44 protein-coding genes and 1 other RNA gene (1 of these 45 running past the window's edge) are annotated in these 57671 nt (G+C 39.2%); 36 read left to right on the top strand and 9 right to left on the bottom strand.

All coding sequences use genetic code 11. The features are described 5' to 3' along the window. The 3 genes in view from eboE to AACZ88_RS17700 are tightly spaced (at most 19 nt apart) and all read left to right on the top strand, a layout consistent with a single transcriptional unit that may run on beyond the window. Positions 1-940 carry the 3' portion of a metabolite traffic protein EboE gene (eboE, locus tag AACZ88_RS17710; protein WP_339713096.1) on the top strand. Its footprint begins 254 nt before the window's first position, so only the last 940 of its 1194 coding nucleotides appear in the window; the start codon falls outside the window, past its left edge; the stop codon is at positions 938-940. Positions 941-944: 4 nt separating this feature from the next. Then, complete coding sequence (locus tag AACZ88_RS17705; protein ID WP_339713093.1) at positions 945-2318, top strand: nucleotide pyrophosphatase/phosphodiesterase family protein; 1374 nt, start codon at positions 945-947, stop codon at positions 2316-2318. A gap of 19 nt (positions 2319-2337) precedes the next feature. Next, on the top strand, positions 2338-2691 hold the full coding sequence (locus AACZ88_RS17700) for a transmembrane 220 family protein (protein WP_339713090.1): 354 nt from the start codon (positions 2338-2340) through the stop codon (positions 2689-2691). Here the strand turns inward: AACZ88_RS17700 and AACZ88_RS17695 are convergent. Further along, on the bottom strand, positions 2688-4520 hold the full coding sequence (locus AACZ88_RS17695; protein WP_339713088.1) for a DNA polymerase III subunit gamma/tau: 1833 nt from the start codon (positions 4518-4520) through the stop codon (positions 2688-2690). The genes AACZ88_RS17700 and AACZ88_RS17695 overlap by 4 nt on opposite strands. A gap of 134 nt (positions 4521-4654) precedes the next feature. On the opposite strand from AACZ88_RS17695, the gene rnpB reads away from it, so the two are divergent. Next, positions 4655-4978: RNase P RNA component class A (gene rnpB / locus AACZ88_RS17690), an RNA gene on the top strand. Between the two features lie 167 nt (positions 4979-5145). On the opposite strand, the gene AACZ88_RS17685 is transcribed toward rnpB, so the two are convergent. Genes AACZ88_RS17685 through AACZ88_RS17675 form a run of 3 tightly spaced genes read right to left on the bottom strand, consistent with a single transcriptional unit; the run spans position 5146 to position 7155 of the window. Then, positions 5146-5694: an RsmD family RNA methyltransferase gene (locus tag AACZ88_RS17685; RefSeq protein WP_339713085.1), complete on the bottom strand. Its 549-nt coding sequence runs from the start codon at positions 5692-5694 to the stop codon at positions 5146-5148. Then, positions 5694-6515 (bottom strand): DUF3822 family protein, encoded by an 822-nt coding sequence (locus tag AACZ88_RS17680; protein ID WP_339713083.1) that lies wholly within the window; start codon positions 6513-6515, stop codon positions 5694-5696. Before AACZ88_RS17680 ends, AACZ88_RS17685 begins: the two co-directional genes overlap by 1 nt. Continuing rightward, positions 6502-7155: a hypothetical protein gene (locus tag AACZ88_RS17675; protein ID WP_339713080.1), complete on the bottom strand. Its 654-nt coding sequence runs from the start codon at positions 7153-7155 to the stop codon at positions 6502-6504. The genes AACZ88_RS17680 and AACZ88_RS17675 overlap by 14 nt, the downstream gene beginning before the upstream one ends. 262 nt (positions 7156-7417) lie before the next feature. On the opposite strand from AACZ88_RS17675, the gene AACZ88_RS17670 reads away from it, so the two are divergent. The 7 genes from AACZ88_RS17670 (at position 7418) to AACZ88_RS17640 (ending at position 13457) form a co-directional block, all read left to right on the top strand. Continuing rightward, positions 7418-8857: an ATP-binding domain-containing protein gene (locus AACZ88_RS17670; protein ID WP_339713077.1), complete on the top strand. Its 1440-nt coding sequence runs from the start codon at positions 7418-7420 to the stop codon at positions 8855-8857. Between the two features lie 52 nt (positions 8858-8909). Beyond that, positions 8910-9479, top strand: coding sequence for a DUF4126 domain-containing protein (locus AACZ88_RS17665; protein ID WP_339713075.1), 570 nt, complete (start codon positions 8910-8912; stop codon positions 9477-9479). Between the two features lie 124 nt (positions 9480-9603). Further along, a complete protein-coding gene (gene kdsB / locus AACZ88_RS17660; protein WP_339713412.1) occupies positions 9604-10317 on the top strand; it encodes a 3-deoxy-manno-octulosonate cytidylyltransferase in 714 nt (237 codons plus the stop codon). Then, complete coding sequence (locus AACZ88_RS17655) at positions 10308-11006, top strand: HAD family hydrolase (RefSeq protein WP_339713072.1); 699 nt, start codon at positions 10308-10310, stop codon at positions 11004-11006. The genes kdsB and AACZ88_RS17655 overlap by 10 nt, the downstream gene beginning before the upstream one ends. Before the next feature lie 8 nt (positions 11007-11014). After that, a complete protein-coding gene (locus AACZ88_RS17650; RefSeq protein ID WP_339713069.1) occupies positions 11015-12142 on the top strand; it encodes an iron-containing alcohol dehydrogenase family protein in 1128 nt (375 codons plus the stop codon). A gap of 53 nt (positions 12143-12195) precedes the next feature. Further along, the gene (locus AACZ88_RS17645; RefSeq protein WP_339713067.1) at positions 12196-12852 is read left to right on the top strand and encodes an SGNH/GDSL hydrolase family protein; all 657 of its coding nucleotides are present in this window, start codon (positions 12196-12198) and stop codon (positions 12850-12852) included. Positions 12853-12914: 62 nt separating this feature from the next. Then, a complete protein-coding gene (locus AACZ88_RS17640; protein ID WP_339713064.1) occupies positions 12915-13457 on the top strand; it encodes a 1-acyl-sn-glycerol-3-phosphate acyltransferase in 543 nt (180 codons plus the stop codon). 148 nt (positions 13458-13605) lie between these two features. Here the strand turns inward: AACZ88_RS17640 and AACZ88_RS17635 are convergent, their stop codons facing one another. After that, the gene (locus AACZ88_RS17635; protein ID WP_339713061.1) at positions 13606-14664 is read right to left on the bottom strand and encodes a PAS domain-containing sensor histidine kinase; all 1059 of its coding nucleotides are present in this window, start codon (positions 14662-14664) and stop codon (positions 13606-13608) included. A 1818-nt stretch (positions 14665-16482) separates the two neighbouring features. Between AACZ88_RS17635 and AACZ88_RS17630 the strand changes: the two genes are divergently transcribed. From AACZ88_RS17630 to AACZ88_RS17520, 23 genes are all read left to right on the top strand, one after another. Continuing rightward, a complete protein-coding gene (locus tag AACZ88_RS17630; protein WP_339713058.1) occupies positions 16483-17067 on the top strand; it encodes an RNA polymerase sigma-70 factor in 585 nt (194 codons plus the stop codon). Positions 17068-17536: 469 nt separating this feature from the next. Beyond that, positions 17537-18670 carry a FecR domain-containing protein gene (locus AACZ88_RS17625; RefSeq protein ID WP_339713056.1) on the top strand — a complete coding sequence of 378 codons (1134 nt, stop codon included), beginning with the start codon at positions 17537-17539 and terminating at the stop codon, positions 18668-18670. Positions 18671-19206: 536 nt separating this feature from the next. Continuing rightward, positions 19207-20487: a DUF4185 domain-containing protein gene (locus AACZ88_RS17620; RefSeq protein WP_339713053.1), complete on the top strand. Its 1281-nt coding sequence runs from the start codon at positions 19207-19209 to the stop codon at positions 20485-20487. Positions 20488-20498: 11 nt separating this feature from the next. Beyond that, positions 20499-21536 (top strand): hypothetical protein, encoded by a 1038-nt coding sequence (locus tag AACZ88_RS17615; RefSeq protein WP_339713050.1) that lies wholly within the window; start codon positions 20499-20501, stop codon positions 21534-21536. Between the two features lie 303 nt (positions 21537-21839). Further along, positions 21840-22310 carry an RpiB/LacA/LacB family sugar-phosphate isomerase gene (locus tag AACZ88_RS17610; protein WP_339713048.1) on the top strand — a complete coding sequence of 157 codons (471 nt, stop codon included), beginning with the start codon at positions 21840-21842 and terminating at the stop codon, positions 22308-22310. After that, entirely contained in the window at positions 22310-23272 is a 963-nt protein-coding gene (locus AACZ88_RS17605; protein WP_339713046.1) for a transketolase, read from the top strand. Before AACZ88_RS17610 ends, AACZ88_RS17605 begins: the two co-directional genes overlap by 1 nt. Continuing rightward, the gene (locus AACZ88_RS17600; RefSeq protein WP_339713043.1) at positions 23244-24185 is read left to right on the top strand and encodes a transketolase C-terminal domain-containing protein; all 942 of its coding nucleotides are present in this window, start codon (positions 23244-23246) and stop codon (positions 24183-24185) included. Before AACZ88_RS17605 ends, AACZ88_RS17600 begins: the two co-directional genes overlap by 29 nt. Then, a complete protein-coding gene (locus tag AACZ88_RS17595) occupies positions 24185-24871 on the top strand; it encodes a D-lyxose/D-mannose family sugar isomerase (RefSeq protein ID WP_339713040.1) in 687 nt (228 codons plus the stop codon). Before AACZ88_RS17600 ends, AACZ88_RS17595 begins: the two co-directional genes overlap by 1 nt. A gap of 2 nt (positions 24872-24873) precedes the next feature. Beyond that, a complete protein-coding gene (locus tag AACZ88_RS17590) occupies positions 24874-26271 on the top strand; it encodes a hypothetical protein (RefSeq protein WP_339713037.1) in 1398 nt (465 codons plus the stop codon). A 248-nt stretch (positions 26272-26519) separates the two neighbouring features. Continuing rightward, complete coding sequence (gene xylB / locus AACZ88_RS17585; RefSeq protein ID WP_339713035.1) at positions 26520-28034, top strand: xylulokinase; 1515 nt, start codon at positions 26520-26522, stop codon at positions 28032-28034. A gap of 2 nt (positions 28035-28036) precedes the next feature. Beyond that, positions 28037-29206, top strand: a complete 1170-nt coding sequence (locus AACZ88_RS17580) for a hypothetical protein (RefSeq protein ID WP_339713032.1) — start codon at positions 28037-28039, stop codon at positions 29204-29206. A gap of 80 nt (positions 29207-29286) precedes the next feature. After that, positions 29287-30405, top strand: a complete 1119-nt coding sequence (locus AACZ88_RS17575; protein WP_339713029.1) for a hypothetical protein — start codon at positions 29287-29289, stop codon at positions 30403-30405. Between the two features lie 195 nt (positions 30406-30600). Continuing rightward, positions 30601-31815 (top strand): hypothetical protein, encoded by a 1215-nt coding sequence (locus AACZ88_RS17570; RefSeq protein ID WP_339713026.1) that lies wholly within the window; start codon positions 30601-30603, stop codon positions 31813-31815. A gap of 265 nt (positions 31816-32080) precedes the next feature. Next, positions 32081-33478 (top strand): Gfo/Idh/MocA family oxidoreductase, encoded by a 1398-nt coding sequence (locus AACZ88_RS17565; protein WP_339713023.1) that lies wholly within the window; start codon positions 32081-32083, stop codon positions 33476-33478. 700 nt (positions 33479-34178) lie between these two features. Further along, positions 34179-37556 carry a SusC/RagA family TonB-linked outer membrane protein gene (locus AACZ88_RS17560; RefSeq protein WP_339713020.1) on the top strand — a complete coding sequence of 1126 codons (3378 nt, stop codon included), beginning with the start codon at positions 34179-34181 and terminating at the stop codon, positions 37554-37556. 17 nt (positions 37557-37573) lie between these two features. Beyond that, a complete protein-coding gene (locus tag AACZ88_RS17555; protein WP_339713018.1) occupies positions 37574-39292 on the top strand; it encodes a RagB/SusD family nutrient uptake outer membrane protein in 1719 nt (572 codons plus the stop codon). Between the two features lie 122 nt (positions 39293-39414). Beyond that, on the top strand, positions 39415-40980 hold the full coding sequence (locus AACZ88_RS17550) for a hypothetical protein (RefSeq protein WP_339713015.1): 1566 nt from the start codon (positions 39415-39417) through the stop codon (positions 40978-40980). A 639-nt stretch (positions 40981-41619) separates the two neighbouring features. Then, complete coding sequence (locus AACZ88_RS17545; protein ID WP_339713012.1) at positions 41620-43518, top strand: sulfatase-like hydrolase/transferase; 1899 nt, start codon at positions 41620-41622, stop codon at positions 43516-43518. Positions 43519-43927: 409 nt separating this feature from the next. Further along, positions 43928-45541, top strand: a complete 1614-nt coding sequence (locus AACZ88_RS17540) for an arylsulfatase (protein WP_339713009.1) — start codon at positions 43928-43930, stop codon at positions 45539-45541. Positions 45542-45628: 87 nt separating this feature from the next. Continuing rightward, positions 45629-47953, top strand: coding sequence for a pyrroloquinoline quinone-dependent dehydrogenase (locus tag AACZ88_RS17535; RefSeq protein WP_339713006.1), 2325 nt, complete (start codon positions 45629-45631; stop codon positions 47951-47953). Next, positions 47949-49064, top strand: a complete 1116-nt coding sequence (locus tag AACZ88_RS17530) for a transposase (protein ID WP_339713410.1) — start codon at positions 47949-47951, stop codon at positions 49062-49064. Before AACZ88_RS17535 ends, AACZ88_RS17530 begins: the two co-directional genes overlap by 5 nt. 112 nt (positions 49065-49176) lie before the next feature. After that, positions 49177-49650, top strand: coding sequence for a transposase (locus AACZ88_RS17525; RefSeq protein WP_339713003.1), 474 nt, complete (start codon positions 49177-49179; stop codon positions 49648-49650). A gap of 79 nt (positions 49651-49729) precedes the next feature. Continuing rightward, on the top strand, positions 49730-51349 hold the full coding sequence (locus tag AACZ88_RS17520; RefSeq protein ID WP_339713000.1) for a hypothetical protein: 1620 nt from the start codon (positions 49730-49732) through the stop codon (positions 51347-51349). Positions 51350-51534: 185 nt separating this feature from the next. Here AACZ88_RS17520 and AACZ88_RS17515 read toward each other — a convergent pair whose 3' ends face one another. Continuing rightward, a complete protein-coding gene (locus tag AACZ88_RS17515; protein WP_339712997.1) occupies positions 51535-52026 on the bottom strand; it encodes a hypothetical protein in 492 nt (163 codons plus the stop codon). Between the two features lie 397 nt (positions 52027-52423). On the opposite strand from AACZ88_RS17515, the gene dcm reads away from it, so the two are divergent. Beyond that, positions 52424-53710, top strand: coding sequence for a DNA (cytosine-5-)-methyltransferase (gene dcm / locus AACZ88_RS17510; protein WP_339712994.1), 1287 nt, complete (start codon positions 52424-52426; stop codon positions 53708-53710). Then, positions 53700-55133 (top strand): MutH/Sau3AI family endonuclease, encoded by a 1434-nt coding sequence (locus AACZ88_RS17505; protein ID WP_339712991.1) that lies wholly within the window; start codon positions 53700-53702, stop codon positions 55131-55133. The genes dcm and AACZ88_RS17505 overlap by 11 nt, the downstream gene beginning before the upstream one ends. Before the next feature lie 77 nt (positions 55134-55210). Here AACZ88_RS17505 and AACZ88_RS17500 read toward each other — a convergent pair whose 3' ends face one another. From AACZ88_RS17500 to AACZ88_RS17490, 3 genes are all read right to left on the bottom strand, one after another. Next, the gene (locus AACZ88_RS17500; RefSeq protein WP_339712988.1) at positions 55211-55642 is read right to left on the bottom strand and encodes a hypothetical protein; all 432 of its coding nucleotides are present in this window, start codon (positions 55640-55642) and stop codon (positions 55211-55213) included. Between the two features lie 53 nt (positions 55643-55695). After that, positions 55696-56424, bottom strand: a complete 729-nt coding sequence (locus AACZ88_RS17495; protein ID WP_339712985.1) for a hypothetical protein — start codon at positions 56422-56424, stop codon at positions 55696-55698. Beyond that, the coding region (locus tag AACZ88_RS17490) for a site-specific integrase (RefSeq protein ID WP_339712982.1) at positions 56417-57671 on the bottom strand (1255 nt) is incomplete at its 5' end. The genes AACZ88_RS17495 and AACZ88_RS17490, both read right to left, overlap by 8 nt.

Raw genomic sequence — 57671 nt, 5'->3', positions numbered from 1 at the left:
TCCATATGGTAATTTTCATAATGAACGTGTAAAAGATATGGTACATGCTCCCGATTGGGGCACAAATGATCGTGTGGTATATACAAAACGATTGTTCGACCAATTGGCCGTGTTGTTGCCCGATGGCGTTGCAGGGGGTATTTCAACTTCACCCATTAGCTACAAACATTGGCATAAGACCACAAATAAGGTTGATACGGTGTTGAAAAAAGGCGCTGAACATCTAGTGGAAATAGCCTTGCATCTTTTTAAACTGGAAAAGACCACGGGCAAGTTCATGCACTTGGATATTGAACCCGAGCCAGATGGACTTTTTGAGAACAGTGACGAAGTAGTCAATTTTTTTGCAGACTATTTGGTGCCGATGGCAAAGGAAATTTTACCGGACAAATTAGGAATAGAAGCCAATAGTGTTGAAAATTTGATTAAGAAATACATAACGGTTTGTTATGATATCTGCCACTTTTCATTGGCGTATGAAAACCCCATCGACACTTTTAAAAAGTTTGCTAACTCAGGAATCGCTATTGGTAAGATTCAAGTTAGCGCAGCACTTAAAATATTAAACAACCCAGAGGAAACAGAGGCAATCTGGGAATCACTTTCCCTGTTCAACGAGCCGGTTTATCTACATCAGGTAACCGAAAAAGTTGGGGGTGAGGTGGTCACTTATAATGATTTGCCCATTGTTTTAAAGGAGAAAAAAGAATTCACCGAACTTCGGGCCCATTTTCATGTTCCTATATTTCTTGAGAAATTCGATAAACTTGATTCTACCCAAGATCAGATTTTGGCAGTTATCGATTATTTGAAAACCAACAAGATCAGCGAGCATATAGAAATTGAAACATATACATGGGATGTACTTCCCGAAGCGTTAAAAACCGATTTATCCGATTGTATTGTCCGTGAAATTAATTGGTTAAAAAATAAATTGTAGTTAAATGCATAAAACGGTCGTAATCAATGTAGTGGGGTTGACCCAGCGTTTGATAGGCAAACATACGCCATTTATTAAATCCTTTTTGGAAGCAGGAAAAGCCACGACCATTCACCCTGTTTTACCAGCAGTAACGTGTTCTGCCCAATCGACCTATCTTACTGGTAAATGGCCTTCGGAACATGGTATTGTGGGCAATGGATGGTATTTTAAAGACGAATGTGAAATAAAATTTTGGAGACAATCGAACAAACTGGTGGACTCTGAAAAAATTTGGGACAGCTTAAAAAAGGACGATGAGAATTTCACATGTGCCAATCATTTTTGGTGGTACAACATGTATTCGACCGTCGATTATTCATTAACCCCGCGACCTAATTATTTGGCCGACGGTAGAAAAATTCCTGATTTTTACTCGCATCCCGCAGGACTTAGGGATACCCTTAAAAAAGAATTGGGAGATTTTCCGCTATTTCAGTTCTGGGGGCCAAAAACCTCGATAAAATCTAGTAAATGGATTGCCGATGCGGCTATAAAAACAGATGAGCTCCATGACCCGACACTTACCTTGATCTATTTGCCCCATCTCGATTATAATTTACAGCGCCACGGACTAAATTTCGACATTATTTCCAAAGATTTGGAAGAAATTGATATGGAAGTCCAAAGGTTGGTCGAATACTATGATGCTAAAGAAACCAACATCGTACTGCTTTCTGAGTATGGTATCACTGATGTAAGCCATCCGATACATCTTAACCGAGAGCTGCGTAAATCGGGCTATTTGAACATCCGTAAAGAACGCGGACTGGAACTTTTGGATGCTGGTGCGAGTCGGGCATTTGCCGTTGCCGACCACCAAATAGCACATGTTTATCTTAACGATACTTCTTTAAAAGCAGATGTAAAAGAATTATTAAAGCAGGTCAAGGGTGTAGAAAAGGTACTCTCCGATGATGAAATCGTCGCCGCGAACTTAAAGCATGATCGCTGTGGGGATATTGTAGTCATCGCAAACAAAAAGTCGTGGTTTACCTATTATTTTTGGTTAGATGATGCAGTGGCACCTGATTACGCGCGAATGGTCGATATTCACAAAAAGCCGGGTTACGATCCTGTTGAGATGTTGACCGATCCCAATGATAAGTTGGTGATGTTGAAGGTAATCTGGAAATTATTGAAAAAGAAACTGGGTTTTCGAACAGTTTTGGATATTATTCCTATTGATGCTACTTTGGTCAAAGGATCCCATGGCAGGGTACCAGAAGACAAAGAAGATTTTCCGATACTTATTAGTAACCAAAAAAATCTTATCCCTACGGAAACCGTGTTGGCCACCGATGTTTTTGATATATTGGGAAAACATGTTCGAGGTTAGGATCTAAACGAAGTTAGCTATGGATACTTTCTTTAAAATACTGGCATTTGGTTTTTCGGCACTCTTTATTTGGGCGGGAGCACTGCAATACAATGACCCCGATCCCATATTATGGTATGTTGTTTACGGAGCAGCTGCTCTTGCTTCGTTAATGTTCGCTTTAAAAAAATTGCCTTTGTGGATGGCACTGATGCTGTTTTGTATTTTTGTAATCGGCGCTTATGTCGATTGGCCCGCTCAATTTGAAGGGTATGATATTGGAGGCGGAGATATTAAGAATATCGAGATGGCTCGTGAATCTTCGGGATTATTATTATGTGCCCTGATAATGTTGATGTATGCTTGGCGTATTCGAGCTGGATGGAGGCGTTAAAGATCTAAATCGAATTCTTTTCGAAGAAGATCGATAGCCGGATTCTTTTGCCGAAGTTTTTCATATTTTTCTTCAGGAGTAAATGCAAATTTCTTTGCGGTAGTCTCATTGACCGTAATCTTCAGCCGTATATGATAATTATTGAGTTTGAGCTTTAAATATTCCATTAAATCATACTGTTCCCGCTCAATCTCTGTTTTCATGGTGCTATTTGGCATCTCTAGCCACAGCGTGTTTTCGTTTCGTAATTTTGGGGTGTCGGCACTCAAGTTTGAAGCCAATATCTTTTGTCCTTTGGTATCGATTATTTCCACAAAATCTGTCCAATGCTTAAGCATATCTTCCTCAGTGAACGAATCTTTTGGCAGCTGGTCAGGTTCGAATTTCACCTCTTTTTTATTAAGCTGGTGTTCCTTTTTCGCCTTTAGGCTCGATAAGGAAAGTCCTGATACTTTTTTTGCGGTTACATTGATATTTATCTTTTTGGTCTCAGGTTTTATTGTGGTGACCACTGCTTCATTGGAAGGTGAATTCGATGGCATGTCTTGTGGCCTTTCCTCAGGAATAACGTTTGGCACCTCTTGCTTCTCAAGGATGGGTTCTTTTTTTTCTTCAGAAGAAATATTGGGTATTGTTTCCTGTTGTGTGATTTTTTCCGCTTGCGGAGTAGCCGTTGGTGATGTTTCGGAAACCTCCTCTTTAAAATAGGATGCCGGTACTAAATCAACCGTACTATTGGCAAGTGCTAGTGATTCAGGATTTTTTTTTTGGCCATCAAAATCGATGGAAGCTAATTTCATGAGGGTCAACTCGACCAGTAACCGCTGGTTCTTGCTTGTTCGATAATTTAAATCACAATCATTGGCAACATCGATGGCTTGCAGTAAAAAACGGCTTGAAGTTTTCTTTGATTGTTCTAAATATTGCTGTTTCGCCGTTTCGCCGACTTCTAGCAATTCTATAGTCTGTTGATGTTGGCTGACCATGAGATCCCTGAAATGTGATGCCATGCCCGAAATAAAATGATGACCATCGAACCCTAGCGCCAAAGTCTTATTGAACAATACCAATAAGTGGGGAATATCGTGTTTTAATATAAGGTCGGTGGCTTCAAAATAAGTGTCGTAATCAAGTACGTTCAAATTTTCGGTGACCGCTTTTCGGGTTAAATTCTTTCCACTAAAACTAACTACCCGATCAAATATCGAAAGGGCATCACGCATCGCACCATCTGCTTTCTGTGCTATAATATGAAGTGCATCGTCTTCGGCTTCTACACCTTGATTTTCAGCTATGTATTTAAGGTATTCGCTGGCGTCTTTTACCGTAATCCTCTTAAAATCGAAGATTTGGCATCTAGAAAGTATCGTAGGGATTATTTTATGTTTCTCGGTAGTTGCCAAAATGAAAATAGCATGTTTTGGCGGTTCTTCCAAGGTCTTTAAAAAGGCATTAAATGCCGACTGTGACAACATATGTACCTCATCGATGATATAAACCTTGTATTTTCCTACTTGCGGAGGAATACGTACTTGGTCGGTAAGGTTTCTGATATCGTCCACAGAATTGTTAGAAGCGGCATCAAGCTCGAAAATATTAAAGGCAAAATCTTCGTCTTCCTTTTGACTGCCATCTTGATTGATGTTCTTTGCTAAAATACGTGCGCAGGTAGTCTTTCCGACACCACGTGGTCCACAGAACAACAGCGCTTGCGCCAAATGATTTGTTTCAATGGCATGAAGCAGGGTATTGGTAATTGCCTGTTGCCCTACAACATCTTTAAATGTCTGGGGACGGTATTTGCGTGCAGATACTACAAAAGGTTCCACTTTGAGTCACTTTAATCGAGCGTTTGAGCTATGCTCGAAGGGTTAATATACAAATATAAAAATCACTTCGTATTTGGGTGTTGGTTTTCTATAGTTTCAATATTTACTTATCAACAATTCGTCTACCTTTGTGGCAAGCAGGCTACCCTATCGATTTGTCTTGGATGAATTTCAAGATAAATAGGAAAGTCCGGACACCATAGTGCGGCATAGCGGGTAACACCCGTCGTTCGTCTTTTGACGAAAAGGACAAGTGCAACAGAAAGCAAGTACAGTTCGGCTGTAGTGAAACCAGGTAAACTCTATGCGGTGAAACGTCATGTAAATCGGTGTTTGAGGGCTGCACGCCCGAGCCGAAGGGTAGGCGGTTTGAGCTTTTGGGCAACCAATGGTCTAGATAAATGATAGGGATTCACCTTTTGGTGAAAACAGAATCCGGCTTATGGCCTGCTTATTTTAATGAGACAGCATTTTTTACAAAAAAATGCGTAGTCGAATTAACCCTGAGCGCAGCCGAAGGGTCTCTTCAATGTTTTCTCTCCGGCGAAGGTTATTTTTACAAAAAAATGCGTAGTCGAATTAACCCTGAGCGCAGTCGAAGGGTAGTAGTGGAAAATGTGTAAATTTATGATGTTTCGTTATCCTTAAAAAAACTAAAAACGCTTCCCCCGTATTTTCGGGCATTCGAAAAATGGGCCAAATGGCTGAGATCGGTATGCTTTGAATGTTCAATTATCAACATACCATCATCTAAAAGTAATTTTCGTGTAAATATCAGTTCTGGTATTTTTTCAAAATCTTCTAAAGGCATGTCGTAAAAAGGGTCTGCAAAAATTATATCGGCCTTTATTGTCGATTTTTTAAGAAATTTGAAGACATCGCTCTTAATGGCATCAATTCGAAAATCAAAGGATTTGGCAGTTTGGTCGATGAACTTTACGCAGCCGAGGTCTGCATCTACCGCAGTAATTTCTTCAGATCCTCTTGAGGCGAATTCGTAAGCAATGTTTCCTGTGCCCGCAAAAAGATCAACGACTGCCAGGTCACTAAAATTATAGTGATTGTTGAGAATGTTAAAAAGCGCCTCTTTAGACATATCGGTCGTTGGCCGAACAGGTAGCTTTTTTGGAGCGAGAATCTTTCTTCCTTTATATTTTCCTGAGATAATGCGCATTATAAGGCGTTTAAAACGGTGAAATCTATAGAAGCACTCCCCAAATCGGTTACGGGGTATTGCAACGAACTTGAAGGGACGAATATAGATACCAGTTTTACATAATCATAGCAGAGTTTATAAATGTCGTCTTCTTCATCAATGGCTCCAAAAAGCTTCAATTGTACTTGTTCGGTATCTAGTTTCAACTGTTCCATTGTAAACAGTAAATAGTAGATAAAATCTTCTTTGGTGACAAATTCGAAACTATTGTAGAGTAATAATTTTTTGTCAGAAATAACGGTGATGTCCATTTGATGCGCTGCCACATGTACGTAGCATACAGGTTCTTTGGCATGGGTATGGCCATTTAGTAATGATTCTACCATCACCGTGCCACTGTGCTTGAATTCGAACTCCCCGAACAGGTCGTATATGTAATTGTTGATGTTCACAAATGGAACATAGACATTCACCATTTCATAACTGTCTATTTCATCGTAAGCCAGATGATCGTTAGCAAGAATTTTTGCATTGAACTTTAAATAATTGGGCAGTTCGTCAGCACTGAACAATGATTTTGGAACTAAGCTGAACAACGTATTTCGATGAATGACGATAATTTCGGAAAACCGGTCTTTGGTAACATTGTTCTTTTTAAATACACTTTGCAACTCCTTCTGTACCTCATAGGGGGTGTACTGTTTGTTGAAAAATATGTTCTCTGACGCCAATATTGAATTATCCAGAGTATCTAAAACACAAAAAGAAAGTCCATTCAAGCTAACTTGAATGGACAGTTTATAAAAATTTTGGGTAGTTCCCCCGTTATTGTTGTTCACCTTTTTTATCATAAATAGGTGGCCAGTTACCACTAGTACTAACATCTTCTAACGACCCTACTCTTATAACGCTTCCGTTTACCTCGTCAACGCCTATTTCGGCATTCTCTTTGGCCAATAAATCTTTTGGTTGATCACCAAGTATTACATTTTTTTCAACTTTCGCCTCAAAAACTGGTGCCTTATAGCCACTTCTTTCGATGACGGCCGATTTCATTTCAAATTTTTCACCGCTTGTAGCAGTAGGTACGTTCATCATGCTTTTGTAACGATCGTCACTCTTAAAAAGAGAATCTTTTACCGAAACAAAGCCAAGTGTATCGATAAGTACCGTATCCTTCGGCATATCGATTTGAAAGACTTTATTGTACCGTACGAAAGAAGAATCACGTTGCTGTGTAATGATATATTTACCTGTGTCAACAAAACTAATCAGGTCATTAAAATCTTTGGCGTACTTTCCGTTTACTGTTTTGTAAGCTTCTTGCGAATTTCTAATGTCTTTTAAGCTGGAAACTACTTTGGCAAAGCGCTCTTGCTTGACCTTGTTGAACTCAATTGGTCCGGTTACCGACTTGTAGATTAGGTAACCTAACCCGATGCAAACAATCCAAAGTAAAATTTGTGCAATGGTCTTCATTTCTTAAGTGTTAATTAGATTTAGTGGTCAACACAAATCTACAATTTTTTTATAAACCTCCTAATTTTTATAAAAGGATTTTGTTTGGTCTAAAATAGAGCCAACCCTTCATTTTTATTCTTCTGAACGATTAAAATACAGATGGTCAGTGTTTTCCGCCGGTTAATGGGTTCAGGCTATTGATCTGTCTATTTTTGTTTTTTAATGTCTACTATGCACTATTCCCTACTGCTGATGAAATGATACCTATATTTACAATTATATGAACAAGATGAATGCGGCATCTTTTTATGCCATTTTAAAAGATAAATTTCCCCATGAACCGACCTTGAAACAAGAGATCGCGCTTCAAAAAATGGCAAGTTATGTGTTGTCTGGTGAGAAAGACGATGTTTTCTTGTTAAAAGGGTTTGCGGGGACAGGTAAAACTACTCTCGTGGGTACCCTGGTCAATAGCCTTTGGAATACCAGAATGAAAACGGTTTTATTGGCACCTACAGGGCGTGCCGCCAAAGTCATGTCGAATTATGCAAAAACTCAGGCATTTACTATTCATCGCAAAATATATTTTCCGAAAAAGCAGGGTGGCGGCGGAGTTCAATTTGTAATGGCCCCGAACAAGCATAGAAACACGATATTTATCGTAGATGAAGCATCGATGATTCCTGATGCTCCAACTGATTCGAAATTATTTGGTAACGGATCGTTGTTAGATGATTTACTAATGTTTGTTTATGCAGGTTTTAATTGTAAGTTGATTTTGATAGGCGATACCGCTCAATTACCCCCTGTGCACTTAGATATTAGCCCAGCCTTGGATGCCGACAAATTGTCGTTGAATTACAATAAAGAGGTGATTGGTTTAGAATTGGACGAGGTAATGAGACAATCGGAAGATTCTGGTATATTGGCGAATGCTACCTTTCTTAGAGAGCAGCTTCAGGATGAATTTTTTGAATCGTTTCAATTCGACGTTTCACCATATAAGGATATCGTTCGACTAATCGATGGTTATGAGATACAGGAAGCCATTGATGCTTCTTATGCCCAGAACGGAAATGAAGGTACCGCACTGATAGTGCGTTCTAATAAGCGCGCTAACCTGTATAACAAGAATATCCGCTCTCGAATTTTATTTCTTGAAAATGAGATTGCACCCGGCGATTATATGATGGTCGTGAAGAATAATTATTTTTGGTTAAAGCCTAATTCAGAAGCCGGTTTTATTGCCAATGGAGATATTATTGAGGTTTTGGAGATTTTTGCAATTAAAGACCTTTATGGTTTCAGGTTTGCCGAAGTAAAAGTTCAAATGGTCGATTACCCCAATCAAAAACCTTTTGAAACGGTACTATTGTTAGATACTATTGATGCCGTAACTCCTTCTCTTTCGTATGAAGATGGAAACCGACTTTATCAATCGGTTATGGAAGACTATGCCGATGAGAAATCAAAGTACAAGAAGTTTCTAGGGGTAAAATCGAATAAATACTTTAATGCCTTACAAGTTAAATTTTCGTATGCCATAACTTGTCATAAATCACAAGGGGGGCAATGGGATACCGTTTTTGTCGAACAACCGTATTTGACCGATGGGGTTAATAAGGACTATTTAAGGTGGTTGTATACTGCAATTACAAGGGCTAAACATCAATTGTACCTGATAGGTTTTGCCGATGATTTTTTTGTTGATTCGGAATAGGTTAAATTCGTATCGCCTAAAAGCCATTGCTGCGTTCCCTAAATGATGAAAGATGACCTCTGAAACGATTATAAGTATTTTTCTTGGTATTGGGCTAGCGGCTTCCGTGGGCTTTAGGGTATTCTTGCCATTGTTTGCCCTTAGTTTAGCTTCGTATTTTGATGTATGGGAGTTAAACCAGAGTTGGCAATGGATTGGAAGTTTAGCTGCGGTAGTCGCTCTAGGAGTAGCTACCATATTTGAAATTTTTGCCTATTTTATTCCTTTTGTAGATAATATGTTGGACAGTTTGGCAATTCCTTTGGCGGCAATTGCGGGCACAGCTGTTATGGTGTCTACAGTGGCCGATTTAGATCCAGTGGTGACTTGGTCTTTGGCGATAATAGCGGGAGGCGGTACGGCAACCGCCATTAAGGGGGCGGGCGCAACCGGGCGTTTGGCATCGACTGCTACAACCGGTGGTTTGGCAAACCCTATAGTTTCTACTGCCGAAACGGGAACAGCCTTGGTAATTTCGACAGCTTCTATTTTTGCACCTATTCTCGCCGCTGTTTTAGTAATCATTATTCTGGTTATTATATTCAGAATATATCGAAAATTGCGCCCTCGTATAAATACCTAAAGTTTTAAAAGATATAGATTCATGGTGGCGGTACCTTGAATCAAAACGACAAATTTGATTTGATCATAACCCGAAACATTTTTTATCTTAAACAAGTAAAAGAAAATAAGTGAAAACGATAGCAATGATACCCGCACGTTATGCGGCCTCTAGATTTCCTGCAAAGTTGATGCAAGATTTGTCGGGGAAACCTGTGATATTACGAACCTATGAGGCAGCGGTAAGTGCCCAATTGTTCGACGCTGTATATGTAGTCACAGACAGTCCGGTGATTTTTGATACAATTACCAAAGCTGGTGGACAGGCAATTATGAGTATAAAAGAGCACGACTGTGGTAGCGATAGAATAGCGGAAGCGGTGGCTGATATGGAAGTGGACGTAATCGTGAATGTTCAGGGTGATGAACCTTTTACCGAAAGAAAGAGTTTGGAAAGCCTTTTGGCCGTTTTCGAAAACGATAGTACAAAAGAGATTGATTTGGCCTCGTTAATGGTGCGAATTACCGATGAAGAAGAAATTAGTAATCCCAATACGGTAAAAGTAATCGTTGATAATGGAAACTTCGCACTATACTTTTCGCGTTCTCCAATTCCCTATCACAGGGCTGAAGATGTAACGCCTGTCTATTATAAGCATAAAGGCGTTTATGCCTTTCGAAAAAGTGCACTTATGGATTTTCATCGCCTGCCTATGTTGGGTTTAGAGGCGACAGAAAAAATAGAGGCCATTCGGTACTTAGAATATGGAAAAAGAATAAAAATGATCGAGACTACGGTCAGCGGCATTGAAATCGATACACCTGAAGACCTGATAAGGGCGAAAAAAGCATGGAAGTAGACTATAGTAACATCAAGGTTATCGCATTTGATGCCGATGATACCTTATGGGTAAATGAGACCTATTTTAGGGAAGCGGAAGAACAGTTCGCCGATTTACTCGAAAAATATGAGACAAAGAACAAGATAGATCAGGAGCTGTTCAAAATGGAGATGAAAAACTTGGACCTTTATGGCTATGGCATAAAAGGATTCGTACTTTCTATGATAGAATCGGCCTTGCAATTATCGAACAACCGGGTTTCCCAGACCACGATTTCCGATATTCTTGATATAGGTAGAAAAATGATTCTGCATCCAGTGGAACTTCTAGAAGGCGTAAAAGAGGTATTGAGTAAGTTGAACGGTGATTATCGTCTTATCGTTTTGACCAAAGGAGATTTGTTGGATCAAGAGAGAAAACTCGAAAAATCGGGTCTCTCCGAATATTTTCACCATGTCGAAGTTCTGAGCGACAAAAAAGAAGATAACTATATAAATTTGTTGGGTCATTTAGAGATTGACGTAAAAGAGTTTTTAATGATAGGGAACTCTTTAAAGTCAGATGTGCTGCCTATTGTCAATATAGGAGCAAAGGCTGTTCACGTTCCTTTTCATACGACTTGGAAACATGAAGAGGTGTTGGTTGAAGATGAGCATGGTGAATACCTTACGATAAATAAATTGACAGATATTTTGAAGTACTTTTAAGGCGGTTTATGGAGATGAAAAGGGAATTGTATACGGCAAAACATATTTTGCCAAAGCACGAGAAATATAAGAACTTCCCCATGGTTCCTCGTGTCATTTTTGGTAATGGCAGCTTTGATCAATTGAGTGAGATATTGTTGCCAAAAAGAAGGCATTCCGATGCTCCATTCATTTTTTTGGTCGACGATGTTTTTGAAGGAAAAGAATTAGTAGGTAGAATTCCACTAATGTTTAATGATCAAATTGTTTTTATCTCAGCCGAAGAAGAACCTAAAACAAATCAGGTCGATGTATTGGTGGCTAAAATTAAAAATGATTTTGAAGAACTTCCTTCAGGTATTATTGGTATTGGCGGTGGTACATTATTGGATTTGGCAAAAGCCGTATCCATATTATTGACAAATCAAGGAAGCGCAGCGGAATATCAAGGGTGGGATCTGGTACAAAAACCGGCAATTTATCACATAGGCGTTCCGACCATTAGTGGCACGGGTGCTGAAGTTTCGCGTACTACCGTTTTGCTTGGACCGACAAAAAAATTAGGGATCAATTCAGATTACACGACATTCGATCAGGTGGTATTAGACCCAGACCTAACTCAAGGTGTCTGTAAAGAACAATGGTTTTATACAGGAATGGATTGTTTTATACATTGTGTAGAATCGCTCGACGGCACTTTTTTAAATGCCTTTAGCCAAAGCTATGGCGAAAAGGCGTTCGAGCTTTGTAAAGAGGTTTATTTAAATGAAATGTCGGCAAGTGAATCTCGGGAAAAATTGATGATGGCTTCATGGCATGGGGGTATGAGTATCGCATATTCCCAAGTGGGTGTGGCACATGCGATGAGCTATGGATTGTCTTATCTTTTGGGCGTAAAGCATGGTGTAGGCAATTGTATGGTCTTTCGGCATCTTAAAGAGTTCTATCCTGAAGGAGTCGAACTGTTTTATAAAATGCTCGTGAAACATCAAATAAAATTACCTGAAAATATTTGTGCCCATCTTACCGATGATGATTTTAATACGATGATCGCGGTGGCTTTGAAATTAGAACCACTTTGGGAAAACGCTTTGGGAAAGAATTGGCGAACTATTGCCACACCGGAAAAGTTGAGGTCGATTTATCAAAAAATTTAATTTTTCTTCGAAGGGGTGTACATGAACTCTTTGAATAATCCTAACTATATTATATGAAGTGTCTCACCAGATTTGTATTTGTAATGGTTTTGGCGACCGTTATCAGTAGCTGCGCGAATGAGAAATCTAAAATTTTAATTATTGGAGATTCTATCTCCTTAGGATATACTCCATTTGTTAAAGCTCATTTTGAGGATAGTGCCATAATTGCACATAACCCTGGAAATGCCCAGCATACAGGAACAGGTCTAGAAAAGATAAGGGAGTGGATCGGTGACGGTGATTGGGATATAGTTCAATTTAATTGGGGCTTATGGGATTTATGTTATCGACACCCCGACTCCAAAGTTCAGGGAAATCGAGATAAAATTAATGGGAAGATTACTTTCAGCATTGAAGATTATAGTGCAAACCTTGATACTATTGTTTCCATTTTAAAAGAGAAAACCGATGCACAACTTATTTTTGTTACAACATCATATGTTCCTGAGAAGGAGGCCGGAAGGTTTAGCGATGATGCGTTGAAGTATAATGAAGCCGCAAGGGAAATCATGAAAAAACATGGGGTGCAGATCAATGATATTTTTGAAAAGTCGGCTTTGATACATGCAAAATATGGCTCAGGAAATGATGATGTACATTATACCAAAAAAGGGTATCAAGCGCTTGGAGAAGTAATTTCTGATTTTCTTTCTAGCAAAATGGAGTAAGAACTAGATGGTAGATTTCTAGTTTAAAATAGTATCTTACTGTTTAACTTTCTTTTTATGCTATGCAAATACTTGCCAAATTCATCTTCTACAAATTGTTGGGCTGGAAAATGGTCGGTACCTTTCCTGGCCATCTTGATAAATTTGTAATCATTGTAGTGCCTCATACGAGTTGGGTCGATTTCTTTTTAGGTTTAGTGGTTCGTAAAGTATGGAATGAGGAAATAAATTGGATTGGTAAAAAAAGCCTTTTTAGACCGCCTTTCGGTTGGCTCTTTAAACGCTTGGGAGGTGCCCCTATTGATCGCGGCAAAACAAACAATACTGTAGAAGCTACTGTTAAGATTTTTAACGAGCGCGAAAAGTTTCGGTTGACGATAGCCCCTGAAGGAACACGCAAAAAAGTGGCCCATTGGAAAACAGGGTTTTATTATATTGCAAAAACGGCAAAAGTGCCTATTGTTATGATTGCCTTTGATTTTGGTAGAAAACAAATAAAGATTTCTGATCCCCATGTTCCAACCGATGACAAGGCGTCCGATTTTAAAAGCTACAGCGCTTTTTTTAGGGGTGTACAGGGAAAAGTACGCCGAAATGATTTTTAGTTTGATAGTTTAATAATGAATACGCAGTGCTTATGTCAATGTATATACATGTGTTATTAAATGCTCAATATTCGCTTGATAGTTAGCATCTTTGGATGTTGTTTAAAAGCAAATTCATTGCCGTATGGCAAAGTTTGAACAACTGTAATTAGGCACAGAATTTAATCGTAAAAGTAGTTCCTTTATTGATTTCGCTTTTAACACAAATACTGCCCCCAAAGCTGGTAACATGACTGTGCACTAAATACAGCCCGACCCCTTTGCTATCTTCATTATCGTGAAATGTTTGGTTTAATTTGAAAATTAGGTGTCCTACTTTTTCCATATCAAAGCCAAGTCCATTATCGGAATAATGAAAAACCTTTTCCCCATTTTTTTGACGAGTACTTATTGTAATAACAGGTGAAATGTCGGGTCTGGCATATTTAATGGAGTTGGTGATTAAATTGAGAAAAATACTTTCCATATAAGCTTCGTTGAATGGTATGCTCTCTAACTCCGAAAAATTAATTATGAATTTTGTATTTGCCTTATGTATCAATGCACTTATTGACTTTTGTACTTTCTGAAACACACTGTCAAAATGAATTTCTTGAACTTCCTTTTTTATAGTCTCATTCTCTTTTAGCTGATCTACATTCGAATTTAAAGAAGCTTTAAGTTGCTCTGCGGAGAGCTTTATAAAGCGAACGATTTCCGTAGTGTTTTCATCACCGATATTGTTCAAATCGATTAAATCGAACAAAGAAAGCATATTATTTATTGGGGATCTCAGATCATGCGAAGTAGTATAATTGAGTTGTTTAAGTTCTTGATTTAGCTTGGAGAGGTGGCCTAAATGGGATGCCCGTTCAGTTTCCAATTTTTTCTTGTGGGTAATATCTTTTGCTATGGCATAAACAAGCTGTTCATTTTCCACAGGAATAGAAGTCCAATGAAGCCAAACATGTTCTCCAGATTTGCATACATATCGGTTTTCAAAATTGACCAATGGCCGATTGTTCTTCAAACTTTGTCTGTAGAAGGCTGTGCGTTCCTTGTCCTCCTCATAAATAAAATCACATATTAATTTTGAGTGTAGCTCTTCTTCAGAATAACCTAACAATTGCATGAAGGCCGGATTTATTTTTTTAAAATAACCATTATAGTCGGCGATACAGAGGCAATCCATAGACAAATCGAAAAAAGGTTCTAATTGAAGATCCATTGGTATGAGTAGTTTGGTGGTTATACGATGGTTTGATTTTCAGGTGTTTGTCCCAATTTTGACTTTCTTTGGTGGTCCAGTCTGATTATCGATGGTTGTTGACGACAATAAATAACGATAAAAAAGGGTGAATTATTCTTAAGTCAAGGTGTTAAATCAATACCAATATTGAAATTCGAAGGGATACTGGAAAAATTATTGACGAAGGCTATAGTACGGGGGATTAAGATAATTCGGATTCAGTACATGGTATGTTTTTAATGTCGGCAACCTTTGACTACTATACATCAATTTTACCAAGAGCGACTATGAGTTTAGCCCAAGCCTACGGAAATACCCTAGTAGGAAATAAATAGAACAATCAATATGAGACATCTGCAAAAGCGACAACGTTTTGAAATGGCTTTCAAGCTTAATAATTGCCGTTTATGAACCCTACATCAACTTAGAATTATTCTAGCCGTCAAATTTTACTCTTGCATGGTATGATATACGTTCTGCACGTCGTCCTATCATTATCATATGTATTATTTACAGTACTTTATGAATTATAAAATTTAATTAGTTCGTTATTAGTTCGATTTAAACAGATATATCCAAAATAAAGAACCTAGTAATTAGAAGAAAAACGAAGACTGAAAATGAATCTTCGGGTTATGAGCTCTCCGCCAGGAATTTCACCCACGGTTTTATTGGGCCCGCACGCTATAAAATTCTAAAATCGTATGCAAAAACGTATGCAGTTTTAGTTTTCTGATTAGTAAATAATTCTTGGGCAATTTACACAAAAAAGGGGAGGCAAATACAGGCTTTTTTAGGTTTTATTAGCTGCTCATCGCGCGATAATCTGCGCGTCGATTCGGTCCGTCTTCTTAGAGGCTACTTGCCCTTTCTAAAAATGTCCGCGGGGGCGATCACCAAGAAATCCCAACTGTATGACTCTAAACAGTGATGTGGGCGATAGCCGTAACAACCGGCCTTGTAGGTCGTAGCTACCTACGTGACCCGAAAAATACCTTTCCACGTAATTCCTCAGTCCTTCAGGGGAAGGGGACATTGAAAAGCTTCTGCCAGACAATATTTCCGTGACATAGGGCACCTTCCAGCTGCGCTTATGAATGTTCATCCCAATGATAGCTTAGGGCTTGCAGTTTGCCGGGTTTCCATATCTTTTGATTTTTGTGGATCTTAAAGATACTCGACAAGCTGCTTTTATATAGATGCTAATACCAAATGGTAGAACGGAAAAAGGCGAAGCGGAACATAGATATTAACAATGAAGACAACCTCTTGAAATTCATAAATCTTATTAGTTATAAAATACTCGTATTATTTCACCAACTCCCATTATATAGGCCTTCTTATTTACTTTTATTACTGTAAGCAAGGGGATTTACGTCCGTTTTTCACGCTCGGTTAAATCAATGAACCTCTTAATATTATTAATAATTAGTTTATGGGAGTAATCCAAATTCTAGATACTTTTTCTACTTTATTTAAAAGTGAGCAGTTGGCTCTTGTTTTTTAAAAGCTTCGCTTTATTTCTTAACAAAATTTAAAATTATAATCACCAAAAAAATTTTTACAGGGTTTTTTGGATATTCGTTTGGAGTTTGACCTGTCCATCTTTAAGCATAAGAACTTCGAACTAAGGGACTTTAATATTTCGATCAGAATTGTGTCCTAGCTGTGAAACTTCGGTTTGAAAATGGGCCTTGCCAAGCGGTATGACAAACTTTGGGAATGGGTGGATTATTGTAAATTTATTATTATTGAAATAAAATTTTATAGATTTATAGAATTATTAATGGTTCAACTATGAAAAACTCATTAACAGACACCGAATTGCTACGACGGCTTAATTTGGATGATATTAGCGCTTTTGAAATGATTTTTAAAAGATATTCAAAGGACATGTTTGCTTATGCAATGAATATTTTTCGAAACAGAGAACTTTGTGAAGATATCATACAAAATATATTTGTTGATTTTTGGGCCAATAGAAAAAAAACAAAAATCACATACCTTAAACCATATTTTTATCAGGCTGTAAAATTTCAAATCTACAAGTATTTGAGAGATAAAAAAATATCCGCAGTCGATATAGTGCCAGTCGATATTGTTGATTTTTCGTCAAATGTATCTGAAAAAATGGAATGTGAAGAATTGGAGAAAACAATAAACGATCAATTAGCAAAGCTCCCCCCCAGATGTCAACAGATTTTTGTTCTTAGCAGATATGAAAATAAAACCAATAAAGAAATATCAACAGAACTTGGCATCTCAATTCAAACTGTTAAAAACCAAATATCAAAAGCACTGAATTTTCTGCGTCAAAATCTTAGTTCAGAACAAGCCATATTCTACTACCTACTTCTTTCATCTTCTGTATTTGAACTGTAAAATCACATGTGGTTTTTTGAATTTTATGATATTGTGAGTTTTTATTATCGATTTAATTGGAATTTATCGTTGCGCTGTTCGGGCAATGTGCTATTAAATACTTTGAGTCAATACGGCGTAAAAATTCAGAAATGAATTTTAGAATTTTTTAAGTTTTAATCTATTCCCGTATAACCATAAATATAATAGAATTAAGACATTTTATAATAAATGATTCCTTTTCATATTATGATCAGGCCAATTCAGTGGCGCTTGACCCCACTGGTAAAAAGACGGAAATAGGATATGTCTGAAAGTACGATATGCCTTAATAATTTAGTTTTTAACCGGGTAATAATGCAATATTCTAGGTTTATTTTTATGAGAATCTTAAAAAAAAGCTTGAAAAGGAGTGGTACCTAACTGGAGATTATGGTACTAAGTTATAAAGGGCCCGTCCCGATACGGGAAAAAATATAGAGATACGGGAATGGACAAAGAATATTTGAGAGAACTTTTTGACAAATACGCCAGGAACGAATGTTCCGATAAGGAAATTGAATTGCTCGATAGTTATCTGGATTCTTTTCGGGACAAGGAGAGCCTCTGGTCCGAATTGGATTACGACCGGGCCGTCAAGGAAGGACTCTGGTCCAGTATAAAGTCCGATATCAGGGGCAAAGAAATTCCAGTAAAAAGATTGTACCGGGGCTACTTGAAATATGCTGCTGTTTTTATAGGACTTATCGCAGGATTGGCAATCTGGCACCAAAAATCGACATCACTGTCGGGTGTTGGGAATATAGAGGTTATTGCCAAGGATTCCCCTGTCATCCTAAAGATGCCCGGCAAAGGGGTGGTTGAAATCGATGCAGAGGGTAACCGTTCTCTCGCCGACAATACGGGAAAATTGGTCGCCCAATATGATGGGGGACAAATAAGCTATGCCAAGAACGACCGGGCCAAGGAGCTGGTCTATAACGAGGTCATCGTTCCCAATGGTAAAAAGTTCAAGATAATATTTTCGGACGGCACACTGGCACATGTGAACTCTGGGTCATCCCTTCGATATCCCGCCAATTTTGTCCCAGACAAGGAAAGACAGGTTTTCTTGGAGGGCGAAGCATATTTTGAAGTGGCCAAGGACACCAGTCGCCCCTTTTTGGTCACTTCCCCCGGAATCGGGGTGAAAGTGTTGGGTACCCACTTTGTGGTGAGTTCATATAAGGAGAGTGAGAATTTTGCCGTATTGGCCGAGGGAAGCGTAGCAGTGTACAGTGGACAGACCGGAGAAGACCCCACAATAATCGCTCCAGGAGAAAAAGCGACCATAGGGGAAAATAATGTGGCAGTCAGGACTGTCCAGATCGACGATTATCTGGGCTGGATGGAGGGCAGGCTCATTTTTAACGATGAGCGGTTTGCAGAGATTGTCCATAAGATTGAACGGCATTACGGGGTGGAAATCCAAAACGATTATGCTGCTATGGATTCAAAGAGGTTCCAGGGAAAATTTAGGGACGAGACTATTACTGACCTACTGGATGCTTTCAAGGAGAGTGCTGGATTCCACTACGAAATCAGGGATAACAAGGTCATAATAGACCGAAGTCTGGAGGAATGACCTAAGGGATTAAGATAATGAACAGTACGGGATGTCGAAAAATGTGGCCGCGTTTTTCAATACAGACCGATTATTAACCGTAATACAATAGACTAATCAAAATCATTTAAACTATGCAGAAAAACAAAAACATTTGGTTTTCCGTATTCACGGAAAACGTTCTCAAAAGAATCAAATCATGAAGCTCTTGCTTCTCAACCATAGCTCGCGCTGCCTGTATTGAAGGGGTAGTAACTTAGATATATGGTGTAATCATGATTTCCCCTATTTATTGAACGAGTTTTATTTTATGGGTAGATTGTCGGAATCTAAGATTTCTAGTCAACTATAATTCCTGTACTGTGTATCAGTATAGAGAAGTAGATCAAGACAATTATTGGTATCGATAACGTGGTATCCGTAGTCATCAATCTTTCGTCTCATATATAATCATGTTCATTACTAATAATTACCAATGGAGATCGATGGTCACAAAACTCATAAGAGAAACTACAGGCAAACTGCTTTATAAGAAAGTGCAATCAAAACAAAGAAACATGTCCAGAACAGAGTTGGGAGTCTTGATTTCGATAAGTTTGGGAATCGTTTTCCTGATATTATTTATTGTATCCCTGGGATTTGTTCAATTGAAAAAGGACTTGGTAAACCAACATTTCGTGCAAGGTGATTTAAGTAATAGTTTAGATTCTTCCAGTGTCAAAAACTATAGGCCAGTATATCCAAAAAGCCGCTATATCACGGGTATAGAATTTAATATGTTGACTTTGAAGAACATTTGCCCGGGGAATGGAATGGAGGCTCCCCGAAGCGACAATTGGACAATTACTTGGGCGGATGATGGAAATCAGTATACTGCTTGGGGAGATGGAGGAGGTTTTGGAGGCACAAATGATGAGGGAAGGGTTAGCATGGGCGTAGCGAAGATCGAAGGCAACAGAAATAATTATTCTGGTTACAATATATGGGGAGGGAAAAATCCAATAAGTTCGGAAAAGCCTTTTGGCGGGAAATCCTATGGAATTATTTCAATTGACGGATCTTTATTTATGTTGCGCAGTGGAAATGGAAAGACTCAGCAATGTTATGGCATGCAAGAGCTTTGGAAATCTAGAGATCATGGGGAATCCTGGAAGCGCACCGGCGTCGACTGGAATTTCCCATTCGAAGAAAATACGGGCTTCTTTGTGCCGACGTTTTTGCAGTTTGGTCAGGACTACAAAGGTGCAAGGGATGAATATGTTTATATATATGCACCCGATCATACAATGTCAGTTGATTCCCTCAGCAAATGGGATGTTAATAAGCCAGGAAGAATAAACTTGATACGAGTGCCTAAACAATTTATTGAGAAGAAATCTGCCTATTCATATTTTGCGGGCGCTGATTCTAATGGAAAACCAATATGGTCATCTAAAATAGAAAAACGACTACCCGTTTTTAGTGATTCGGAAAATGGTGTGATGCGAACAAGTGTAATTTATAATCCGGGTCTAAAACGCTATATCCTTACGGTTCAACAGGTTGGTAGATATAAAGATTTAAGAGGGGAAAAAGCGCATATCGGAATTTACGAATCTACAGAGCCTTGGGGGCCCTGGTCTACAATTCTTTTCGAACATCCATGGAATATAGGTGATTTCCCTCATCTACAAAATGAAAAATATCCAGGTGATCCAAAGACCGTTTATTGGAATTTTTCTCCGAAATGGTGGTATAGGAATGGAAGGGGGTTTGTTATGGTATATACCGGGCCTGGGGGTGATCAATGGGGATCCGTAGAAGGGACTTTTACAATTTCAGGGAATAGAAAAAAATGAAAAATTAAACAATGAAGATTTACACGATTATTGCTGTTTTAATAATGCAAGGAGAAATAAATGGGCAAACTCCTCCGTATCCCGCTAGCCAAGTTATAAAATCGGTTTCTTGGGATATGGATGTGAAAATCCAAAATGGATTGGGAAGTGATCAATGGCCAATGACATGGGCTAGTGACGACAATTTGTATGCTGCTTGGGGAGACGGCTGGGGATGGGAAAAAGGAAAGGAGCCCAAAAGGAGTATTGGAGTTACCAAAATAGAAGGTACCCCGCCAAATTTATTAGGAGAGGATCTTTGGGGTGCCGGCCCGGGGCAGAACTTTGGGAAGCCTGATGGCTTAATAGCAGTTGATGAAAAATTGCTGATGTTTTGGGTCAATGGTGACAGCAGGTATGATCACGATTCCTATTCAGCGGTATCAATGGATAGTGGGACAACATGGACTTTGGGAAAGGAGCGTATGTTTCCCCATGCTCCCGCAGGATTTCGGGTAAGGGGTATTTTACAATATGGAAAAGGATATGAGGGTGCTCCTGATGACTATATATATGTTTACTTCGGATTTAACCGTCATCCCGATATATATCTCGCAAGGGTAGAAAAAGAAAATATCTTCAATTCTGTGGATTATGAATGGTTTGAATACATAAATGAAGATAGCAGTGCTTCCTGGTCCTCAGATTTTACAAAAAAGGCAACAGTTTTCCATGATAACAACGCTTACTTATGGCATTTGAGCATTTGCTATAATCCCGGTTTGAAACGATATCTTTTGGCAAAACCTCATTTTGCCAAGGGAGACGATCGAAAAAGTATACTAGCCGACGTGTCCAGCTTTGGGATTTTTGATGCCCCTAATCCATGGGGACCATGGACCACTGTTTATTATGAGGATAATTTTTTAGACAAACTAGTAAAATTTAATTACGTAATACCAACTAAATTTTTGGGTGATGGTGGTAAAAGCTTTTGGCTGGGTTGGTCAGGATGGCCTGAGTATGACAATATAAATTTTATGAAGGGACAATTCGAATTGTATAAATAAAATCTTGTATTGATTTAATGAAAATAGAAAAATAGTGAGTTGAGTTAGTTGAGTTAGTTGAGTTGTTGTTGGGGCATGTCCCAAAAGGAAATATGTCCCAACTTTTTTTGAAAATCAATGGTATTCTTATCTGACTCTTAACAAGGCGCCCATGAACTTAAGAAAGGTGTATAGCCTTCCTAATGGACCAATACAGGAATGTGGCTAACGTTTGCACTTTTTATAGAATAGAAATAAACATACTGTGAAAAAGTATGCAATGAAAATTAGTGTATAAGTTCTCGAATTAACAAATAATGAAAAATGAAAATAGCAATTGATGCGGACAGAAATGGTTCAAATCTAAAAGAAATTATTTTGACCCATATCAAAGAACTCGGCCATGAGGTTGAGGATTTGGCCTACCTACAGTTTTATAAGGACAAAGATTATCCTGATGTTGCATATAATCTTGCAAAAAGAATTCGGAACAAAGAATTTGAAAGAGGAATCCTTATTTGTGGTACCGGCCTTGGCATGGCCATTATGGCCAACAAAGTACCTGGCGTTTATGCAGGTGCATGTAATGACGTATATGCTGCGGAACGATTGCAAAAAAGCAATAATGCTCAGGTCCTTACTCTGGGTTCAAAAGTCGTCGGGGAAGAATCTGCAAAAATTATCAGCGAGGCCTTTGTCCGGTCAGGATTCCAGAAAGGGCGATCACTTCCTAAATTTTTCAGGATACAAGAAATTGAGAATGAAATAATCCACGATACAAATGACGAGAAGTAATGTTTTTTGATATTCAAAATATTAATAAAGGATATGCGGCGGATGTCAAGAGATTACTTGAAAGAGGTAAGCCATTCCAAGCAATCCAAAGCCCTAAGGATTTGGATCTTTTGAACTACCTCGGTTTGGCTGCCATTGACCATAGACGGATGCTGCTACAGTTGGGGCAAAAACACAAAATCAGACTGCATTATGGTGCCTGTATGAGTATGGTTGAAATCATCACAATTCTTTACCTCTACTGGCTAAATATTGACCCAGAAAAACCTGATTGGGACGGAAGGGACCGCTTTGTTTTGAGTAAGGGGCACGCAGTTCCTTCACTGTACATAACGCTCCTACAATCAGGATATGTTAGTGATAGAGATTTTGAAAAGTATCGAACGATAGATAGTATTTTTCAAGGCCACCCTGATCGGAACAAAACTCCAGGGATAGATTGTTCCACGGGTTCCCTTGGGCAAGGATTCCCCGTGGCGTGTGGAATGGCATGGGCATTGAAAAAAAATGGGAGTTCAGCAAAGGTCTATTCTTTATTAAGCGATGGCGAATGTAATGAAGGTTCTGTTTGGGAGGCGGCACTTATCGCCCATAATGCCAGACTGGACAATTTGATTTCGATTATCGACTACAACAAAAAATCATCCTACGGGTCTATGAAAGATAGGAATGCTGTTTCTCCTTTATCTCAGAAATGGGAATCTTTCGGATGGAATGTTCTACGTGCTAATGGCCATGACTTTGAAGATCTGTCAAGGGTATTAAAGCAAGCACATGATACAAAGGGGAGACCAAGTATTATTATATGCGACACAATTAAGGGTAAGGGGATCCCCTTACATACAAGACAATTTGTCTCGTCAAGTTCTGGGCTTGATGAGTCGCACTATGAGGAGGCAATTGTTTACCTAAATAATTTGGAAAAGAAGATCAATGAAGAATCTGGCACTAGAATTCGCTGATATATTGGTAGAAATAGGAACAAAATATCCCGAGGTAGTTGTTTTGGATGCCGACTTACCCGATTCTTGCAAAACCGAAAAGTTTGCCAAGAGCTTTCCTAAGAGGGTTTGGGACATCGGTGTCGCGGAACAGAGTTTGCCCACAATATCTGCGGGCCTGGCTTTAATTGGAAAGATTCCGGTGTATAATTCCTTCGCCGTTTTTGCAGTACACCGCGGAGTGGATATGATTCGACAATCTATTTGCTATAACAACACAAATGTTAAGATTATAGGTCATGCCGCCGGTGTAAGTATGGGATATACAGGACCTTCTCATCACACTATTGAAGATATAGCCCTTTTACGGTCCATGCCTGGCATGTGCATTTTACAACCATCTGATGCTGTTGAACTGAAGCAAATGATGTATGCTGCAATAGACCATTATGGGCCGGTTTACCTAAGACTTCCTAGATCGACTGTCCCAAATCATCATGGGAGCGATTATGAGTTTAAAATAGGACAGCCCGACGTTATTAGTGAAGGAACTGATATCAGCCTATTCTTCACTGGGGATCTTTACCCTAAAGTTTTGGAAATACTATCAGGATTAAAACAGCGGAAAATATCGGTCCAGGTGGTCAATCTCCCAACGATTAAGCCTATTGATGTTGATTCGATCATCCGATTGGGTAATAAAACCAAGGCGGCCGTTACATTGGAAGATCACAACATTATGGGGGGTATTGGTAGTATGATAGCAGAAATTTATGCCGAGCATTTACAAAAACCGGTAAAACGAATGGGCATCAATGATACCTTCACCGAATCTGCAGATGCCGATTTGCTTCGAGAGCGATACGGTCTTGGAAATAAAGCAATACTACAAGCTATTAACGCAGTATTAAAAACCAATAAACTAGGATTATAATGAAACGAAGCGAAATAAATCTTGCAATCAACGAGGCTTTTCAATTTTTTAAGGACATGAATATCGTCTTGCCAAAATGGGCCTATTGGAAACCTGACCAGTGGAAAGATATGGGCAGCATTGTTGGTGAGGTTATGGAAAGAGGATTGGGATGGGACATTACCGATTTTGGAAGTGGCGACTTTGAAAACATAGGGCTTATAAACTTTAATACTAGAAACGGATCTCTAACCGACAAAGACAAACCCTATTGCGAAAAAATTATTGTTGTCAAGGAAAACCAGGTAACACCAAATCACACGCACCACATTAAGAAAGAAGACATTATCAATAGGGGTGGTGGAAATCTAGTAATACAATTGTTTCATGGTGACTTTGATGGAAACCTGACTGATGAGGATATAACAGTCAAAATAGATTCCATTCCTGTAACAGTCGCTGCGGGAGGCACTGTTACTTTGGAACCTGGTGAAAGTATTTATCTATTGCCCGGAGTTTACCATGAGTTTTGGGGGGAAAATGGAAAAGGAAAAGTTTTGGTCGTCGAAGTGAGCAGTGTTAATGATGATGCCACCGACAATATTTTTGTCAATACCATTCCTAGGTTTCCCACAATCGAAGAGGATGAAGCACCCGAATATCTACTGGTGAACGACTATAAAAAATATATTCAACCTCATTTATAGACATGGCTCACAAGAACAACATAAGTGAACGCTTGGATGCCTTGTATGAGTTTGATAGGGAACCCGTAGCAAAAAGTAAATTACAAAAAGTATCTAATTTTATCGGTTTATATGCCGGGGAGCACGTAGCGGGAACCGAATTTGTGATAGGTCCTCTATTCGTTGCCCACGGCGTTACTGCTCCTGATCTGTTTTTAGGTTTGTTGGTTGGCAATATATTGGCAGTTTTAAGCTGGGCAATATTTACTGCACCAGTGGCCGTGAAAACCAGACTTACTCTTTACTGGCAATTAAAAAAGGTGGCAGGGGCGAATACGACCATTGTTTATAGTATTGTAAATGCTTTGGCATTTTGTATTCTGGCTGGTGCGATGATAGCCGTTTCTTCTACGGCAGTAGGTCTCTCGTTCAATATGACAATGCCGTCATTGGATGATTTTTATCCAAATAGTGTGGAGTGGATACTAGTCGTATTCTTTGTCGGTTTAGTTGTAACTGCCTTAGCAATACTGGGATTTGAAAAAATTTCCCATTTCGCAAAAATATGTGCACCTTGGATGTTCCTGGTCTTTATAGCTTCAGCCGTTGCGGTATTACCAAAACTGGGCTGTAATTCTATAGGTGACTTTTGGAGGGTCGCCAATGAGAAAATATGGACCGGAATTCCTTTTGAAGGACAATCAAAGTTTACATTTTGGCATGTTACTTTCTTTGCTTGGTTCTGCAACATGAGTATGCATATTGGGATGTCCGATATGTCAATTCTACGATATGCCAAAAATTGGAAATATGGATTTACCAGTGCCTTTGGAATGTTTTTAGGGCACTACATTGCCTGGGTGGCCTCGGGGATTCTATGTGCGGCTGCATTGGGCGATATTGCACCAGGACCAATTGCGTATATGGGAGCTGGAATTACGGGTGCTATAACTGTCATTGTTACGGGGTGGACGACCGCAAACCCAACCTTATACCGTGCAGGTCTTGCACTCCAAGTGGTAACTCCGAATTGGAAAAGATGGAAAGTAACATTGGTAGCAGGCCTAATAACAACTATTGCAGCCTGTTTTCCAGGGTTTATTATGAAGTTCCTAGAGTTCATAGCCATACAAGGGTTGGTAATGATGCCAATTGGGGTAATAATAATAACGGATTTTTGGATACTGCCAAAACTAGGATTGAAATCCTATATTGTTTCCTATCTAAAAAAGGACGTGAGCTGGGCCGCAATAGTTACTTGGGTTGTGAGTATGGCCTTGTCTCTATGGTTTAATATGCACTTTGGGGTAGAAATATTCTTCCTTGGCTTGCCCGGGATTTTAATAGCCCTTCTGCTGTACGTCCTATTAAGCGCCATCATGCAAAAAAAATACAGTAGAACTAATGTGGTTGTAAAATGATGCAGTCTAAAAACTAGTAAAAAATTATAATTTAAATACTTATGAGAAAATTTGCAATAATCATATCAATACTGGGTCTTTTGTTTACTGTAGTACCATCTTTTTTTGTGTTATACGGTAGACTGTCATGGGATAGCCATGCTTTATGTATGGCCATTGGAATGGTGTTGTGGTTCGTTTCAGCCCCATTCTGGATGAAAGCAAAATCAATTCAATAGAGGTCCAGATTTAGGTTTAAAGATAGGTGAATGGATATTCAAAGAAAATATTATGTAGGTATAGATGTTGGGACGACGAACGCCAAATGCGTCATCATCAATGACCTTTTGGAAATTGTATCCAAAGAGAGCTGTGAATATTCTATAGAGTCTCCAAAACCAGGCTGGGCAGAGCAGAATCCTGATATGTGGTGGGATACAGTATGGGAATTATGCATAAATGTAATCGGTCAATTTGAATACAAACAGGATATAACCAAGATTGGAGTAAGTGGCCAAATGCACGGTTTGGTTACTTTAGATTCCAGTTTGAAGGTTATCCGGCCCGCGATTTTGTGGAACGACCAACGATCGGCTGCTGAATGCAAGGAAATCATTGAGCGGGCTGGAGGAGAAGAGGCTCTCTTGGAATATACAAATAATAACATGCTCATCGGTTATACCGGTTCAAAAATATGTTGGGTCCAGAAAAATGAGGTAGAAAATAGTAATAGGATCCATAGAATAGTGATGCCGAAAGATTACGTTAGATACAAGCTGACCGGGGAAATATTTACCGATGTTACCGATGCTTCCGGAACGGGCCTGTTCAATGTTAAAGAGAAGTGTTGGTCGAAGGAGCTTTTAAATAAAATAGGAATTCCTATCGATTGGTTGCCCAAGGTTATTAATTCAACGGATCAAAGCGGTGTGTTGAAATCGGAATTGGCGGAGCAACTTGGGTTAAAGAAGAATGTGCCAATAATCGCGGGTGCGGGAGATGCGGTTATTCAACCGTTGGGGTCAGGTATTTTTGATTCGTCCGAAGGACTATTGGTAATAGGAACAGGAGGGAATGTCACGATTCAATCATCAAAATATATATATAATTCTAAGGCAAGGTTGCAATTTTTTTGTGGAGTCCTACCCAACTCATACATGGCTATGGGGGTGACCTTGAGTGCAGGAGGTTCGTTGAAATGGTTTAGGAATCTTTTACTGGAGGGACAGATTCCTTTAACGACGTATGGGGAACTTGATTTACTTGCAGAAAAATCCCCTGTGGGGGCGAATAGGTTACTGTTTCTGCCATATTTGAGCGGCGAAAGGTGTCCTTATCCTGATGAATTTGCCCGAGGGGCATTTATTGGAATGAATCCTAAGACATCTCTTTCTGATATGGTGCGGGCAGTAATGGAAGGTATATGCTTTAGTTTAAAGGATATTACTGCCATGATGGAACAATCTGATTTCGTATCCAAATCCTTTTGTTTATCAGGAGGCGGTGCCAAAAGTGAAGTATGGAAACAAATGTTGGCCGATGTTTTCGATCGTCGGATAACAACAGTCGCTGCGAGTAGTGAGGGCAGTGCATTTGCGGTCGCGATCCTCGCAGTAATATCCGATAAAACATGGATCGGTTCTGAGCAGATAAAACAAAGAATACCCATGGCGACCAATAATGTTCCAGTAAAGAAAAATAAAGAGAGGTACTCCCGACTTTTTTCCATTTATCAGAAAGGATACCCGCAATTGAAAGATATATTCCGTGATTTAAATACTTGAAAATGAAATTAATAAAAGAGTTTGATGAGGTCGATGATTTTGTTGTAAAAGCAACAAACAAACCCAAAGGGATTCTAATTCAAATCCTAATAATATGGGTTATCGGGGTCTATAGCGGTAATGGGCAAAAATCCCCATATCCGGACAGCCCCGTAATAAAGGGAATTTCGTTAAAATGGTCTACCCATCAGCGCGGTGCCCTCGGAAGTGATAATTTTCAGCTTACCTGGGCAGATGATAACAATTTATATGGGGCTTGGGGAGACGGTGGAGGCTTTGTTGGAAATAGCAATAAAGCTTGTCGTGTTCCTTTAGGTGTGGCGCGAATTGAAGGAATGGGAAGAAACTGGAAAGGATATGATGTATGGGGAGACCCTAAGTGTTCCGAAAACGGGGCCACCTTTAATGGCAAAAGCTGGGGTACTATTTCCGTAGACGGTGTTCTGTATATGTGGGTAGTCTCAGATCACAAGTACGGGCATCTTAAATTCGTAAACTTGGCCAGGTCCTTCGATTATGGGGCATCCTGGGAGAAATCGGAATGGAAATTTGAGATTACCGATAGATTGTCCATCCCCACCTTTATCAATTTTGGTAAGGATAATTCGGGGTCTAAAGACGATTTTGTGTACAGTTATTTTATTCATGTAGAGGATACCACCAACACGAAATTTGAAATGCATGAAAAGGGAAAATTGTATCTGGCAAGAGCTAATAAAGATTCGCTATGGGAGGGCAGAAAAGCCTTCAAATGGTTTAAAAATATGAATATGGGAAAACCGCAGTGGGGAACTGTTTGGGAAAAAAAACCAGTATTTGAAGACCCCGAAGGTGTGGGTTGGTGCCTAAGTGCATTTTATAATCTAGGATTAAAGCGATATATCCTATCTGCTGAACATACAGAAACCCACCAAGGAATTATAGGAATATTCGATGCTCCAGAACCATGGGGCCCCTGGACGACCGTAAAATATTGGACAGAGGAGGAATACTTTGGGAAATCTAGACCCGGAGACAATTTGGATTGGGCCAGAAATGTCTTCTTCATCGCCTTTAACAACAAATGGTTAAGTAAGAACGGGAAAAAATTCACTCTCAATTTTACTGGAGGCGGTAGAGGTAATGATAATGATTCTTTCAATACGTTAAAAGGTTCATTTGTAGTTGATTGATAGAAATTGAAAACTGCCTCTTTGTTAAATTTGGCAAATGGGAAATGAAATAACAATAAAAAGAACTGGAAATTTTAATAATGAAAACAAACATAAAAACACTTAGTCTAACTTTTATAACATGGTTTGTAGGCGTGTATAGCAGCCATGGACAACACCTTCCTTATCCGGCCAGTGAGGTCATTAAGGGAGTTGCGTTAAAATGGTCAACCCATCAACGCGGAGCCCTTGGAAGTGATAATTTTCACCTTACTTGGGCCGATGACGATAATTTGTATGGTTCATGGGGCGATGGCGGGGGATTTGTAGGAAATAGCAATAAGGAATGTCGGGTGTCTTTAGGTTTTGCCCGTATCGAGGGTTCGGGAAAAAACTGGAAGGGATATGATGTATGGGGGGATCCGAAGTGTTCCGAAAATGCGGCCATGTTCAAGGGCAAAAGCTGGGGTACCATCTGTGTGGACGAAATTCTTTATATGTGGGTGGTGGAAGGTCAAAAAGAGCACCATCGCAAATCCGTCAATCTCGCAAGATCTTTTGACCACGGCGCATCCTGGGAAAAGTCGGACTGGGAATTTAATGGGGAAGATAAAATAGCGATTCCAACATTCCTGAATTTTGGCAAGAATAATGCCATGGCCAAAGATGATTTTGTTTACAGTTATTTTATCCAGATGGAGGATACGACAAAAATAGATTTTGCATTCCAAAAAAAGGAAAAACTGTATTTGGCAAGAGTTCATAAAGATTCTTTATGGGAAGGCAGAACGGCCTACAAATGGTACAAAGGTTTAAACGAGGGAAGCCCGCAATGGGGTGGTATCCTCGACAGGAAAGCTGTTTTTGAAGATCCGCAAGGAGTCGGGTGGTGCTTGAGTGCATTTTACAATCCCGGACTAAAGCGGTATATTATAGCTACCGAACATACGGTAACGCATAAAGGGGTTATGGGCATATTCGACGCCCCCGAGCCCTGGGGGCCTTGGACAACGGTAAAGTATTGGACGGAGGATGATTATTTTGGGAAACATAGGCCCGGTAGCAAGTTAAGTTGGGGTATAAATGTTTTTTTTCTTGCCTTCAACAACAAATGGTTGAGCAAGGATGGGAAGAACTTCACCATGAATTTTACCGGAGGGGGTAGGGGAAACGACAACGACTCGTTCAATACGGTAAACGGTGCATTTATAGTGCATTAATTAAAAAAAATAGGAATCGATATAGGCGGAATTTATCTCGAATAAGGCCCTTTTCATATGATGATGTCGTAATAAGTTGGGGGTAATAGAAACCCAACGTTGAGGCGACCGATCGGTAATTTCTCTGGCAATTTACCTGTTCTTGTCCGTGGAGTTTATACTTGAATGTTGTGCCTCATTAAAAAACAATAAACTATGAAGATTATCAGAACAATATTTATTTTAATAGTAATCCTGTCTTTAGCCAATTTCACAACAAAAACTGATAAAGGATATATTACTAGCTACAATCAAAAGTATATGTGGTCCACAACTGGACAAACATTTGTTCCAAACTATGTAATGATTGATGTAATTGCCAATCAACGTGAAAAAGGGAGTAACAATGATTTATCATTAATAACTGAAAAAGATATTGATGCTTTTATCAATACCTTCATGCTTGAACACGGTTTTAATGGAATTCACATTCCTGTTTATGGACAGTGGTTTCATATCGGCGACAACAAAGTCAAACCAACAGATAATGAAATTGACCAAGAGACATTTGATAAACTTAAGATGATTATATCCAAGGTCTATGAGGCTGGCGGATGTACTCATATATGGTTATGGGGTGATGCACAACGAAAACAAACATCAAAAAGCCTGGCAGGGGGTATCATGGGTGAGGAGGAAAAATATCTTCTTGAAGAAATCTATAAACAACTTAATCCATTAAAAGGCTGGACAATCGGATATGGCTTTGATTTATGGGAATGGGTAGAAGACCATCAGCTAAAGGCATGGCAAGATTATTTATGGCAAAAAGAAGATTGGAAACACTTATTGGGGGCAAGGGCATCCAAAAATAAGCTTAATCAAATATATGAGGGGCTAGATTATTCCAGTTACGAATACCATAAACCATCGTACAATGAACTTAGAACGATGATTAATAAGCGCCCTTCCAAACCCAGCTTCTCAGAAGATAGATATAGAATTCGAACGCCCAGTAAATATCCCAAAAAGGATTTTAACGAAGAAGAAACTTTAAAGGGTTTATGGTATCATACAATGGCTGGTGGCATTGCTGCCATCTGGGGTAATTTGGACGAGACGGGTGAGTACAATAACAAGGATGCCTTAAAATGTTTTTCTATATTCTGGAATGATAATCAGCGTTTTAAAAAAGATATGATTGTTGATACCACTTTATCTGAAGCATATTGCTTAACAGATTATTCTTGTTATGTTTTTTATCAGGAAGATGCTAAGAATATCAACTATAGATTTAAAGGCAAACAGAGAAAAGTTATTGCGATTGACACAAAGAAAAAGTATCAGGAACTTGAAATCGGCAAATTAAAGGGAGGAAAACATACTTTTAAAGCACCATATCAGTCTGATTGGGCTATATGGATAGAATAACGAGGCACAACAATGTGCTATAATTCATAAGGGTTTAAGAGGTTTTCGAGCTTTATCACCCGCATCAAATCTGGGTGGTAACTTGATGGATTAGAAGTCCACAACCCCTTACGAAATCATACATTAAACGTTGAAACGGACATATAGCACGGCGGTCCGACAAGTCATGAATTTTTAAATGTGTACGGCATGCTTAAACATATATTGTGCTGTAAACCTCGCGACTGCAACTGTAAAATAAGAAACATAACTAAAAAAATAAATCATGAAAAAATCCAGAAGAAAATTCTTGACCTCCATTAGTTTATTGGCAGCAAGCACCGCTATGCCGATTTCTGCATTCAGCTTTGGTTCAAAAAAGGAAAAATTGAAAATTGTACTTGTGGGTACCGGAATACGGGGCACAAGTTTTTGGGGACAGCGATTGGTGAAGCAATATTCCGACATCCTTGAATTTGTAGGGTTGTGCGATATTAATCCTGGAAGGTTGGAATATGCTAAAAAATACATGGGGGTCTCTTGCCCGACTTTTGCGGATTTCAACACTATGCTCGAAGAAACAAAGCCCGACTTGGTTATCGTAACTACCAAAGATTCCACTCACCACGAATTTATAGTAAAGGGGTTGGATTTTGGGTGCGATGTTTTAACTGAAAAGCCTTTGACCATAGATGAGTATAAATGCCAAGAAATAATTGATGCCGAAAGGAGGTCGAACAAAAACTTAATAGTAGGCTTTAATTATAGATGGAGTCCCTATAACACAAAAATAAAGGAATTGCTCGCCAATAATGCTATCGGCAAAATAACTTCGGTAGACTTTCATTGGTATTTAAACACATACCATGGCGCATCTTATTTTAGAAGATGGCACGGACTTCGGGAAGCCGGGGGGACATTGTGGGTACATAAAGCTTCGCATCATTTTGATCTCTTGAATTGGTGGATAGATTCCGAACCGAGTGAGGTTTTCGCTTATGGTTCTTTGGAAAAATATGGTGAGAGTGGCCCTTTCCGAGGGAATAGTTGCCGGAATTGCAATTTTAAGAATAAATGTGATTTTCATTGGGATATCACAAAGGATAAACGTTCCATGGACCTGTATGTGAACAATGAAAAATATGATGGTTACATTAGGGATAATTGCTTGTTTAGGAACGAGATCAATATTTATGATAAAATGTCCGCTCAAGTCAAATACAAAAATGAGGTAGTTGTGAACTATTCCTTAACTACATATTCTCCATTTGAAGGATGGAGGGTTGCTTTTAATGGAACCGAGGGAAGACTGGAAGCCCGTTTAGATATTCCATATGAAAAAGCGGAGGACATTAACCAATCAGAAATGCATGCTAATGAGATGGATCAAACTTCAAAAGAAGCAGATAAGTATGAACCTATATTTGTTCATAAACTTTGGAAGGAATATGAGGAGATAAAAGTTCCTTTTACCCGTGCTGGACATGGAGGTGGAGACGTTGCATTACATGATAAAATATTTAAAAACCCAAAAGCAACAGACCTTTATGGTCGCTCGGCGGGCATAAGAGACGGGGTAATGTCTATTTTAATAGGTATTGCGGCAAGAAAGAGCATAGAATCTGGAGACCCAATAAAAATAGCAGAATTAACAGAATTGGAACCTCGAGAGAAAAGATTATGAACATCTCTTGTGAGTCGTAAATAAATGGGGAGAAATTACTTGTTTTGGGAATAATGTTTTTTCAATCGTTGCAAATGCACGGGAATCTTATGTCCTAAAATATGCATCGAAGTCCTAATGTTCTAATACGTTGTGTTGAAATTGATACCGTAGACTGTCCTAATGATATCTGGTCTGAGCGAAACGCTAAGACAAAAAGCAGTTACAAACCAGTAACTATGGGGCTAGATGCGGACTTTGGAAGCTGTACAAGTATTAAATAATTTTCGGACAATCAAGCTTATTGGTGTTGTAATGGAGGATGGCTGGCTCATCCAGACATGTGTAAGCAGGACTTACAAGTCCTTACACGAAGAAAGGAATACAACCGAAAGTCTGCGATACCTTAATATTTTAGTTTGTATATGCGCAATAATGCAATATTTCATGTTGATTTTTAAAGGAATCTTAAAAAAAGCTTGAAAAGGAATGGTACCTAACGGGAAATTATGGTACTAAGCTATAAAGGGTCCGTCTCAGAACGGGCGAAATAATGTAGATGAGGTCAGCGACAACAAGGGTATAATGACCCACGATATGGAGTAATGACCTAAGGGATTGAGAAAAAAACAATACGGGATGTCGAAAAGCGTGGCCGCGTTTTTCAATACAGACCAATTATTAACCGTAACACAATTAACTAATCAAAATCATTTAAATTATGCAGAAAAACCATTGGTTTTCCGTATTGGCGGAAAACGTTCTCAAAAAGAACCGAACCATGAAGCTTTCAGTTCTCCTGTTTCTTTTAATATTGTTCAATGTGCAGGCTAATTCCTATGCACAGAGCAAAAAACTCACTCTTAATATAACCAATGAACCCATCGCCAACGTTTTGGGGAAAATCGAGGCGCAGAGCAAGTTTAGTTTCTTCTATAATACAGAGGATGTGGATTTGCAAGAAAGAGTTTCCCTCAATGTGGACGATACTATGATTAAGGAGATTTTGGATCTTCTTTTTAAGAATAAGGGTATATCATATACCGTAGTAAAGAAACAAATTGTTCTCAAACCGGTAGTCAACACGGCTAAGCCCAAAAATGATGGCGCTGATGCGGACACGGTGAAAAACATAGCTCCTCAGTTTTTGATATCCGGTACCGTGATTGATGCCCAAGGTGTTCCATTGCCCGGTGCAAGTATAATTGAAAAGGGAAGCTCTAACGGCACCCAAACGGATTTTGACGGAAAATTTTCACTTTCCCTAAACAATCAAGATGCGATATTAGTAGTATCCTATATCGGCTTTGCTACCCAGGAAATAAATGTTGACGGACAATCAAGTTTTTATATTACTCTTGCTGAAAGCACAGCTGGCTTAGATGAGGTTGTGGTAGTTGGGTACGGCTCTGCGAAAAAGTCTGACCTGACTGGCTCCGTTGTTCGAGCGGATATCGATTCATTTGAAGATCAGCCCAATGTTTCAATTGCCCAATCGTTACAAGGGTCCGTTCCCGGTCTTAATGTAGGGGCAGTAGCCTCTGCTGGCGGGGAACCCAACATATCTATTAGGGGTAGAACATCAATTTCAGGCGCTCAAAATCCATTGATAGTTCTTGATGGGGTCATCTATAGAGGAAGTTTAATCGATATAAACCCCAATGACCTTGCCTCCGTAGATGTATTAAAAGATAATAGTGCCGCCGCAGTGTATGGATCTCAGGCATCAAACGGGGTAATCATATTGACTTCGAAAACTGGAAGGACCGGTGATGAAAAACCTACTATAAGCTATAGCAGCAATTTCGCAATCCAATCGCCTACAAAGGAATTTATGCCCTTGGATGGAGAAGGTTGGTTTGAAAGAGTCCTCTCTTTCGATGTCTTCAATAGTAGAACGGAAGAATCAGGGTACTTGCAACCCAATCCAGATTATTCCCCTACAACAAACTTTAAGGATACCGAACAAATCATAAACTGGCAAAATGGAAATGAGACAGATTGGGACGAACTTGTTACCAATAGTTCTATGTACACCCTAAATCACAATCTTAGTATTTCCGGCCATACACAGAAGACAAATTATTTGTTATCGTTTGGCATCTCGGATGTTCAGGGCTATATGGTGAATGAAGGCTACAAGAGATACAATGCCCGGGTGAACATAGACAACAAGATAACGGATTGGTTAACCGTTGGACTACAATCCTTTTTCACATCAAGTGATTATTCGGGTAGGGAACTTGCCCCCGTTACAAGGTGGATGCCCCCCTATATTTCGGCTTATAGGGAGGATGGGGAGTTAAATTTCCCCAACTCAGGGTTTGCTAATATCGCCGCTTTGGAAGCTGACAATGATGACATTAGGAATAATTTGTTTGCAAACGTTTTCCTGAAAATCGATTTTCCTTTCCTAAAGGGATTATCCTATAAAATAAATATGGCCAATAATGTGGTATGGAACCATGACTACTATTTTGACAAGTATTTTGGGAATGGACAGGGATACGGCGAAAAGTTCAATTCGGAGAACCACAGTATTTTAAGTGATAATATTCTTTCCTATAACCGGGTCTTTGATGAGAAGCATAAAGTGGATGTTACCTTATTGTACGGTTTTGAAAAGAGATCTAATGAATATACTAGGGCAAGCAGTACGGATTTCCCAAACTCGGCATTGGGGTATAACAACCTTCAAGCAGGAAATTCAACCCTTCAGGAAGCCGAATCTGGTGCTTGGGAAGAGTCAAGTCTATATTCCATGGCAAGACTTTTATATACCTTTAATAATAAATATCTGTTCACCGGAACTATAAGACGCGATGGATTTTCAGGATTTAGCGAGGAGAATAAATTTGGAGTATTTCCTTCCGTAGCCTTGGGCTGGGTAATCTCACAGGAATCATTTATGTCCTCTCTGAAAAAAGTCAATTATTTAAAATTACGGTTGGGCTATGGTTCTACGGGTAATAGAACAATTGGCAGATATCAAACATTGGCCAAAGTATCCGATGGTTATAATTATGTAAATGCTGGCGATACACCCTTATATACCAAGAGTATCAGTAGTTTGGCAAGTGATGATTTACAATGGGAAACAACTACTGGTCTTGATGTGGGTCTGGATTTTGGCTTTTTCGAATCAAGAATTACAGGTGCCGTAGATTATTACAGTAACGACACCAAGGATTTACTTTATGACGTTGACGTGCCTTCCATTAGCCGTTATTCCAAATTTCCGGATAATCTTGGAAAGATTCATAATAGTGGTTTTGAGGCTTTTTTATCCACTATAAATGTAAAAACCGAAAATTTTACATGGCAGACCGATTTTTCATTTTCTAGAAATAGGGATGAACTTGAAGAACTATTGGGTTTGGACAATGATGGCGATGGTCAGGAGGATGATCTAGTTTCAGAAGGGTTGTTTATCGGGGAACCATTGGATGTTGTTTACAACTATGATATTACTGGTGACATATACCAATTGGGTGATGATGTACCCGTTGGGGCCGATGTGGGATCTTATGTCATCATAGATCAGAACAATGATGGCGAAATAGATCAAATAAATGATTACCAAATTCTAGGGTATGGATCTCCCAATTATAGATTTAGCCTTGGTAATACCTTTACTTATAAGAATTGGTCATTCTTTGCTTTCATTAATTCTATACAAGGTGGAAAGGGATATTATACCCAATTAAACGATCAATCAGAGATTGTAGGTGGTTTTAATAGCTATGGGTCTGGTAATCATTACAACTGGAATTTTCCAACAAGTTACGATGCCTGGCTTCCGGAAAATTCGGATGGAAGATATGAACGTATAGGGGCCATTAGTGCACCCGGACAGCGAGGCATTGAAACTGTGGAGCGAAGTTTTGTGCGATTACAAGATGTTTCGCTATCCTATAGTTTTGATCAGGAAGTTCTGAGTAAATTCAAGATTCAAAGATTAAAGTTAATTCTCTCCGGAAAAAACTTAGCCACGTTTACCAAATATCCTGGATTAGATCCAGAGACGGGGACAGGGATTACTAAAAACGGCAGACCCGTTTTGAGAAGTATAGCATTGGGTTTAAATGTTGATTTTTAATAATAAATAGTACGAAAATGATAACCATAATTAGATATAATAGTTTGATTCTAACGTTGCGATTTTCAGCGTTATTAATTTTAGTTGGCTTGATTGGCCAATCTTGTAATGAAGATAAGTTTTTGGAAGAGGAGGCATTGGATTTTTATGCGCCTGAAAATTCTTATGTTACGTCTGAAGATTTTGACGCGGCCCTTTTAACACTTTATAGTGATTATCGTGATTACATGTATGCTCAACGTACCCCAAGGACATATTGGGATATTTCAGATATCACCCTTAGTTACTATTATGCCCAAGGAACTAGACAAGTAAATACGAGACTCACACCTTCTTCTACAGAAGAAGTTTTAAGTTTATGGGAAGCCTTCTATAAACTTATATATGATGCAAATGTCATCATAGGGCGCTCGGAAGATAATGCTTCGCAATTGACGGAAGGCGAAAAAACAAAGGTTCAGGCAGAGGCTATGTTCTTTAGGGGGCTCGCTTACAAAACACTAGCCCATTTATTTGGGGGCGTACCTCTTGTTTTGGAAGAAACCAAATCACCTAATAGAGACTATGTTAGAGCCTCTAGGCAAGAAGTTTATGAGCAGTGTGCCCAAGATTTAGCGTTTGCGGCTGCAAATCTGGATAATATTGATGAGGTCTATGATTTTGAAATAAGTAATCTTGTTGCTTATCATGTTTTGTCTGAAGTATATATCTCTTTAGGAAGATGGCAGGATGCAGTAGCGGCGGCTTCAAAGGTGATTGATAATCCAAATACCGCCCTTATGACCCAAAGGTTCGGGACTAGAGTGAATGATCCTGATTTTGGAGGGGATGTTTATTGGGATCTGTTTCGTCACGGCAACCAAAATAGGTCTAGTGGAAATAGGGAATCACTTTGGGTAGTTCAATGGGCTTATAACACTCCAGGAGGCGGGGTTAATAGGGATTATTCCTTGGCAAGAAATATCTGCCCGGTTCTTCATAGCGCTGAGATTACACAGAGCGATGGGTCTACTGAGACAGTCTTAAATCAACCAAATACCTACGTGGCAAATAGGGGTGTTGGCTATTCGGGGCCAAGTCCATATTTTAGAAGAACAGTATGGGAAAAGAGCGGTTTTGATCAAGATATGCGCAATTCTAGTCATAATATTGTTCGGGATGTACAGGTGATGAATCCGGCTAATGAATATAATGGTCAATGGGTCATTGCGGACAACCTTCCTTTGGTTAAGGTAACAGAAGTGGATACACTTCAACGTTTCTTTCCGATTATAATGAAAGCGGTAACCCCTGGCCTAGATCCCATCGAATTCTGGCACCAAGATCAGAGTGTTCCTGGAGCGCTCACCGCACAGGCCGGGACAACTTATAGGGACCATATGGAAATTCGGTTGGCCGAAACGTATTTGTTAAGGGCAGAAGCACATTTGGGTAATGGAAATACGGCTGCAGCGGCGGAGGACATAAATGTCGTCAGAAGAAGGGCCAATGCGCCAGAGGTATCCCCAGGGGAGGTAGATATTGATTATATTTTGGATGAGCGGATGAGAGAGCTGTACTATGAAGAATTTCGTCTTATTACTTTAATGCGACTTGGAAAGGCAGTGGAAAGAATTAAAACCCTGAACCCCGTGGTCGGAGAACATATGGAAGATTACCAAGATCTTTTCCCAATTCCAATTAGTGAGATCCAAAAAAACACAGGTGCCGTTTTAGAGCAAAACCCGGGATATTAATAACCATTTTTAAAGGGGTATTTTCAAAGTAGTAATATTGGATTGGTTTGATAGGTGATTAATTCCTAACAGACAACGAGCCATTATCTTGAGGAAATACCCCTTTTTTTCAGAAATAAGACATGAAAGTTCAAATTAAATATTTGGTTGTTACTTTCTTCGCATTTAATCTAACTATTTGGGCTAAGCCCGAAATGGAGATAAGATCATGGCAGTTGCACAAACTGGATATGGATTATTGTAAAAAAGTTATGGATGAGGCCTCTAAGTATGATATCAATACTATAGTGTTCTCCCATGAAATGATTTGGACAACCATGCAGCTCTATGGAACTGGTGCAAGAAAAACTGAAAAAAATGGTGTTGGTGAGAAGTTGAGGGAGTTAGCCAAATACGCGCATGATAAGGACTTAAAGGTGTGGATATGGACTCATGAATTGGCTGATGTACCCGCTAAATATCTTAAGGAAGGTATTGTGCAAATGGATGCCCCTGGATTTTGGAAGTGGCTTGAGGATAGGTATGCCAAAATGTTCCTCGACTTTCCCGAGTTTGATGGACTAATGATGACCTTCCATGAAACACAGTACAAGATATTTGATAATTCAGAAGTAGCTTCTAAACTTTCAATGCCCGATCGCTTTCAGAAATTGATTAATTCTATTTATAAAAGCTGTAAAAAAAATAAAAAGGAATTGATTGTAAGAACATTTGTTTATGAACCGGAACAACTGGAATGGCTTAAGCAAGGATTGGATAATGTTAGTGACGATATCATGGTCCAGTCAAAATGTATTCCTCATGACTGGGAGCCGTTTTATCCCCATAATCCTTTGATTGGTGCCTTTAGGAACAAAAAACAGATTGTCGAGTTCGATTGTTCTTCGGAGTATACGGGAAGGAACCATATTCCCTACACCTCCCCGGAATATTTTTCGTACCGATGGAAATATGACATGACCTTTCCGAAAGTTGTTGGTTATAACGCGAGACTTGATCATGCTGGGTTCGATGCCTTATTTACTCCAAATGAAATAAATATCTATACTCTTGCTAAGATTACTCAAAACCCTGAAATGTCCCCAGATGAGATATGGGTAAATTGGGCTAAAGAAAGGTACGGCCAAGGGGCCTCAAAAGGTATAATAGACGTATTAAAACCTTCGTTCGATATAGTTAACAAGTTGTTTTTTCCTCAGGGCGTATGGTTTACAAGACATAGTTGGTTGCCTGCTTTTGATTATGCAGATTCACATATATCATACATAAATAAATGGTACAAAGAAGAGTATATCGATGTCACGGAAGAATTAACCAATCCGAACATGGAAACCTTTAGCCAAGTGAGGGAAGAAAAAGACGAGGCTATTCGGCTTATCCAAAAATCACTATGGCAACTTCTATCGGTCAAAGGGAAGATAAAGGAAAAGGAGTATAATGACTTACAGGAAAGATTTACGTTGCTTCTTCAAACCGGGCTTATTTGGAAAAGCCATATTACCGCATTTATGGGCTTAAAATTATTAAAATCCCATCCAGAACTTAAACCCATTGTAAAGGGAGCAATTAATAATATTCAGCAATTGGCATATAATATCCCGGATAAACAGGTTTACAAACCTGTGGCAGATCGTGATGAGATATTAAAAATTTCCAAAGGATTTGAGAAATTGTTAAGCAAGTATTAAGCATTGCTGGTTAATGAGAGTATACTGAATTACTCAAAGAGGTTTGTAATGCTTGTTGGAAGCCCGTTTATATAGGTGTTTTGAAGGGTAGAAGGATTCCGAATGAAAAAAATCGACAGCCCTCTACTTTAAAGGAAAAAAACGGGAAGCATGGCCGTGCTTCCCGATATTGATTGATTTTAACCGTAACACAATTAACAAATCAAAATCAATCAAAATTAGATAAAAAAATCGAGTATGGCGTATTCCAACCCCTTGTTTCTTACAGAGTGTAGTAATTCAATTTCATGCTATTGCATTAACTCATTCTTTGGAATAATTGCGGATTTTATTGTTGGTAGTGCTTTGAAAAATGTTAAATGGCCGGTTTCCCGGGAGAACTTGGAACAACAATGAAAAGTCAGTAGATACTTTTTTCCATTTACCGAACAATAAATTATATCAAATAGTTTAAAAAATTGACAATGAGGAGATGTTGGTGTTTTAAAGGCTCAAGTTGTCGGTCCAAGGGCAATTTTGGTAAGTTGAGGGTCAAGAATAATAGCCACGGAAAAATCAGGTTACCTGAATAAATATTTGGTCATTTCACTAAATAGTGACAATCTTAATAATAATAAAGTTAATCGGCAAAATATAATTATGATTCATTTTTTGTTTAAAGTTTTGACAATAGGCCTATTGCTGTCGGTGTTTGCTTGCAACCCAAATAAAGAGAGTAATGAAAACGATAAGCCTAATATTCTGTGGGTAGCATGTGAAGATATTACGACGATGTTGGGTTGTTATGGAGATTCGAATGCCAGCACACCCTACTTGAACGATTTTGCCGCGTCTAGTGTGTTATTCTCCAATGCCTTCGCAACTGCACCGGTTTGTTCGCCATCCCGTTCTAGTTTAATAACGGGTAGGTATGCGACAACCCTGGGTACGCAGCACTTGAGGTCCGAAACAAAAATTCCTTCATTTATCGAACCTTTTCCCAAAAAACTTCGTGACGCAGGATATTACGTAACAAACAATGCAAAGGAAGATTATAATTTTCAAGACAATACGATATGGGACCAATCCTCCAAGGAGGCACATTGGAGAAACAGAAATCGGGAGGACCAACCTTTTTTCAGTGTTTTTAATCTTGGCATAACACACCAATCCGGAATATTTGGTAATGACAGTATGTATATGCGGAAAATCAAGAAGTTTCTTCCCAATATTAAAGTAGCGCAGCAAGATTCTATCACCCTTCCTGAATACTATCCTGATACTCCTGAAATAAGGAAGCTTTGGGCACGATACTATACAAACATAAGTATCATGGATTATCAATTCCACAACATTATGGACCAATTGGAGGAAGACGGATTGGTTGACGATACCATCATATTTTTCTTCTCTGATCATGGTACAGGTATGCCCAGACACAAAAGAGTGGTATATGATTCAGGTTTAAAAATTCCCCTTTTGGTTTCCGTACCCCTAAAATGGCGTAAAAAGTATGGTTTTAAACCGGGAACAGTAGAAGATAGAATAGTGTCCTTCGTTGATTTTGCTCCGACTTTATTGGAATTGGCAGGGATGAATCTTGATTATGAGTTTGATGGGATATCATTTCTTCCAGAAAAAAATCGAGTATCCAAGAAATTTGCGTTCGGTGCGTCTGACCGTGTCGATGAAGCGTATGAAGTGGCAAGGTCTATTCGTACATCAAAATTTAGGTATATCCGAAACTTTATGCCTCATTTACCCTTGTTGCAACCAAATTTCTACACCGATCAGTCCGCCATAATGAAAGCATTGTCGGAGGTTGATAGGGATTCCCTGAATAGTGTTCAAAAAGCGATGTTCGCTCCACATAGATTGACTGAAGAATTGTATTATTCTATAGAAGATCCCAATGAGACCCAAAATCTCGTAAACGACCCAAAATATGCCGATACTTTAAATAGGATGCGTGGTTTATTAAGGGATAAAATTATCGAAACCTATGATACCGGTTTTATGCCCGAACCCGAAATGATTCGGCTTTCGAAACAAAATACACCCTATGAACTTGCTCGAGATAAGGAAATCTATCCAATTGATGAAATTATGTCCATCTGTGACCTAATGTTATGGAACAAAGACCCAATTCAAGAAATCATTCGATACCTCAAACATGATAATGGCTTTGTCAGGTATTGGGCTTTAATGACCATTCAAGCGAGGGGAATATCAAACGGAGAGATCATAAACGCGGTAAAAATGCTCTTAAAGGATGAATTTGCAACTGTGCAGATTGAGGCCGCAAAGATTTTGGTGAAAAATGGCAACCCTAAAGCACTGGATGTCTTAAACCAGCACTTGATAGGGGAGGATTATCTTGTTCTTTATGCCGCCAGGGCTTACCAATTGATTGGCGATTCATTGACCGAATTTCCAAATGAGGTTATAGAAGCGTATCAAAAAATGTCCGAAAAAACCAATGAAGGAAGTCTTTCCTCCAAAAGTTATTACACTTTATATGCTTATTGGGCACTTCATAGTATGTTATCCCCAAATTAAAAAACATACTCATGAAACGACAAACTTGTTATATAAGAAAATGGAGTTTTTTAACCATCATTTTTTACCGACGATGACTTTTATGGCCTTTTGGCAGCAGGGATGATGAAAACGATTTCAATATTACCATGGTTTGTGTTGATGATTTGGCTCAATGGGCAGTAGCTGTATGCGGGAATAATGGCGTACATCACCATATGCGCATAATACAAATATATGAATGGAAGCCTGTTTTACACTCGGACGTAAATGATTAATCACTGGATAATGGGAATAGCCACTGACTTTATAACCTAAAGATGAACACTGAAGAAAATGAGAATGTTTACGGGACTACTAAGTCTGTGCGAAAAATTCAAAAGAGTTTATAAGCCGACCTTCATTCATGAAGGCTTAAAAACAAACTGAAATGAAAACGAAAATGAAAAATCGACCGAGTCGGTTAGCCAATACCACTCGAGCACCGCATTCGGTCATCATTGTCGTCATGGGGATTATATTGATAGGTTACGGATGTTCACCCAAACGGGTTAAGGGTGACGATGGCCCCCAAAGGGAGAAAAGACCGAATATCATATTTATACTTGCCGATGACCTTGGCTATGGTGATGTTGGTTTCAATGGGGCACGTAAGGTGCGTACCCCGAACATCGACCGCATTTCGGAAGAGGGAATGAGATTCAGGAATGCCTACTCCCCCCATTCGGTCTGCACACCTACGAGATATGCGCTAATGTGTGGGCGCTACGCCTGGCGCACCTGGAACGGTCACATCACTGTTTGGGCAAACGACCCATTGCTCATAGACACTACAAGGGTTACCGTTCCCAAAATCCTAAAATCCGTGGGATATAAGACCGCCATCATCGGAAAATGGCACCTTGGTTTTGGGGATCCGGCAGCGGAAGGCTGGGACACCATTAAGGGGCCGGACTATAACGAGGAACTCAGACCTGGACCGTTGGAGGTCGGGTTCGACTATTTTTATGGCATTCCACATACGGGCCAGAAACCGAACGTATATATCGAGAACCATGAGGTTCAGGGCCTGCACACCGGGGACAATATGCAGATTGTACTGGACAGCAAATGGAAAGACAGGCCCTCCTATCTTGACAGGATAGGAGTTCCCGACCATCGTTTTACAGGAAATGAAAACGCAAGATACCAGCACAACGACCTTGCCGTCCACCTGACCGGCAAGGCGGTCGACTATATCGACCGTCAAGATGACGAGCCCTTTTTTCTCTATTTCGCCCATAGGAATACGCATGCCCCTCTTAAACCGAACGCCAAGTTTGAGGGAACCAGCGAAATCGGAGTGTACGGGGATTTTGTCAACGAGTTTGATTGGTCGGTGGGCGAAGTGCTCAATGCTTTGGATAGAAAAGGCCTTTCAGAAAACACTATCGTTGTGATATCAAGTGACAACGGAGGTGTTACGGACTACAGGGACTCAAAGTTCATATTGGTGAACGGGCATAAGGTAAATGGTCCTTTTTTTGGCCAAAAAACGGAGGCCTATGAAGGTGGTGTACATATTCCTTTAGCGGTCCGGTGGCCCAAAAAGGTCGAGGCGGGCACTTCCTCAGATGCCATTGTGGGCCTGAACGACTTTTTGGCGACCCTTGCCGAGCTTAACGAGATCACCTTGCCATGGAACGCGGGAGAGGATAGTTTCAGCTTTTTGGCTGAATTGTTGGGTGCTGAACCCCAGTGGCCCCGACGGGAAAGCATTGTGGTCGATGCTACCTCCGGCTTAATGGGGATAAGGCGTGGCGCATGGAAGTTTATTTCCGGACAGGGTGGTGGAGGTGTCCATTGGAACAGGAAGGAGAACGTCATAATGATGCCCCATCAATGGAATTTTGATTGGGATGCGGACAATCCACCAGGCCAGTTGTACAATTTGGCCACTGATTCGAGCGAGACCGACAATTTATATTACCAATATCCTGAAAAAGTGGTCGCCTTGCGTGCAGAATTGAGAGATATCCTATACGGTGGAAGAAGTACGGAATGAAACCGCCACGCCCCAACAATTGTAATAGCTCTGCTTTTTAGGGTATCAATCGACAAGAATGGGCATTACATTGTTATTTTTAAATCAATGAAGGAAGTAGACAATCATTTACAAATAAAGATGCGAACGTTTTTAATTTTAATAGGGGTTCTTTCCTTTTTTTTGGCATGCAATAATAACCAAGAAACCCATAAAAACAATTATGGGGGCTGGGAGAATTACGCAGGCAATAAAGACGGTTCCAGATATTCGTCATTAAATCAAATAAATAAGAAGAACGTAAAGAATTTAAAGATTGCATGGAGATATAGTACGGGAGATAAGGATAAAAACAACCGTTCGCAAAATCAATGCAATCCCATTATAGTTAATGGAATTTTTTATGGTACGTCACCCAAGTCGAAATTAATTGCCCTAAAGGCATCAACAGGTGAACCTTTATGGACGTTTGATCCAGTTGTGCACGATACTGTTAACAATGAAAATGCATACTATAAGGTGATAAGGGGTGTGACCTATTGGGCAAATAAAGCTGGTAATGAAGCGTACATTTTTTATGGTGTGGGTTCAAAAATGTTCTGTATTGATGCCCTTTCAGGGAATAGAATAGAATCTTTTGGTGAAGGAGGATATATAGATTTGACCAAAGACTTAGGGCGGGACCCCTACAATTTCAACCCCTTTGTTGCCAGTACCTCTCCCCCGATAGTATATGAGAATCTGTTGATTTTGTCCACTAGGGTGGCCGAAACGGCAGATGCTGCTCCAGGCCATATCCGGGCCTATGATACAAGATCGGGTGAATTAAAGTGGGTTTTTCATACCATCCCACATCCAGGTGAAATAGGCTATGATTCTTGGCCAGATAAGGAGTCTTGGAAAGAACTAGGTGGAGCTAACAATTGGGCTGGAATGTCCCTTGATCAAAAAAGAGGCATTGTCTTTGTGCCAACGGGATCTGTGTCAGGGGACTTTTATGGAGGTATCCGAAAGGGTGAAAATCGGTTTGCTAATTCTTTGATAGCACTGGAGGCGTTGACAGGTGATTATTTATGGCACTATCAAATTGTGCACCATGATTTATGGGATCGTGATCTCCCCGCAAACCCTAACCTTGTTACCTTGTATAAGGATAAGGATACTATTGATGCGGTGGCGCAAATAACAAAACACGGGTATGTTTTTATTTTTGATCGAGAGAACGGACAACCTATTTTTCCCATTGAGGAAGTTGCCGTACCTCAACACGCCCTTCCAGGGGAAGAACCTTGGCCAACCCAACCAATACCAACATTGCCAGAACCATTCGCACGACAGAAATTCACAATTGACGAGGTCACGAATTTGGATTCCATAACCCACATTGACATGCTGGCTAAATTCAAAAAAATCAAGTACTCTGAGAAGTTTACCCCACCCAGTAAAGAGGGTGCATGGATTTTCCCAGGCTTTGACGGAGGAGGTCAATGGGGAGGTGCTGCTGTGGATCCCGAAACCCAGATTTTATACGTGAACAGTAGTGAGGTTCCGTGGTCCTTGACCATGATCGATATTCCGAAAACAACACATGAAAACCGAACCTTCAAGGGAATAGGAAAACAGGTGTACAACCAAAACTGCTTGGCTTGTCATGGTGGTGATTTGAAAGGTAACGGCACCGCCTTTCCTTCATTATTAAATGTAGGGGATCGATATGACAAATCCGATATTTTGACAATAATCGAAAAAGGCAAGAACATGATGCCCGCCTTCGGACAACTATCTGAAACGGAAAAGAGTGCGCTTTTGACATTTATAATGGACCTAGAGGAAAAAGAATCCGCCAGCATGGCTAAAAATGGTTCAGACAGCATTCAAAAAAAGACTAATAAAACAAATGGAATTTTGAGCACTGTACCCTATACCATGACGGGGTACAATAGGTTTTTGGACAGAAACGGTTATCCCGGAATTACTCCCCCTTGGGGAACACTTAACGCGGTACACTTATCATCTGGTAAGTTGTTGTGGAAAGTTCCGTTGGGAGAATACAAAGAACTAACTGAAAGGGGCATTTCGCCCACCGGAACGGAAAACTATGGAGGCCCGGTGGTTACAAAGGGCGGGTTGATCTTTATTGCGGCTACCAACGATTCCAAAATCAGGGCATTCGATAAAGATAATGGAAAGATTCTATGGGAAGCGGATTTGCCTGTACCGGGTTTTGCCACTCCCGCTATCTATGAGGTAGATAATAAACAATTTGTTGTAGTGGCCTGTGGCGGAGGGAAAATTGGTGCTGATTCGGGGGATGAATATATTGCCTTTAGTTTGCCTACGAACAAGCTGTTTATAGCAATTTTTAGGGAAGGCTACATTTTTAGGGAAGGCTACAAAAACAGGGAAGCCTTCAGAGACTTCAAAGCCCATTGATATTTTACCTTCAAGGGAGGGTAAAGAGCTAAAAAAGTGGCTGTCAAAATATCCTGGTGTGAAGATTGTCACCAGAGACAGGGCCAGTTCGTATTCTTCTGCCGTTAATGAGATTTGCCCAAGTGCGGAACAGGTTGCGGACCGATTTCATTTATTAATGAACCTATCCGACGCTTTGGACAAGTATTTCAAAAGTGTGGATCCGAAAATCAAAAAACTAATTAAAGAAAAAAGCAATGAACTTTTAAAAAAGTCCGATGGTCACATTACCGGCGATGCGAAAGTAAAAACAACGGAGCCATTATCAAAAGTCCAAAAAAGGGTCGGTCCAAAAGGAGTAGATCAGAGGCAGGATATTTTCAATAAGGTCAAGGAATTACAGGCCAAGGGAATTTCCAAGCGAAAGACCGCAAGGGATTTGGGCATAAGTCGCAATACGGTCCATTCCTATCTCTCGCTAGAATCATTGCCTCCCAGATCAAGCTCAAGATCAACCAATGTCGAGTTATTTTCCCGGCACATCGTTGCGCGATTGAACGTTAAAGGGTATATGATGAAAGATATAATAGACGAAATCTATAAACTAGGATACAACGGAAGTAGAACGCAGGCCTATCACAATATAAATATCATTAAGGAAAAATTTAAAATATACACGCCGGATTTTGCACAAATCCAAAAGTCGAGAATTCCCTACATAAAACCATTAAGCTCAAGGAAGCTCGCCAAATATATTGGTTCCTGTCCGACCGTTATCAAGAATCCCGATGAGCGCAGGTATTTACAAACTCTATTGGATAATATCTCGGAACTCCAGGTGATCCAAAAATTGGTGCGGATCTTTAAAACAATGTTAACAACAGGCCGTGGTAATATTTACCGATGGATCGAATTCATTAAGCGGTCAAAATACAAAATGACGGGATTGACCACTTTTGCCAATGGACTGCTAAGGGATATTAAGGCCGTTAAAAACGCGATTAATATGCCCTGGAGCAATGGTGCTGTAGAAGGCCACGTAAACCGGATAAAGAGTATAAAAAGACAAATGTACGGCAGGGCCTGCTTTGACCTATTGCGTAAAAAGGTGATTTTATCTCAAACCGGTTAATGCGTCCCCAAATATGACGAAGAACCGTTAAAGTGAACCACTGAAAACGGATTTTTTTGAACCACTTAAAAAATCGTTTAAGGTTATGTTATAAAAGGGTTTGCAATAAATATTGCTATGCCCACTTTATTCCGATGGGGGTGGTATACTATGTCCGTCCTTTCCAGTAAGAAACCTGTGTACCGTAAATAAAAACGGACGGTTCATCGAACGCTCCATATATCAAGAGGCCCTGGAGGAAAACCAAAAAAGGGTCGGGGAAAACCCGGAATATTATAGGCTTAGGCAACAGATCACCGAGCACCAGTTCGGAACGATCAAAAGGCAATGGGGCTTTGCCCATACCCTTATGAAAGGAAAACAAAATGTGCTCTCCGAGGTAAACCTGATCATGATCTGTTACAACCTGACAAGACTTACGTCCATCCTTGATCCGAAAGAGCTGAAAAACAAGCTGAAAACGCTTGGACTTGAACCATCCCGCTTATTCGGGGCAATTTCCGCCATTTTGGGGGACTTTCTATTTTGGGACAATTTTTTGTACCGCCAAGAAAACGGTCGTAAAACCCCTTGCACATTCATGTAAATCAAAACGGATCACTTAAATTTGACCTTAATGGGGTTTCTGCGCAGACTCCCGTTAGGCATAATTAACCAGCACATCAATGCCAAGATTACTAAAAAATGATACCGTAAGATTAATTGAAGCCAGTATTGAGTTTCTTGGATTAGCCCAAATTGGGATTTGTGCTTTTAGAAGAGATCAATTAAAAATGGAACATGTTCGCTATTCACCAGAAATTGGTCTGATTGGTAGCGCTATAGAATTGGCCATGAGTTCTGTTTTGATTCAAGCACTAGGCAAAAAGTCAATTTATAGGGATTATAAGAACGCCAAATATAAAACTGCATCCGAAATTTTAAGTGATTTTAGATTTTTGCTTAAACAGTCTTCCTCGAATATTTTGTTTTTGTCAAACGGAGTATCAAATTCTTCAGATCATATAAATAGCATACTTAATTTAACAAATAGGTTTCAGCTAATTATCATTAGTCGAGCTAATGGATTACATAATGGTTACGGAATGAACTACGATTTAGTCGCCTCTTTATTCCAAAGCGTGAGCAAATTTTTAAACTTAATTGCAGAATCTAATAACTATAAACCTTACTTATCCAAAATTCCTGAACTAGTCGGTATTAAAATTGATACTCAAGTCGTGATAGAGGATTTATATAAACGTTTTAACAATAGCGAAAAACTAGTAGAGCAAAAATCAATCCTATCATCTCTGTTTCTAATATTACCAGAGATTCCTAAAGATATGCCCGAATGGATATCTAAGTTCGAGAAAATAAAAGTCGCTCCTAAAAAAACAGATATAGTTTATCTAATAAATGCCTTGGAAAATGCAAATCCTGTTGCGTTAAAAAAAGTGACCGATGGGACCGAGAGTTTAAATGTGAAGATCGTAGGTAGAGATGTTGATGGAGCAATTCCAATTTCCGCACAGTTTTTAAAAACGGAGTTTACTCAAATTAGAGACCAGTTCTACGCAGACATAGCGAACGCTAACGGTCGATTGAATAATAATCAATTAGACCTCCCTCCAAAGGAATCAATATATAATGCCTTTTCTTATGATTTAAATGATCTGAAAATTCTCGATGAGGACAAAAAATTTACGGCTCATCAGTCGTGGCCATTCATCATCGAGGCCATAAATATTCCTAAAAGTAACACTAATGCACCTTATTGGTTCATGATTAGAAAAACTGATGACATGGGCCAACTTAAATCTTGTTTAAAGAAAGCAACAAAATTTGGAAACAGTTCACTTAAAAAGAATACAACGTTAGTGTTAGGAGGAATTGAAGCAATAGAAAAAGATGAGTCCATAAGTACTGATTCTATTTTCATACAAAAAATTCTAAAAGACATAAACAATCTAAATTCTCAACTTGAAAAATTTGAAAAATTATATCAAAAAAATGGTCTTAATGGTTTGACCGACAGTTATATTCCTTTTCTTAATGACCTATTCGAGGAAAGCATTTCAGTAGGACCGATATTAGAAAAATTGATTAAAGATGATGATGTTGAAGAAAATAGTATAAGATATTGGATAGCCAAGTTGACCACAATTATGCCTGAAATTGAAGATTTTCCAATTTTATCCGTTATTTTAAATGATGAAAAATTTAAAAATGCTCACACCAATATTCGAAAAGCATATAGAGCGTTTGACTTCAATATTTATGGCCCGAAGGTTAAAAGTGCCTAACAATAGTAACCGTTGCACAAGCCCTTGATTCAGCAAAAAATGAATCCATTCAAGCCTCTATAAGAGGCTTTTTTATTATTGGGCTAGATGCGAAAAGCTAATTTGTAGCCTTCCCTAAAAATAAAGACTTACCCCTTTTCGTACAGAGGTTAAATTAAAAAGCTCTAAAAATTTATGTTTCAAAATTATAGAAAATCAAAATGAGAGAGTAGTTGATATGCGAACAGAATGTAAATCACGTAAGATGTAATCCGACCGATAAAAGCATATTTCTCCCTCTCCGCCTCATTTTCCAATTTATTAACCCTTTCCCTTAGTAGATTATCGAGAACGGTAACTGCCTCTTCAATGGTTTCATTATCATTCAATACTGAGTTTGGGACCCTCAAGGTGATAACATCCTTTTGCACAAAATCGTGAAAAGTTCTTTTAATGTCACTTATTGCTTGTTTGGAATTTCTATTATGGTGGGTTCCATCAACCTCTATTACAATTTTTGCTTTATGAATAGCTAGGTCAACATGTTTATGTTCATCTTTGTCTTCGTGCGCAACTTTCCATCCCTTATCGGATAAACCGGTCTTTAAGCGCAAAGCTTCCGCTGTCGCTCTTAATAGGTCAGAAACGTTCTCATCTTTAGTCTCAATTTTTTTTTGCTTACCTTTTTGGTGCGGCATGCATAATGCAATTCCGAAATTATCAAAAGAATAGTCATAAACTCCATTTGATATTATATTCCCGCATTCTATGCAATTGTGAGGCATACGTGTTAAAATTTGACGAGAGGACTACAATACTTGATTTCTTGAGTTTCCATCTCTAAGATTTATTATGGTTTTTCAGTGCTTTTTATATTGACGTAATATTAAAAATCTTTAAGTGAATTAATCTAGACTAATGAATAACGGATTATTGATGTTGCTATTGCCGCAATAAGAGTAAAATAAGGCCAAACAGCATTTCGTGTAGTTTTGTTGAAAAATTTTGTATTTAAAATTTTGCTAAGTATCGGAAATGACGACTGAAACAGATATTTTAGGAGCCTAAGATTATTTATAACAAGAAATTAAAGTTATGCCAATTAAAGTTGTAGAGCTCTTTGCAGGAGTTGGTGGGTTTAGAATAGGTCTCGAAGGTTATCCAAAAAATGAAGATTCAAAGTTTGAAGTCATTTGGAGCAATCAATGGGAACCGAGTACCAAAACTCAACATGCAAATATGATATACAATGAGCGTTGGCCAAATTCGAATCATAGCGGAGAAAACATTGAAAACGTAATTGAGAATAGCTTTGAAATTATTCCAGATCATGATTTATTGGTCGGGGGATTCCCGTGTCAAGACTATTCCGTTGCTACAACCCTGCAAAATTCGAAGGGTCTAATTGGAAAGAAAGGCGTTCTATGGTGGAGTATAGAGGCCATTCTTAGAAGGAAAGAAATCAAGCCTAAATATTTATTGTTAGAAAATGTAGATAGATTGCTGAAGTCTCCTTCAAAACAGAGGGGAAGGGATTTTGCAGTTATGCTGGCATCTTTAAATAATCTTGGGTACGCAGTAGAATGGCGGGTAATCAATGCTGCCGAATACGGTATGCCGCAAAGAAGAAGAAGAATATTTTTTACAGCATACCACCATAGTACAGAGATTTATAGAAGGTTAAAAAAAATTGATTCTAAAGAGGATTGGTTAGATTCCGACGGTGTGTTTGCTAAATCTTTTCCTATTAGGGAATTGACGGAAAAAATTATCACTGGGGAAATAGGAAAGGATTTAATCAAAGTTTCAAGCGAATTTAATTTGAATGAAAAGCTGAGTCCATTTCAGAATTGTGGGTTAATGATCGACGGTAGATATCATACGACCAAAGTATATCCATTCTATAACGGGCCTTTTAAGACCTTGGGGGATGTACTTGTCGATTTTGAGCATGTTCCGAGTGAGTTTTTTATTTCAAAAGAGGATGTAGAAAAGGAAAAGGGTTGGAAATACCTTAAAGGTTCAAAGAACGAACCGCGATTTAATAAGGCACAAAATTACTACTATAATTATACGGAGGGTAGTATGATCTTCCCCGACGCCTTAAATAATGCATCTCGCACAATTATTACTGGTGAAGGAGGTAAATCGCCTTCAAGGTTTAAACATGTTGTGAAACAAAACGGAAGACTAAGAAGACTAACACCATTAGAATTAGAAAGACTAAATACGTTTCCGGACAATCACACCGAGCATCCTGAAATCACGGATACAAAAAGGGCATTTTTTATGGGAAACGCGCTAGTAGTGGAGGTTGTCCAAAGAGTAGGAAACGAGTTATATGATCAAATTAGTTTACCAGTAGAAGAGCTTGTCCAATAATTTGCCATATAATCCTAACGATCCGATTTCTATAAGAGCTTATGCAAAGCATCTAGAGAATAGAACGCTACGACAACTTTTTGGTGATGACCTTCAAAACAACTATTCGGGTAAAGGAAAGCTAGGCCAGCTTCTTGAAGAACTATATTTTAATTACAAACCAAATTCCAATGCAGAGCCTGACTTTATCCAAGCTGGACTTGAACTAAAAACTACACCATTAAAGAGAATTTCCAAAGGTCTTGTCTCAAAAGAGAGATTGGTTTTCAATATCATCAACTATGAAGAGGAATATAAACTATCTTTTGTAAACAGTAGTTTCTGGAAGAAAAACAAACTGCTTCTTTTGATATTTTATTTGCACGAAAGAGAGAAATTGGATATTGATTATATATTTAAAATTGTTCGCCTTTGGCGTTTTCCAATAACTGATTTGAAGATAATAATTGATGATTGGAAAACGATAGTTGCAAAAATCAAAGCAGGGAAAGCTCACGAAATATCTGAGGGTGATACTTTATACCTTGGAGCCTGTACCAAAGGTTCAACAGCTGAGAAATCGAAAAGAAAACAACCATTTTCTGAGAAACTGGCTCAACAAAGGGCGTTTTCACTTAAATCGAAGTATTTAAACTTTATTGTAGAACGAAGTTTTGAAGGTGATTTTGAACTGCCCGATATAAACGCAGCCTATAATAAGGTTTTAGAAAGTCAACATGATTTACTGGAAGGTGATTGTGGAGATCTACCAGTTCTTACAGATGGCCATGAACCAGTAATAAAGAACGTTTCGGAATATCGAGAAGGTCAAACTTTCGAGGATGTTATTCTTGAGAAGTTTGAAAAATACTATGGCTATTCCGAGAGGGAAATCGTCGATTCATTCAATCTCGATGTGAATCTTAAAGCGAAGAACAAGAATTATGTTTTCGCGAGGGCCATTTTGGGTGTTTCGAAACAAAAGATTGAAGAATTTGAAAAAGCCGAAATCGAACTAAAAACCATAAAATTGGAAGAAAGGGGAACTCTTAAAGAGAGCATGTCGTTTGCTCAAATTAAATTTCTTGAAATAATTGAAGAGGAATGGGAGGATTCTTATTTATACGCTACTTTAACAAAGAGATTTTTCTTTGTAGTATTTAAAAAAGATAAACATCAGGTTTCTCGATTATTTAAGGTCAAATTTTGGACGATTCCTTATTCCGACTTAGTTGTAGCTGAAGAATTTTGGGGTGATACAAAGAAAAAGATTCAGAAAGGTATTTATAATCAGTTTTGGAAACTGAAGGACCATAATATTTTTCATGTAAGACCAAAAGGAGTTAATGCCAAGGATTTGATGCGGACACCACAGGGAACCATGGAGAAAAAAAAATCGTACTGGTTAAATAGCAGGTATATCTTAAAACAAATTCACCAATGACTAAACCTGTTGCTATATACGACGGGGCTGAGGTTAATAAATTTATAAGTAGTTAAAGTGGTTAATCTGAAAGCTATTTATGCTTGCAAATACACCACATTTCCCGTTTGAACATCATAATAGGGCTTTCGCCCGCTCGAATCCCTTCTAAGATTTTTTATCAATAAATAACGGGATTTGATCAATAATGCCTTGAGTTCCTGGATATCCTTTTTTGTTGCAGATTTATTTTCGGCAGGGGTAAACATGGTTTTTGCAATTTCGACGGCCGCTACTCCTGCCGCCGCATTTCCAACTCCGGCAAAGGATATTTTCTCAGGCATAGATGCCTTTTGGGTTTCCGGTAAGACCTCGTTTTTAGGTATCGCGATTTCTCTTTTCGGTTCCCCGATCCGTTTCTTGTTCCTCCAATTAAGGCTACGGCACGAGTTACTGCAAAATAGTTGGGCCCCTCTTCGTTTTGGGACGTAATCTTCACCACAATAGGCGCAATTCTCCGTTTTTTTCATAATTATGCGTAAACTGAACGTTCAATTTACGCATAATTTATTTTTTATACCACTTAACCGATATTAAAAATACGCTTCAATAAAATAGTTTCAGCCTCCTTTTCGGTAATAATCGGCTCCTTCTTCCCTTTTTTGAGTGCTTTTTCTTTTGTGGAAAGAGCAGGTGGTTTTTCGGTAAGTACTTCTTCGCGAACCAATGTGTCGGGCTTCGTTAATTGCTTTTTCTCGATACCATATTGTTCGGATAATTTAGGAAAGGAGGCTTCCAGAATTTCCGCTAAATTGAAATTACCTTTGGGCACATCTTCCCTTTTGGGGTAAAAGTGTTTTAGCACGGTTTCAAAATGGGCCTTATGGTAGTTCAACTGCATTCGGAACAATCCTTTAACGGTATCCTCCAGAGGAAGTATCTGGGATAGGTTATCCTGTAGCCACTTTGTTATGTAGAACAAACACTCCGCCTGTTCATAGTATTGCTCCAACATATAATTGAACTCCACTGTATCGGAATCGGCCCTCTTGCTTAATAATTGATGGATATTCTTTTTTAACGAAGCACCCTTCAATATGGCCCTACTGTTGTCCCTTTCAGAATCATAAGCGATTGGTCCTTCAATATAATCAACGACCAATATCTTGTTACGGAATTTCTGGAAATCAAATTTTTCATAGTTTTCCAAAATCTGTTCCGTCATTATATGGTCCGGGATAAAGAACACTAATTCTTCCCACAAAATTGGGAGCAGGCCGTTGTAAAAACTTTCCAATGCGGTTTTATTCATGTTCGCTCTCTAACATTTTTGAATAATCTTCCGGCAGTTCGGCATCTATATCACGTAAATATTTTTCCAATGCCGTCATAGAAGAGTGCCCCGTAATCAACTTTAACCTACTCTTTGCCTCAAAAGGTGAAAACCTCTTTGATAAAGACCTATAAGCTTTGGTAATGTACGTGTGCCTAAAACTGTACAGGCCATAATCCGTACCCAGATCGAAATGATCTTTGACGACTTTTTTAAAACGTTTCGAAAAATAGTCCCTTCGGTTGCCAATTTCCGTGTTCCATTCTCCCCCGATCTTGTCCGGTGTAAACAACACGGATTCTTTATCCAGTTTTTGAAGGTCGGGTAGATCGTTCCACAATATCTCGGGTATGATCTTTGTTTTCATCGGGCTGTTCTTGGCCTTGAATTCTACTGTTTTACTCTTTAGTTTAATATCCTTCACCTTGAGCCGGCATACTTCGATCGGGCGTAGAAAACCATAGGAGACGAATTTGATATAAAGCAGCAATATGGGGTCGGTAACTTCCAAATAGCTGAATATCTTTTGTTGGGTTTCCTGGGTGTATGTTTTGTTCCGCTCCGGAACGGTTTTTAAGGTCGGTATTTTTTTAATAAAGTTTTGCTCCAATATGTCGTTATCGACCAATACTTGAATTATACTGCTCAGATCCGTTCTAAAGTTGTTTCGGTTACGGGCACTTGTCCTATCGATGACATCGTTTAAAAATGAAGTGACGACCTTCTTGTCAAGTTCCGTGATGTCCGTTATTTCCGGACGGTTTGTTCCAAGCCATTTTAGAAAATTCTTTATTTTGTTTTCATAGCCTCTTTTGGTCGTCGGGCTCAATATTTTTTCCTTGCGCGCAAGTCCGAAATCGAAGGCTTCCCGAACGGTCATTTTTGGCCCGTCGTCATCATTGCCCGTTTTTTTGTTACCCTTCTTTGTCGAGACCTGATCGCTGGCATCATCCTTCTTGGCATTCAATCTATGATGTAGTTCGGTATTATCGGTGTACGGGTTGTAGCCTTGTTTCAATAATCGAAGCAGGACCTTTCTGTAGGTGACCAAAACGGACATCCGATCTTCCTTGGTCTTATATTTATTTGCATTCCCATAAAAGGGCGTCAATCTTTTTAGCTTTCCGCTTTTAGGTTCGCGAAAGGAAAAATAGACGTACCAGCGTTTGGAGAGATCGCCGTTGGCAGAATATATTTTAGGGTTGGAAAAGTTTCTTTTTACGGAC

The organism is uncultured Kriegella sp., assembly GCF_963975415.1.
Classification (GTDB): domain Bacteria; phylum Bacteroidota; class Bacteroidia; order Flavobacteriales; family Flavobacteriaceae; genus Kriegella.
The sequence above is the reverse complement of the archived record's forward strand: the minus strand, read 5'-3'. Positions and strand labels throughout refer to the sequence as shown.

Excerpts from the sequence above, each read along its gene's own strand:
- AACZ88_RS17645 (WP_339713067.1), top strand. The coding sequence starts at position 12,196 with ATGAAGTGTCTCACCAGATTTGTATTTGTAATGGTTTTGGCGACCGTT.
- AACZ88_RS17615 (WP_339713050.1), top strand. The coding sequence starts at position 20,499 with ATGAAGATTTACACGATTATTGCTGTTTTAATAATGCAAGGAGAAATA.
- AACZ88_RS17635 (WP_339713061.1), bottom strand. The coding sequence starts at position 14,664 with ATGGATCTTCAATTAGAACCTTTTTTCGATTTGTCTATGGATTGCCTC.
- AACZ88_RS17705 (WP_339713093.1), top strand. The coding sequence starts at position 945 with ATGCATAAAACGGTCGTAATCAATGTAGTGGGGTTGACCCAGCGTTTG.
- xylB (WP_339713035.1), top strand. The coding sequence starts at position 26,520 with ATGGATATTCAAAGAAAATATTATGTAGGTATAGATGTTGGGACGACG.
- AACZ88_RS17500 (WP_339712988.1), bottom strand. The coding sequence starts at position 55,642 with ATGAAAAAAACGGAGAATTGCGCCTATTGTGGTGAAGATTACGTCCCA.
- AACZ88_RS17650 (WP_339713069.1), top strand. The coding sequence starts at position 11,015 with ATGGAGATGAAAAGGGAATTGTATACGGCAAAACATATTTTGCCAAAG.
- kdsB (WP_339713412.1), top strand. The coding sequence starts at position 9,604 with ATGATACCCGCACGTTATGCGGCCTCTAGATTTCCTGCAAAGTTGATG.
- AACZ88_RS17610 (WP_339713048.1), top strand. The coding sequence starts at position 21,840 with ATGAAAATAGCAATTGATGCGGACAGAAATGGTTCAAATCTAAAAGAA.
- AACZ88_RS17520 (WP_339713000.1), top strand. The coding sequence starts at position 49,730 with ATGCCAAGATTACTAAAAAATGATACCGTAAGATTAATTGAAGCCAGT.
- AACZ88_RS17540 (WP_339713009.1), top strand. The coding sequence starts at position 43,928 with ATGAAAACGAAAATGAAAAATCGACCGAGTCGGTTAGCCAATACCACT.
- AACZ88_RS17655 (WP_339713072.1), top strand. The coding sequence starts at position 10,308 with ATGGAAGTAGACTATAGTAACATCAAGGTTATCGCATTTGATGCCGAT.
- AACZ88_RS17700 (WP_339713090.1), top strand. The coding sequence starts at position 2,338 with ATGGATACTTTCTTTAAAATACTGGCATTTGGTTTTTCGGCACTCTTT.
- AACZ88_RS17590 (WP_339713037.1), top strand. The coding sequence starts at position 24,874 with ATGGCTCACAAGAACAACATAAGTGAACGCTTGGATGCCTTGTATGAG.
- AACZ88_RS17605 (WP_339713046.1), top strand. The coding sequence starts at position 22,310 with ATGTTTTTTGATATTCAAAATATTAATAAAGGATATGCGGCGGATGTC.
- AACZ88_RS17620 (WP_339713053.1), top strand. The coding sequence starts at position 19,207 with ATGTCCAGAACAGAGTTGGGAGTCTTGATTTCGATAAGTTTGGGAATC.
- AACZ88_RS17515 (WP_339712997.1), bottom strand. The coding sequence starts at position 52,026 with ATGCCGCACCAAAAAGGTAAGCAAAAAAAAATTGAGACTAAAGATGAG.
- AACZ88_RS17575 (WP_339713029.1), top strand. The coding sequence starts at position 29,287 with ATGAAAACAAACATAAAAACACTTAGTCTAACTTTTATAACATGGTTT.
- AACZ88_RS17580 (WP_339713032.1), top strand. The coding sequence starts at position 28,037 with ATGAAATTAATAAAAGAGTTTGATGAGGTCGATGATTTTGTTGTAAAA.
- AACZ88_RS17555 (WP_339713018.1), top strand. The coding sequence starts at position 37,574 with ATGATAACCATAATTAGATATAATAGTTTGATTCTAACGTTGCGATTT.
- AACZ88_RS17595 (WP_339713040.1), top strand. The coding sequence starts at position 24,185 with ATGAAACGAAGCGAAATAAATCTTGCAATCAACGAGGCTTTTCAATTT.
- AACZ88_RS17535 (WP_339713006.1), top strand. The coding sequence starts at position 45,629 with ATGAAGGAAGTAGACAATCATTTACAAATAAAGATGCGAACGTTTTTA.
- AACZ88_RS17640 (WP_339713064.1), top strand. The coding sequence starts at position 12,915 with ATGCAAATACTTGCCAAATTCATCTTCTACAAATTGTTGGGCTGGAAA.
- AACZ88_RS17545 (WP_339713012.1), top strand. The coding sequence starts at position 41,620 with ATGATTCATTTTTTGTTTAAAGTTTTGACAATAGGCCTATTGCTGTCG.
- AACZ88_RS17570 (WP_339713026.1), top strand. The coding sequence starts at position 30,601 with ATGAAGATTATCAGAACAATATTTATTTTAATAGTAATCCTGTCTTTA.
- AACZ88_RS17560 (WP_339713020.1), top strand. The coding sequence starts at position 34,179 with ATGCAGAAAAACCATTGGTTTTCCGTATTGGCGGAAAACGTTCTCAAA.
- AACZ88_RS17670 (WP_339713077.1), top strand. The coding sequence starts at position 7,418 with ATGAACAAGATGAATGCGGCATCTTTTTATGCCATTTTAAAAGATAAA.
- AACZ88_RS17625 (WP_339713056.1), top strand. The coding sequence starts at position 17,537 with ATGGACAAAGAATATTTGAGAGAACTTTTTGACAAATACGCCAGGAAC.
- dcm (WP_339712994.1), top strand. The coding sequence starts at position 52,424 with ATGCCAATTAAAGTTGTAGAGCTCTTTGCAGGAGTTGGTGGGTTTAGA.
- AACZ88_RS17495 (WP_339712985.1), bottom strand. The coding sequence starts at position 56,424 with ATGAATAAAACCGCATTGGAAAGTTTTTACAACGGCCTGCTCCCAATT.
- AACZ88_RS17675 (WP_339713080.1), bottom strand. The coding sequence starts at position 7,155 with ATGAAGACCATTGCACAAATTTTACTTTGGATTGTTTGCATCGGGTTA.
- AACZ88_RS17630 (WP_339713058.1), top strand. The coding sequence starts at position 16,483 with ATGAAAAACTCATTAACAGACACCGAATTGCTACGACGGCTTAATTTG.
- AACZ88_RS17565 (WP_339713023.1), top strand. The coding sequence starts at position 32,081 with ATGAAAAAATCCAGAAGAAAATTCTTGACCTCCATTAGTTTATTGGCA.
- AACZ88_RS17665 (WP_339713075.1), top strand. The coding sequence starts at position 8,910 with ATGACCTCTGAAACGATTATAAGTATTTTTCTTGGTATTGGGCTAGCG.
- AACZ88_RS17550 (WP_339713015.1), top strand. The coding sequence starts at position 39,415 with ATGAAAGTTCAAATTAAATATTTGGTTGTTACTTTCTTCGCATTTAAT.
- AACZ88_RS17600 (WP_339713043.1), top strand. The coding sequence starts at position 23,244 with ATGAAGAATCTGGCACTAGAATTCGCTGATATATTGGTAGAAATAGGA.
- AACZ88_RS17685 (WP_339713085.1), bottom strand. The coding sequence starts at position 5,694 with ATGCGCATTATCTCAGGAAAATATAAAGGAAGAAAGATTCTCGCTCCA.